The 56,646-nt window shown below is 71.6% G+C and carries 52 protein-coding genes and 1 tRNA gene (2 of these 53 cut by a window edge); 25 read left to right on the forward strand and 28 right to left on the reverse strand.

Going from position 1 to position 56,646, the window contains the following annotated elements:
* Positions 1-2,549 carry the 3' portion of a BTAD domain-containing putative transcriptional regulator gene (locus tag E6R60_RS13185; RefSeq protein WP_136326680.1) on the forward strand. 307 nt of this gene lie to the left of the window's left edge, so 2,549 of the gene's 2,856 nt are visible here — the last part of the coding sequence; the start codon falls outside the window, past its left edge; the stop codon is at positions 2,547-2,549.
* A gap of 44 nt (positions 2,550-2,593) precedes the next feature.
* Here E6R60_RS13185 and E6R60_RS13190 read toward each other — a convergent pair whose 3' ends face one another.
* Entirely contained in the window at positions 2,594-4,405 is a 1,812-nt protein-coding gene (locus E6R60_RS13190) for an NHL domain-containing thioredoxin family protein (protein ID WP_136326681.1), read from the reverse strand.
* Between the two features lie 64 nt (positions 4,406-4,469).
* On the opposite strand from E6R60_RS13190, the gene E6R60_RS13195 reads away from it, so the two are divergent.
* Positions 4,470-4,961 carry an LURP-one-related family protein gene (locus tag E6R60_RS13195; protein ID WP_136326682.1) on the forward strand — a complete coding sequence of 164 codons (492 nt, stop codon included), beginning with the start codon at positions 4,470-4,472 and terminating at the stop codon, positions 4,959-4,961.
* A gap of 69 nt (positions 4,962-5,030) precedes the next feature.
* Here the strand turns inward: E6R60_RS13195 and E6R60_RS13200 are convergent, their stop codons facing one another.
* Positions 5,031-5,831, reverse strand: coding sequence for a carbon-nitrogen family hydrolase (locus E6R60_RS13200; RefSeq protein WP_136326683.1), 801 nt, complete (start codon positions 5,829-5,831; stop codon positions 5,031-5,033).
* 173 nt (positions 5,832-6,004) lie between these two features.
* Between E6R60_RS13200 and E6R60_RS13205 the strand changes: the two genes are divergently transcribed.
* On the forward strand, positions 6,005-6,829 hold the full coding sequence (locus tag E6R60_RS13205; protein ID WP_136326684.1) for a maleylpyruvate isomerase family mycothiol-dependent enzyme: 825 nt from the start codon (positions 6,005-6,007) through the stop codon (positions 6,827-6,829).
* Positions 6,830-6,908: 79 nt separating this feature from the next.
* Here the strand turns inward: E6R60_RS13205 and E6R60_RS13210 are convergent, their stop codons facing one another.
* Together E6R60_RS13210 and E6R60_RS13215 are read right to left on the reverse strand one after the other, a co-directional pair.
* Entirely contained in the window at positions 6,909-8,216 is a 1,308-nt protein-coding gene (locus E6R60_RS13210) for an MFS transporter (RefSeq protein WP_136326685.1), read from the reverse strand.
* Complete coding sequence (locus E6R60_RS13215; protein WP_136326686.1) at positions 8,213-8,887, reverse strand: GntR family transcriptional regulator; 675 nt, start codon at positions 8,885-8,887, stop codon at positions 8,213-8,215. The genes E6R60_RS13210 and E6R60_RS13215 overlap by 4 nt, the downstream gene beginning before the upstream one ends.
* A gap of 209 nt (positions 8,888-9,096) precedes the next feature.
* Between E6R60_RS13215 and E6R60_RS13220 the strand changes: the two genes are divergently transcribed.
* Positions 9,097-9,996 carry a serine hydrolase gene (locus E6R60_RS13220; protein ID WP_206309402.1) on the forward strand — a complete coding sequence of 300 codons (900 nt, stop codon included), beginning with the start codon at positions 9,097-9,099 and terminating at the stop codon, positions 9,994-9,996.
* A gap of 377 nt (positions 9,997-10,373) precedes the next feature.
* Here the strand turns inward: E6R60_RS13220 and E6R60_RS13225 are convergent, their stop codons facing one another.
* The 4 genes from E6R60_RS13225 to E6R60_RS13240 all read right to left on the reverse strand — a co-directional run bounded on the left by E6R60_RS13225 (position 10,374) and on the right by E6R60_RS13240 (position 13,629).
* Positions 10,374-11,549 carry a serine hydrolase domain-containing protein gene (locus tag E6R60_RS13225; protein ID WP_136326687.1) on the reverse strand — a complete coding sequence of 392 codons (1,176 nt, stop codon included), beginning with the start codon at positions 11,547-11,549 and terminating at the stop codon, positions 10,374-10,376.
* A 198-nt stretch (positions 11,550-11,747) separates the two neighbouring features.
* Positions 11,748-12,413: a DUF4232 domain-containing protein gene (locus E6R60_RS13230; RefSeq protein WP_136326688.1), complete on the reverse strand. Its 666-nt coding sequence runs from the start codon at positions 12,411-12,413 to the stop codon at positions 11,748-11,750.
* Between the two features lie 152 nt (positions 12,414-12,565).
* Entirely contained in the window at positions 12,566-12,745 is a 180-nt protein-coding gene (locus E6R60_RS13235) for a DUF397 domain-containing protein (protein ID WP_136326689.1), read from the reverse strand.
* Positions 12,742-13,629, reverse strand: coding sequence for a helix-turn-helix transcriptional regulator (locus tag E6R60_RS13240; RefSeq protein WP_240802529.1), 888 nt, complete (start codon positions 13,627-13,629; stop codon positions 12,742-12,744). The genes E6R60_RS13235 and E6R60_RS13240 overlap by 4 nt, the downstream gene beginning before the upstream one ends.
* Before the next feature lie 219 nt (positions 13,630-13,848).
* Between E6R60_RS13240 and E6R60_RS13245 the strand changes: the two genes are divergently transcribed.
* Positions 13,849-14,310, forward strand: coding sequence for an ATP-binding protein (locus E6R60_RS13245; protein ID WP_136326690.1), 462 nt, complete (start codon positions 13,849-13,851; stop codon positions 14,308-14,310).
* Positions 14,311-14,446: 136 nt separating this feature from the next.
* Here E6R60_RS13245 and E6R60_RS13250 read toward each other — a convergent pair whose 3' ends face one another.
* From E6R60_RS13250 to pdhA (E6R60_RS13260), 3 genes are read right to left on the reverse strand one after another with little or no spacing between them, the layout of a single operon-like run.
* A complete protein-coding gene (locus E6R60_RS13250; RefSeq protein ID WP_136326691.1) occupies positions 14,447-15,865 on the reverse strand; it encodes a dihydrolipoamide acetyltransferase family protein in 1,419 nt (472 codons plus the stop codon).
* An 11-nt stretch (positions 15,866-15,876) separates the two neighbouring features.
* Positions 15,877-16,857 carry an alpha-ketoacid dehydrogenase subunit beta gene (locus tag E6R60_RS13255; protein ID WP_136326692.1) on the reverse strand — a complete coding sequence of 327 codons (981 nt, stop codon included), beginning with the start codon at positions 16,855-16,857 and terminating at the stop codon, positions 15,877-15,879.
* Positions 16,858-16,859: 2 nt separating this feature from the next.
* Complete coding sequence (gene pdhA, locus E6R60_RS13260) at positions 16,860-18,023, reverse strand: pyruvate dehydrogenase (acetyl-transferring) E1 component subunit alpha (protein WP_136326693.1); 1,164 nt, start codon at positions 18,021-18,023, stop codon at positions 16,860-16,862.
* Positions 18,024-18,362: 339 nt separating this feature from the next.
* On the opposite strand from pdhA (E6R60_RS13260), the gene E6R60_RS13265 reads away from it, so the two are divergent.
* The 3 genes from E6R60_RS13265 to E6R60_RS13275 all read left to right on the forward strand — a co-directional run bounded on the left by E6R60_RS13265 (position 18,363) and on the right by E6R60_RS13275 (position 20,615).
* A complete protein-coding gene (locus E6R60_RS13265; RefSeq protein WP_136326694.1) occupies positions 18,363-19,022 on the forward strand; it encodes a response regulator transcription factor in 660 nt (219 codons plus the stop codon).
* Between the two features lie 110 nt (positions 19,023-19,132).
* Entirely contained in the window at positions 19,133-19,567 is a 435-nt protein-coding gene (locus E6R60_RS13270) for a pyridoxamine 5'-phosphate oxidase family protein (RefSeq protein ID WP_136326695.1), read from the forward strand.
* Between the two features lie 58 nt (positions 19,568-19,625).
* Entirely contained in the window at positions 19,626-20,615 is a 990-nt protein-coding gene (locus E6R60_RS13275; RefSeq protein WP_136326795.1) for a phosphotransferase, read from the forward strand.
* 21 nt (positions 20,616-20,636) lie between these two features.
* Here the strand turns inward: E6R60_RS13275 and E6R60_RS13280 are convergent, their stop codons facing one another.
* On the reverse strand, positions 20,637-22,283 hold the full coding sequence (locus tag E6R60_RS13280) for a protein kinase (RefSeq protein ID WP_136326696.1): 1,647 nt from the start codon (positions 22,281-22,283) through the stop codon (positions 20,637-20,639).
* A gap of 294 nt (positions 22,284-22,577) precedes the next feature.
* Here E6R60_RS13280 and E6R60_RS13285 point away from each other — a divergent pair, with 294 nt between their 5' ends.
* The 6 genes from E6R60_RS13285 to E6R60_RS13310 all read left to right on the forward strand — a co-directional run bounded on the left by E6R60_RS13285 (position 22,578) and on the right by E6R60_RS13310 (position 30,219).
* Positions 22,578-24,221, forward strand: a complete 1,644-nt coding sequence (locus E6R60_RS13285; protein ID WP_136326697.1) for a protein kinase — start codon at positions 22,578-22,580, stop codon at positions 24,219-24,221.
* 229 nt (positions 24,222-24,450) lie between these two features.
* Positions 24,451-25,185, forward strand: a complete 735-nt coding sequence (locus tag E6R60_RS36675; RefSeq protein WP_168713592.1) for a hypothetical protein — start codon at positions 24,451-24,453, stop codon at positions 25,183-25,185.
* Between the two features lie 62 nt (positions 25,186-25,247).
* Positions 25,248-25,847: a PadR family transcriptional regulator gene (locus tag E6R60_RS13295; RefSeq protein WP_136326698.1), complete on the forward strand. Its 600-nt coding sequence runs from the start codon at positions 25,248-25,250 to the stop codon at positions 25,845-25,847.
* Between the two features lie 84 nt (positions 25,848-25,931).
* Complete coding sequence (locus E6R60_RS13300; protein WP_136326699.1) at positions 25,932-26,699, forward strand: ABC transporter ATP-binding protein; 768 nt, start codon at positions 25,932-25,934, stop codon at positions 26,697-26,699.
* Positions 26,696-29,539: an ABC transporter permease gene (locus tag E6R60_RS13305; protein ID WP_136326700.1), complete on the forward strand. Its 2,844-nt coding sequence runs from the start codon at positions 26,696-26,698 to the stop codon at positions 29,537-29,539. Before E6R60_RS13300 ends, E6R60_RS13305 begins: the two co-directional genes overlap by 4 nt.
* 131 nt (positions 29,540-29,670) lie before the next feature.
* Positions 29,671-30,219 (forward strand): bacterial proteasome activator family protein, encoded by a 549-nt coding sequence (locus E6R60_RS13310; protein WP_136326701.1) that lies wholly within the window; start codon positions 29,671-29,673, stop codon positions 30,217-30,219.
* A 301-nt stretch (positions 30,220-30,520) separates the two neighbouring features.
* Here E6R60_RS13310 and E6R60_RS13315 read toward each other — a convergent pair whose 3' ends face one another.
* The 7 genes from E6R60_RS13315 to pdhA (E6R60_RS13345) form a co-directional block, all read right to left on the reverse strand.
* Entirely contained in the window at positions 30,521-31,510 is a 990-nt protein-coding gene (locus E6R60_RS13315) for an NAD(P)H-quinone oxidoreductase (protein WP_136326702.1), read from the reverse strand.
* Between the two features lie 300 nt (positions 31,511-31,810).
* Positions 31,811-32,884: a potassium channel family protein gene (locus E6R60_RS13320; protein WP_136326797.1), complete on the reverse strand. Its 1,074-nt coding sequence runs from the start codon at positions 32,882-32,884 to the stop codon at positions 31,811-31,813.
* 20 nt (positions 32,885-32,904) lie between these two features.
* Positions 32,905-34,671 carry a molybdopterin molybdotransferase MoeA gene (locus E6R60_RS13325; RefSeq protein WP_206309404.1) on the reverse strand — a complete coding sequence of 589 codons (1,767 nt, stop codon included), beginning with the start codon at positions 34,669-34,671 and terminating at the stop codon, positions 32,905-32,907.
* Positions 34,668-35,516 carry an NTP transferase domain-containing protein gene (locus E6R60_RS13330; protein ID WP_136326703.1) on the reverse strand — a complete coding sequence of 283 codons (849 nt, stop codon included), beginning with the start codon at positions 35,514-35,516 and terminating at the stop codon, positions 34,668-34,670. Before E6R60_RS13330 ends, E6R60_RS13325 begins: the two co-directional genes overlap by 4 nt.
* Before the next feature lie 129 nt (positions 35,517-35,645).
* On the reverse strand, positions 35,646-37,085 hold the full coding sequence (locus tag E6R60_RS13335; RefSeq protein WP_136326704.1) for a dihydrolipoamide acetyltransferase family protein: 1,440 nt from the start codon (positions 37,083-37,085) through the stop codon (positions 35,646-35,648).
* A complete protein-coding gene (locus E6R60_RS13340; protein WP_136326705.1) occupies positions 37,085-38,116 on the reverse strand; it encodes an alpha-ketoacid dehydrogenase subunit beta in 1,032 nt (343 codons plus the stop codon). Before E6R60_RS13340 ends, E6R60_RS13335 begins: the two co-directional genes overlap by 1 nt.
* Complete coding sequence (gene pdhA, locus E6R60_RS13345; protein WP_136326706.1) at positions 38,113-39,276, reverse strand: pyruvate dehydrogenase (acetyl-transferring) E1 component subunit alpha; 1,164 nt, start codon at positions 39,274-39,276, stop codon at positions 38,113-38,115. The genes E6R60_RS13340 and pdhA (E6R60_RS13345) overlap by 4 nt, the downstream gene beginning before the upstream one ends.
* 261 nt (positions 39,277-39,537) lie before the next feature.
* On the opposite strand from pdhA (E6R60_RS13345), the gene E6R60_RS13350 reads away from it, so the two are divergent.
* Positions 39,538-40,044: an Lrp/AsnC family transcriptional regulator gene (locus tag E6R60_RS13350; protein ID WP_136326799.1), complete on the forward strand. Its 507-nt coding sequence runs from the start codon at positions 39,538-39,540 to the stop codon at positions 40,042-40,044.
* A gap of 186 nt (positions 40,045-40,230) precedes the next feature.
* Here E6R60_RS13350 and E6R60_RS13355 read toward each other — a convergent pair whose 3' ends face one another.
* Positions 40,231-40,824, reverse strand: coding sequence for a TetR/AcrR family transcriptional regulator (locus tag E6R60_RS13355; protein WP_136326707.1), 594 nt, complete (start codon positions 40,822-40,824; stop codon positions 40,231-40,233).
* 123 nt (positions 40,825-40,947) lie between these two features.
* On the opposite strand from E6R60_RS13355, the gene paaN reads away from it, so the two are divergent.
* Entirely contained in the window at positions 40,948-42,648 is a 1,701-nt protein-coding gene (gene paaN, locus E6R60_RS13360; protein ID WP_136326708.1) for a phenylacetic acid degradation protein PaaN, read from the forward strand.
* Between the two features lie 51 nt (positions 42,649-42,699).
* On the opposite strand, the gene E6R60_RS13365 is transcribed toward paaN, so the two are convergent.
* Genes E6R60_RS13365 through E6R60_RS13375 form a run of 3 tightly spaced genes read right to left on the reverse strand, consistent with a single transcriptional unit; the run spans position 42,700 to position 45,670 of the window.
* Positions 42,700-43,479: a TrmH family RNA methyltransferase gene (locus E6R60_RS13365; protein WP_240802530.1), complete on the reverse strand. Its 780-nt coding sequence runs from the start codon at positions 43,477-43,479 to the stop codon at positions 42,700-42,702.
* Positions 43,476-44,777 (reverse strand): HTTM domain-containing protein, encoded by a 1,302-nt coding sequence (locus E6R60_RS13370; protein WP_136326709.1) that lies wholly within the window; start codon positions 44,775-44,777, stop codon positions 43,476-43,478. Before E6R60_RS13370 ends, E6R60_RS13365 begins: the two co-directional genes overlap by 4 nt.
* Positions 44,774-45,670 carry a DUF5819 family protein gene (locus tag E6R60_RS13375; RefSeq protein WP_136326710.1) on the reverse strand — a complete coding sequence of 299 codons (897 nt, stop codon included), beginning with the start codon at positions 45,668-45,670 and terminating at the stop codon, positions 44,774-44,776. Before E6R60_RS13375 ends, E6R60_RS13370 begins: the two co-directional genes overlap by 4 nt.
* Positions 45,671-45,784: 114 nt before the next feature.
* Here E6R60_RS13375 and paaA point away from each other — a divergent pair, with 114 nt between their 5' ends.
* The 6 genes from paaA to E6R60_RS13405 all read left to right on the forward strand — a co-directional run bounded on the left by paaA (position 45,785) and on the right by E6R60_RS13405 (position 50,750).
* Positions 45,785-46,873: a 1,2-phenylacetyl-CoA epoxidase subunit PaaA gene (paaA, locus tag E6R60_RS13380; RefSeq protein WP_240802531.1), complete on the forward strand. Its 1,089-nt coding sequence runs from the start codon at positions 45,785-45,787 to the stop codon at positions 46,871-46,873.
* Entirely contained in the window at positions 46,870-47,160 is a 291-nt protein-coding gene (gene paaB, locus E6R60_RS13385) for a 1,2-phenylacetyl-CoA epoxidase subunit PaaB (RefSeq protein WP_136326711.1), read from the forward strand. Before paaA ends, paaB begins: the two co-directional genes overlap by 4 nt.
* Positions 47,157-47,858, forward strand: a complete 702-nt coding sequence (gene paaC, locus E6R60_RS13390; protein WP_136326712.1) for a 1,2-phenylacetyl-CoA epoxidase subunit PaaC — start codon at positions 47,157-47,159, stop codon at positions 47,856-47,858. Before paaB ends, paaC begins: the two co-directional genes overlap by 4 nt.
* Positions 47,852-48,358, forward strand: a complete 507-nt coding sequence (gene paaD / locus E6R60_RS13395) for a 1,2-phenylacetyl-CoA epoxidase subunit PaaD (RefSeq protein ID WP_136326713.1) — start codon at positions 47,852-47,854, stop codon at positions 48,356-48,358. Before paaC ends, paaD begins: the two co-directional genes overlap by 7 nt.
* On the forward strand, positions 48,359-49,420 hold the full coding sequence (locus E6R60_RS13400) for a 2Fe-2S iron-sulfur cluster-binding protein (RefSeq protein ID WP_136326714.1): 1,062 nt from the start codon (positions 48,359-48,361) through the stop codon (positions 49,418-49,420).
* Between the two features lie 88 nt (positions 49,421-49,508).
* A complete protein-coding gene (locus E6R60_RS13405; protein WP_136326715.1) occupies positions 49,509-50,750 on the forward strand; it encodes an acyl-CoA dehydrogenase family protein in 1,242 nt (413 codons plus the stop codon).
* A gap of 151 nt (positions 50,751-50,901) precedes the next feature.
* Here the strand turns inward: E6R60_RS13405 and E6R60_RS13410 are convergent, their stop codons facing one another.
* The 4 genes from E6R60_RS13410 to E6R60_RS13425 form a co-directional block, all read right to left on the reverse strand.
* Positions 50,902-51,246 (reverse strand): rhodanese-like domain-containing protein, encoded by a 345-nt coding sequence (locus E6R60_RS13410; RefSeq protein ID WP_136326716.1) that lies wholly within the window; start codon positions 51,244-51,246, stop codon positions 50,902-50,904.
* Between the two features lie 46 nt (positions 51,247-51,292).
* Positions 51,293-52,267, reverse strand: coding sequence for a J domain-containing protein (locus E6R60_RS13415; protein WP_136326717.1), 975 nt, complete (start codon positions 52,265-52,267; stop codon positions 51,293-51,295).
* Between the two features lie 103 nt (positions 52,268-52,370).
* Complete coding sequence (locus E6R60_RS13420; protein WP_136326718.1) at positions 52,371-53,849, reverse strand: DUF2252 domain-containing protein; 1,479 nt, start codon at positions 53,847-53,849, stop codon at positions 52,371-52,373.
* A gap of 136 nt (positions 53,850-53,985) precedes the next feature.
* Entirely contained in the window at positions 53,986-54,333 is a 348-nt protein-coding gene (locus E6R60_RS13425) for a helix-turn-helix domain-containing protein (RefSeq protein WP_136326719.1), read from the reverse strand.
* A gap of 124 nt (positions 54,334-54,457) precedes the next feature.
* On the opposite strand from E6R60_RS13425, the gene E6R60_RS13430 reads away from it, so the two are divergent.
* A complete protein-coding gene (locus tag E6R60_RS13430; protein ID WP_136326720.1) occupies positions 54,458-55,069 on the forward strand; it encodes an NAD(P)H-dependent oxidoreductase in 612 nt (203 codons plus the stop codon).
* Between the two features lie 244 nt (positions 55,070-55,313).
* Here E6R60_RS13430 and E6R60_RS13435 read toward each other — a convergent pair.
* Positions 55,314-55,396, reverse strand: a tRNA-Leu gene (locus E6R60_RS13435).
* 312 nt (positions 55,397-55,708) lie between these two features.
* Between E6R60_RS13435 and E6R60_RS13440 the strand changes: the two genes are divergently transcribed.
* Positions 55,709-56,590, forward strand: a complete 882-nt coding sequence (locus tag E6R60_RS13440) for a DUF3662 and FHA domain-containing protein (protein WP_136326721.1) — start codon at positions 55,709-55,711, stop codon at positions 56,588-56,590.
* Between the two features lie 10 nt (positions 56,591-56,600).
* On the forward strand, positions 56,601-56,646 hold the start of the coding sequence (locus tag E6R60_RS13445) for an FHA domain-containing protein (RefSeq protein ID WP_136326722.1). It continues 470 nt past the right edge of the window; 46 of the gene's 516 nt are visible here — the first part of the coding sequence; the start codon lies at positions 56,601-56,603; its stop codon lies off the right edge, out of view.

Genomic DNA, 56,646 nt, shown 5'->3' on the forward strand with positions numbered 1-56,646 from the left:
CCCAGCGGTTCGAGGAACTGCTGATGCTGGCCCGGGAGCAGCGCAGTGCCGCCGACACGGTGCTGATGCTGAAGGAGGCCCTGTCGCTGTGGCAGGGGCCCGCACTCACCGGTACGTACGCCAGCGCGCCGCTCCAGGCGGCCGCGCACGCGCTGGAGGAGTCCCGGCTCACGACGGTCGAGCAACTGGCCCGTGCCTACGCCGTGCTGGGGGAGCACCACCGGGCGGCGGCGGTGCTGCGCGCCGAGGCCGACGCCCATCCGATGCGGGAGTCCCTCGCCGCGGCCCTGATGACGGCGCTGTACCGCTCGGGGCGGCAGTCCGAGGCGCTGGACCGGTTCCACCGCACCCGTCGGCTGCTCGCCGACGAACTGGGCATCGATCCGGGGCGGGAGCTGGCCGACGCGTACGCGCAGATCCTGCGCGGCGAGCCGGAGTCCGTGGCGGGCGATGGTGCCGCGCCGGGTCCGCTGGGCGAACCCGGCGCCTCCGCTTCCACCCGCCCGGGTGGCCGTCCGTCCGCCGGGACGGCCGCCACCGGCACCGCCGCACCGCCGTTCGCCGCGGAGGCCGTCCCCGCCACGCCGCCGCGCCCACCCCGCGTCCTGCCTTCGCCGCACCCCGCCACTCCGCACCCCACGGATCTGCTGCCGCGCGCTCCCCGGGGCTTCCACGGGCGCGGCGCGGAACTCAACGCGCTCTCCCGGGCCGCGGCGGGCGAGGCGCCCGTCTGTCTGGTCACCGGACCGGCCGGGGTCGGCAAGACCGCGCTGGCCCTGCACTGGGCGCGCCGGTCCCCGGCGGCCTTCCCCGACGGGCGGCTGTTCGCCGATCTGCGCGGGTTCTCCGAGACCGGTGAACCCACGCCCTTGGAAGTCCTGCGCGAGTTCCTGCTCGCGCTCGGCGTCGCTCCCCGCCGGATCCCGGAGTCCGTCGCCGGGGCCGCGGCGCTGTTCCGCTCGCTGACCGACCGGCTCAGCCTGCTCGTCGTCCTCGACAACGTCCGCGACTCCGCCCAGGTCGGCCATCTGCTGCCGGGCGGCACCGACTGCGTCACGCTGATCACCAGCAGGCACCGGCTGGAGGGGCTCATCGCCTCGGACGCCGCCGTGCCCGTCCCCCTCGACGTGTTCGAGCCGGTGGACGGCACCGCGCTCCTGGCCGGGGTGCTGGGCGAGGAGCGGGTCGTCGCCGAACCGGTGGCGGCCCGGCGGCTCGCCGAGCTCTGCGGCGGACTGCCCCTCGCCCTGCGGGTCACGGCGGCCCGGCTGGCGGGCCGCCCGCAGTGGACGCTCGCCGACATGGCCGACGAACTGGCCGACGAGCGCAGCCGGCTCACGTATCTCGCGGTGGAGGACACCGGGGTCTCCGCCGCCCTGCGGCTGACCGTGCAGCAACTGCCGCCGGACGCCGTCCACCACCTCGCCCGGCTCGGCCACCACCCCGGCGGCCACTTCGACCCGTACACGGCCGCCGCCCTCGCCGGTACCGATCCGGTCGTCGCCGCGGCCGCGCTGGAACGGCTCGCCGCCGCGCACCTGGTCACCGAGGCCGGGCCGGGGCGCTGGATTCTGCACGATCTCGTGCGGCTCTACGCCCGGGAGCTCGACCCCGGGGCCGGGACGGCCGCGCTGACCGGCGTGCTCGACCACTACATCGCCACCGCCCTGGCCGCCGCGGACACCGCCGAACCCGGCGGGGAGCCCTGCTTCGTGCTGCCGGACGGCTTCCAGCGGCCCGCCGCCGTGCGGGACTTCACCGACCGGGATGCGGCGATGGCCTGGCTCGCGGCCGAACGCGAGGACCTCGCCCTGGCCGCTGCCGCCGCCCGTGCCGCAGGGCTCGAGGACCGGGCCTGGCGGATCATCCTGCTCCAGTGGCCGCACGTGGTGTGGCGGGCGCGGGACGGCTGGACCCCGATGCTGGAACTGGCCCTGGCCGCCGCCGCCGCGCGCCGCGATCCGTACGCCGAGTCCCGGGTGCGCAATCTGCTGGGGTGGGTGCTGTCGGAAGAGGGCAGGACCGCCGAGGCGGTGGCCCTTCTGGAGCCTTCGCCCGGGCTGGCCCGGCAGGTCGGGGACCGGCTCGGCGAGGCGACGGCCCTGATCAACCTGGCGATCGTCCAGGCCGAACAGGGCGGTCTCGACGTGGCCATGGAGGGCTGCGGGCAGGCCCTGGAACTGGCCAGGGCGGAACCCGACGCGCACACCGAGATGCTCGCCCTCCAGCACCTGGCACGCATGCAGCTCACCGCGGGCCGCCCGCAGGACGCCCTGGACTCCACCCGCGCCGCCTTCGATCTGGGTCCCGAGCACGAGGAGACGGGCCGCCGGGTGCTGCTGACGACCGTCAGCGGCGAGGCGCAGATCGCCCTGGGCGCGGAGGACGAGGGAATCCGGCTGCTGGACCTGGCTGCCGCGGAGGCCGAACGCGCCGGTTACGACGAGGGCGCGGTGCGGGCCCTGGAGGCGTTGCTGCGGGTGGCCTCGGCGCCCGATTACGTGCGGCGGTACGAGGAAGCGGTCAGGCGCCTCGCCGGCGAGGCGTGAGGAGCGCCGGGGCGGGCCATGGCGGCCCGCCCCGGCGCCGGCGCTCAGCCCTGCTCGTCCATGCCCGCGAGCACCAGCGGAAGGCGCGAGGTCCCGTCGGCGGTCACGGTGACGGGGACGCCCCAGTCCTGCTGGTGGACGTGGCAGGCCGGGTACTCGTTCGCCGGGTCGTCGTCGCAGGACGCGGCCATCGCGGAGACGTGCAGGACGCCCTCGCTCACGCCGTCGGCGAGGACCAGGTCGCGGAACAGGTCGGTGCCCGCCCCCTCGCCCCCGGCCAGCAGCTCCGGCGGGGTGGAGGAGACCAGCAGCCGGGTCGAGGGCCCGTAGCGGGTGTCCAGCTTCTGACCGGCGGGCGCCTGGAAGACGACGTCGAGCCGGAGCGTGCCCGGGGCGATCCCCGTGGCCGCGCGCTGGGTGCGGTGCGCCTGGTCCGCGACCCGTACCGCCTCCTCGGGCAGCCGCAGCCGGGTGAGCCGGTGCCGGGCGGACTCGACGACCACCAGGTCGCCGTCGACCAGCACCGCGTCGCTGGGCTCGCGCAGGTCCGTGGCCAGGGTCGTGACCTCCTCGCTCACCGGGTCGTAGCGGCGCAGGGCGTGGTTGTACGTGTCGCAGACGGCGACGGACCCGTCCGGCAGCGCGGTGACACCCAGCGGGTGCTGGAGCAGGGCCTGCGCGGCCGCGCCGTCCCGGTGGCCGAAGTCGAAGAGCCCGGTGCCCACGGCGGTGTGCACGGCGCCCTCCCGGTCGACGTACCGCAGCGAGGACGTCTCCGAGTCGGCGACCCACAGCCGGTCATCGGTCGCGGCGAGCCCGGACGGCTGGGCGAACCAGGCCTCCGCGCCCGGACCGTCGACCAGGCCCTCGTTGGTGGTCCCGGCCGCGACCCGTACGGTGCCGTTCCCGGGGTCGTACGTCCACAGCTGGTGCACGCCCGCCATGGCGATCCACAGCCGGCCGTCGAACCAGGCGACGTCCCACGGCGAGGAGAGGTCGACCTCGTGTCCCGCTCCGCTGGTGGGCGCGCCCTGCCACCACTGGCGGCCGGTGCCCGCGAGGGTGGTCGTCACGCCGGTCGTGAGGTCGAGCGCGCGGATCGCGTGGTTCACCGTGTCGGCGACGGCGATCCGGCCGTCGGGCAGCACCGCCAGTCCCTGCGGCTCGCTGAACCTGACGTCGTCGGGCCCGCCGTCCACGAGTCCGCGCTCACCCGAACCGAAGTGGCGCCGGACGGTCTCGCCGTCCGTGTCCAGCTCGACCAGGCGGTGGCGGGTGGTGTCGGAGACCAGGAAGCCGCCGTCGGGGAGCAGCAGGGCCTTGCCGGGGAAGCGCAGATGGGTGGCGACCGGCTCGGGCGCCACGTACGGGCCGTCGCCGCGGCGCAGCGTGCCCTTCGCCGCGTGCTCGGCCTCCAGCTCCTCGACCAGCTTCTCGATGGCGTGGGCGTGTCCCTCACCGGCGTGCTGGGCGACGACATAACCCTCGGGGTCCACGACGACGAGCGTCGGCCAGGCGCGTACGGCGTACTGCTTCCAGGTGGCCAGCTCGGGGTCGTCGAGCACCGGGTGGTGGACTCCGTACCGCTCGACGGCGTCGACGACGGCCTGGTGCTCCGCCTCGTGGACGAACTTCGGCGAGTGCACGCCGATGATCACCACGGTGTCGCGGTGCTTCTCCTCCAGCTCGCGCAGCTCATCGAGGACATGCAGACAGTTCACACAGCAGAACGTCCAAAAATCCAAGATCACAATGCGTCCTCGCAGATCAGCGAGGGTGTACTGCCGGTCGCCTGTATTGAGCCAGCCGCCCTTGCCGATCAGTTCGGGGGCCCTGACGCGCGCACGTGTTGCCATGTGAAGAGTCAACATCACCGTGGCGTCCCCACATTCCACAGGGGGCTCGGGGAACCTGTGAGCCATGAGACTTCTCGTGCGTGAGCGACTGTTCGGCATCGGCGACGACTACTGGATCGAGGACGCGGACGGCCGCAAGGCCTTCCTCGTCGACGGCAAGGCCATGCGGCTGCGCGACACCTTCCAGCTGAAGGACGCGCAGGGCCGGATCGTCGTCGAGATCAGGCAGAAACTGCTCAGCCTGCGCGACACGATGCTCATCGAGCGGGACGGCGAGCAGCTGGCGAAGGTCAAGCGGAAGCGCCTGTCGCTGCTGCGCAACCACTACCGGGTGACGCTGGTGGACGGGACCGAGCTCGATGTCAGCGGCAAGATCCTGGACCGCGAGTTCGCGGTGGACTACGACGGCGAGTTGCTGGCCCAGATCTCACGTCGCTGGCTGACCGTCCGGGACACGTACGGGATCGACATCGTGCGCGAGGACGCGGACGCGGGGCTGCTGATCGCGGTGGCGGTATGTGTGATCGTGCTGGCGGAGAAGGAGCAGGAGGAGTAGGGGAAGCCGGCCCTGTTTCACGTGAAACAAGGCCGGACCCACGTGAGGCAGGGCCGGCCCTGCGCTCGGCTACAGCGGATGCGCCGGCGGTTCGAGCCCCAGTCGGCGGTCCTTGAGCGCGGGGAACTGCTCCCGGGTGGCGGCGACCTTGGCCGGGTCGAACTCCACGGTCAGCACCTCCTCGTCCGCCCCCGCCTCGGCGAGCACTTCACCCCAGGGGTCCACGACGATGCTGTGCCCCGCCTGCTGGATGCCGGCGTGGGTGCCGGCGGAGCCGACGGCCAGGACGTAGGCCTGGTTCTCGACGGCCCTGGCCCGGGCGAGCAGCGTCCAGTGGGCGCGGCGGCGCTCGGGCCAGCCGGCCGCGACCACGAGGGTTTCGGCCCCCGCGTCCACCAGCCCGCGGAACAGCTCGGGGAAGCGCAGGTCGTAGCAGGTCGCGAGGCCGAGCGTGGTGTGCGGCAGGGCGAGCGTCACCAGTTCGTCGCCGGCGCCCATCATGACCGCCTCGCCCTTGTCGAAGCCGAAGCGGTGGATCTTGCGGTACGCGGCGGCCCGTTCGCCCTCGGGCGTGAAGACCAACGTGGTGTTGTAGAGCGTGCCGTCGGCGGCCCGCTCCACGAAGGAGCCCGCGTGCAGCCAGACCCCGGCACCGGCGGCGGCCTTGGCCATCACCTCGTGCGTGGGACCGTTCAGGGGCTCGGCCTCCTCCTCGAACGCGGTGTAGGCGAAGGCTCCGACCGGCCAGAGTTCGGGCAGAACCACCAGGTCCGCGCCCCGTTGGGCCGCAACCAGTGAAGCCGCGCGTTCCCTACGGGAATTGACGGATTCGTCCGGGTCTACTGCGATCTGGATGAGGGAGGCGCGCACACTACCACCGTCCTGGCATTCGAGCCGTCAACACGGGCCTACGATCGTCACACGAAAGCACTGCCGGGGTGCCTGCTCGCAGCGTAACTTAGCGACCGAACCTCATCGCAGCTCGCAGCCCGTCCGCGCCCAGCTCTCCAGCCCATGCACCGCAGAACCGCACGAGGGGTCCCGTGACCGTCCATCCCAGCCTCCAGACCTACGCCGACGCCTGGACCCACTCCATCGAGTCGATAGCCGAGCTGGTGAGCCCGCTCACCGAGGGGGAGTGGAACGGCCGTACGCCCTGCCCCAACTGGTCGGTGCGGGACATCGTCTCGCACATCATCGGCATGGAGTGCGAGCAGCTCGGCGATCCGCGCCCCATCCACACGCTCCCGCGTGATCTCTTCCATGTGCAGAGCGACTTCGCCCGCTACATGGAGATGCAGGTCGACGTGCGGCGCCACCACACCGCACCGGAGATGACCTCCGAACTGGAGTACACGATCATCCGCCGAGCCCGTCAGCTGCGCAACGAGACGCGTGACCCCGAGACCATGACGCGGGCCCCGCTCGGCGCCGAGCAGACCCTCGAACAGGCGCTGCGGATGCGCGCCTTCGACGTCTGGGTGCATGAGCAGGACCTGCGGACGACGCTGGGCAAGCCCGGCCATCTCGATTCCCCGGGCTCCGCGATCGTCCGGGACACGCTGCTCATGGCGCTTCCGAAGGTCGTCGCCAAGGACGCGGGCGCACCGCCCAACTCGGCGGTCGTGCTGGACGTGCACGGGCCGGTGGAGTTCCTGCGCACCGTCAGGGTCGACGCGGAGGGCCGCGGTTCGGTGGACGGCGCGCCGTCGCTCGGCCCCGCGGTGACGCTGGCCATGGACTGGGAGACGTACGTCCGCCTGGCCTGCGGGCGGGTGCGGGCGAGCGCGGTGGCGGACCGGATCAAGGCCGAGGGCGATCAGGACCTGGCCGCGGCGATCCTGCAGAACTTCGCCGTCACTCCCTGACACGGCACGGCGGCGCCCGCCCCGCACCGGGGACGGGCGCGCCGCCGAGCGGTCACCCGGTCGCGACCCCGTTCCGGAGTCACACGGGCACGTGCACGGCCTCCACGCGGCTGATCACATGGTGCTCGCGCTCCCGGTGCGCGGCCTTCCGCCGCAGTCGGAGGATCTGTACGACGCCGAGGGCCTCCAGGACGAAGACCGAGGCGAAGGCGATGCGGTAGTTGTCACCCGTCGCGTCCAGCAGCACGCCGACGGCGAACAGCGTGGTCATGGAGGCGACGAAGCCGCCCATGTTGACGATGCCCGACGCGGTGCCTTGGCGCTCCGGCGGATTGGCCGGGCGGGCGAAGTCGAAGCCGATCATCGAGGCGGGCCCGCAGGAGCCGAGCACCACGCACAGCGTGATCAGCAGCCACATGGGCGCGTGGTCGCCGGGGTGGAGGATGGCCGAGGCCCACAGCAGCGCCGTCATCGCGACCGTCCCCAGCGCGAGCGGGATCCGGGCCGCGTGGTGGCGGGCGATGACCTGCCCGTACACGAGGCCGACGCCCATGTTGGAGAGCACCACCAGGGTGAGCAGCTCCCCCGCCGTGCCACGGCTCAGCCCCTGGTCCTCGACCAGGAACGGCATGCCCCACAGCAGCAGGAACACCATGGCCGGGAACTGCGTGGTGAAGTGCACCCACATCCCGAGCCGGGTGCCGGGCTCCCGCCAGGAGGCGGCGATCTGCTTGCGTACGTACGTGGCGCCGGCGTGCTCCGCGGGCGGCGGCTCGAACCCCTCGGGGTGGTCCTTGAGGAAGAGCAGGAGCAGCACGAGCACCATGACTCCCGCCAGCGAGCTGCCGACGAAGGTGGCGGTCCAGCCGAAGCCGTGCAGGGACCGGGCGATGACCAGCGTCGAGACGAGGTTGCCCGCCATGCCGAAGAGGGCGGCGACCTGTCCGATCAGCGGGCCGCGCCGGGCCGGGAACCAGCGCGCCCCCAGCCGCAGCACGCTGATGAACGTCATCGCGTCGCCGCACCCGAGCAGGGCGCGGGAGGCCAGTGCGGTGCCGTACGAGGGGGAGAGCGCGAAGCCGAGCTGGCCGAGGGTGAACAGGACGGCCCCGAGGGCGAGCACCCTCTTGGTGCCGAGCCGGTCCACCATCAGGCCCACGGGTATCTGCATGCCCGCGTAGACGAGCAGTTGGAGGATGGAGAAGGTGGAGAGCGCCGAGGCGTTGACGTCGAAGCGGTCGGCGGCGTCGAGCCCCGCGACACCCAGGCTGGTGCGGAAGATGATCGCGACGAAGTAGACGGCGACGCCGATGCCCCAGACCCAGGCGGCACGCCGGCCGCCGGGCGGATCACCGGGCAGGGACAGGGTGGGGGCGGCGGAGCTCACCGGTCCTCCCCCCTGACCAGCACCTTGACCCGGCTGACGTGGCGGCGCACGACCTGCGCGGCGCCGTCCGCGTCACCGGCCCTGATCGCCTCCAGCAGCTCGCCGTGCTCGGTGATGTTGGCGGCGATCCTGCCCGGGTGGGACTCCATGACGGCGACGCCCATCCGCAGCTGACGGTCGCGCATCTGGTCGTAGAGGCGGGACAGGATCTCGTTGCCCGCGTGCTTGACGATCTCGGCGTGGAAGCAGCGGTCCTTCACGGAGACGGCGGCCAGGTCGCCGGCCTCGGACAACTGCCGCTGCTCCTCCAGGAGCTGTTCCAGCCGGGCGATCAGCTTCGCCGACGCGGGCACCGCCTTGCGCACCGCGAACTCCTCGACGAGCAGCCGGGTCTCCACGACGTCGGCGATCTCCTGCGCGGACACGGCGAGCACCAGGGCGCCCTTCTTCGGGTAGAGCTTGATCAGCCCCTCGACCTCCAGCCGCAGCAGCGCCTCGCGCACGGGCGTACGGGAGACCCCCACGGCCTCGGCGAGGTCACCCTCGGTCAGGAGCGTCCCGCCCTCGTAGCGGCGGTCCAGGACCGCGTCCTTGATGTGGGTGTAGACCCGCTCGGCGGCGGGGGGCTGCTTCACGGGCGGGCGGACCGGCGAGGGGGCGGGGGCAGGCATGCGCACAGCATAGATACAACATGCACGCAAGGCGGAACCGTTTCACCATGCGGACGCGCGCGCCCTCGCCGCCGATCCGGAATCCGCGCCCCCGGATTTCGTACGAAAACACACCCTCATGCGCCACAACCATTTATCGGCCCCATAAGTCTCATCAGCGCGCGGCACCCCCATGTAGCCGCATTCGAGGGGCATTTGGAGCGTATATCTTGAAACTCGGCATTCAGCGCATAAGGCGCATTTCGGCCGCCGCCACGGTGGCCCTCACCGCGGGCGCCGTCCTCGCCGGCGGGGCCTTCGCCACCACGGCGCAGGCCGCCACGCCGCCGACCCCGAAGATCGTCGCCAAGGGCGGCTTCGTGATGAACAACGGCACCGGGAAGACCCTGTTCACCAAGGCCGCGGACACCCGTCGTTCCACCGGCTCCACCACGAAGATCATGACCGCCCGGGTGGTGCTGGCCCAGAAGGGCCTCAACCTGAATTCCAAGGTGACGGTCCAGAAGGCGTACAGCGACTACATCGTCGCCAAGGGCGCGTCCTCGGCCCGCCTCATCGTGGGCGACAAGGTGACGGTCCGCCAGCTGCTGTACGGCCTGATGCTGCCGTCCGGCTGCGACGCCGCGTACGCACTGGCCGACAAGTTCGGCTCGGGTTCCACGCGCGCGGCCCGCGTGAAGTCGTTCATCGGCAAGATGAACAGCACCGCCAAGACGCTCGGCCTGAAGAACACGCACTTCGACTCGTTCGACGGCATAGGGAACGGGTCCAACTACTCGACCCCGCGCGACCTGACGAAGCTCGCGAGCAGCGCGATGAAGTACTCCACGTTCCGCACGGTCGTGAAGACGAAGTCGACGAAGCAGAAGGTCACGACGAAGAGCGGTGGCTACCGCTACATGTCGTGGACCAACACGAACAAGCTGCTGGGTACGTACAGCGGCGCGATCGGCGTCAAGACCGGCTCCGGCCCGACGGCCAAGTACTGCCTGGTCTTCGCCGCCACCCGCAACGGCAAGACGGTCATCGGTACGGTCCTGACCTCCACCTCGGAGGCCAACCGCACGGCGGACGCGAAGAAGCTGATGGACTACGGCTTCAAGAAGTAGCCCGCGGTCGTACGCAGGGGCCCGGCGAGCGCAGCACCGCGCGCGCCGGGCCCCTTCGCGCGCGATCCCGGCGAGCCGCCCCTCCCGCACCGCGCCGGGCCCCTTCGCGCGCGGACCCGGGGCGCTCCGCCCCGCGCGCACCGCGCCGACAGCACCTCCCTTTAGGGCGTGTTTCGAAAGTCCCGCCTGCTCGGCGACGCCTGGCACTTCCCCGAGCTCTCGGCTTCGCTCGAGCAGGGGAGACCCCATTGCTCGCCGCGTTGTCGGGGTCGCCCCGATACAGCCAGTATCGGGGCGACCCTCCGCCTTGCGATCGCACGCACCAGACGCCGCCGAGCCCGCCCTCCGGGCGGACGGCGCTACTGTCGAAACACGCCCTAGCCGGCCCGTCCCTCCCCCGGCGCGGCGGCCCCGCACAGTTCCTGGTCCACGAGTGTCCTCATCGCCTGCTGCGTGTCCGGGCCGCCGTCACTCGTGGCGTACACCACGGCCGTGCTGGATCCGTCCCGGGTGATGCCGGCCCAGGTGCGGTAGCCGAGCAGTTCGCCCGGGTGCCCGAAGTAGGTGCCGCCGCAGGTCAACGGGATCTCGCCCAGCCCGAGTCCATACCTGACGCCCATCACGGGTGCGGCCACCGTGGTGGTCATCTCGGCCAGCTCCGCCGGTTCCAGGAGGCGGCCCCCGAGCAGTGCGGTGTAGAACCGGCCCAGATCGTGCGTGGTGCTGATCACCGCGCCGGAGCCGACGGCCATGCTCGGGTTGAGCACCGTGACGTCGGTGCCCGTGCCCGTGCCCGTCCCGAAGGCGGTGTAGGCCCGGGCGTGGGGGCCGGGGATGAGCGGCGACGCGCCGGGCGTGCTGGTACCGCTCAGACCCAGCGGCCGGATGATCCGGTCCTCCACCTCCCGGTCCCAGCTCCGGCCGGTCACCTCACGGATGATCATCGCGGCGAGAACGTAGTTGGGGTTGGAGTAGGACCACGCGGCCTCGGTCGACATACCCTCCGGGCTCCGCATCGCCAGCCCCACCAGCTCTTCCGGGGTGTACGTACGGAATCGCTCGGCCCGGTACCCGCCTGCGCTGTTCAATGCGGCGATCTCCGGCAGGACTTCGGGGATCCCGCTGGTGTGCTGCAACAGCTGCCGCACGGTGACGGAACCGCCGTCGGGGCCGCTGCCCCCGACCACTCCCGGCAGCCACCGCTCCACGGTGTCCTCCAGGGACATGCGCCCCTCGCCGACGAGTTGCAGCACGACCGTGGCGGTGAACGTCTTGGTGGCGCTGCCGATCCGGAACCTGCCGCCCGGAGGCATGGGCCTCCTGGTGCCCCGCTCGGCCGTCCCGGCCCGCGCGACGGCATGGGTGCCCGGTGACGTCACCTCGGCGGCCACACCGACGGCGCCGGTGGCGTGGATCGCGTCCACCTGCTGCTGGAGCGGATCGGGCCGCCGCGGATTCGCCGCCGCCGACGGCCCGCTCGATGTGACGAGGAGGATCGTGGCCAGGCCGGTCAGGACGAACAGTCCACGCCGACGCCTTCGTAACACCTGCATGAGGGACCCCGTTTCCGCCCTCGGCCCGCGGCCCTTCAGCGCGCGGATCCGAAGGTCGCGCCCATCCCACCAGGGAAGAGGCGGCCGGCCCATCCTGCCTGCACCCGACGCGGGGATGCGCTGGCGTCAGGGCCGCCCCGGGGGTTATCCGGGTGAGCGACCTGGGGCCTGCCTCCCGGCCGCACCCGAACAGCCGGGTCAGCCGCCCTGGCCGGCGCTTCCGATCGGGCCGACCTTCACGGAGCCCGAGTCGGACCCGTCCGTGACGGGCAGCGAGCCCCGGCCCGGCCAGGCGAGGGTGACCGACTTCGTCTCGTTCGGCGGGGTCACGACCAGCCCCGTGATGCGGACGCCGGAGCCTCCCGTCTCATTGAGCGGGTAGTTGATGGCGAAGGCGATCGTCTTCCCGTCCTTGAGGACGTACGGATCGCCGGGCGCACCCGTTCGCGTCGCGGACAGTGATCCCGCGGCGGTCTTCAGGTCGACTCCCGCGAACCCGGAGATCACGCAGTCCCCACCGCTGCGGTTCTTCAGTTCCACGGCGACGGTGCCGTCGGGGTCGCCGTCGATGAAGTTGTCCTTCGCGGTGATCTCCAGCCCGTCGGTCGTGCACTTGGCGACCTTGCCGCTGCCGTCGGACCCGGCAGGGGCAGCGGTGTCCTTCCCACCGGGACTCGCCCCGGCGGACTCCTTCCCGCTGTCCGCCTCCGGACCGCCCGAGCCCGACCCACCACCGGTGGCCGACGCGGACGCCGCGGACGACGGGTCGGTCTGCCCCACGGCTGCGTCGTCGTTCTGGCAGGCCGTGAGCGACAGACCCGCGGCGACGACCAGGGCTGCGAAGGTGAGCTTGTGAGCGCGCATCGTTCGTCCTCAGTATCCGTTGACAGTGCCGGCCGCTCGGTACGAGACGTACGAGCGAGCGCTTCTGATCAACAAGAACGGTCTGGGACGGTGGTCCGTTGCGCCCAACCCGTGGCTACTACACCGTTGTTACACAGCTGTGGACGCCCACGTCAGCCCTGGCGCAACCCGGCCTGGAAGGCATCCCACGCGGCGGGGGCGAGGAGGAGGACGGGGCCGGCGGGGGACTTGGAGTCCCGTACGGCGACGGTGCCGGGGATGTTGCGGGCGACCTCGACGCATTCGCCGTTCGGCTCGCTGTGGCTGGACTTCGTGAAGCGGAAATCAGTCATTCGTTCATTCCTTTGGCGATGGCCTCGATGAACATCATCGAGTCGTACGGCGACAGGCTCGTGGCGCACGTACGCGCGAACAGTTCGGTGTAGGAAGCGCTCTCCTCCACGCCCTCAACCCAGTTGGTGGTACGTAGCCCGTCCATGTGCACGACGTCCATCGCGCCTTCCTCGGCGAACGTAAGGATATTGAAGGACCCACCGCCGCAGGAATGCACCCCCGCTCTGAAAGGGAGCACCTGAATGTCGATGGTGGGCTCGTCCGCCAGTTCGCGCAGCCGCTCCAACTGATGGCGCATGACCCGAGGGCCGCCGATCATCTGACGCAGCGCGGCTTCCCAGATCACCGCATGCACGCGGAGCGGAGTCGGACCACTGAGTCGGCGCTGGCGACGCAACCGGACATCGACGATGCGCTCGACCTCATCAATCTCATCGGGTGAAACGGCTGCGACTGCCAGAGCTCGCATGTACTCCGGGGTCTGGAAGAGCCCTGGAATCAAGGCGAGTTGCCAGGTTCGAACCTTGACGGCCACGTCCTCCATGGCGATGTACTCGCGCAGGTTCCCCGCAGTGAGCGAGGTGACCCACCAGCCCTTCGCCCTGCGCCGCTCCCGGTCGAGCTTCGCCAACCGTAGAAGGCCCTCAACCACTTGAGGGCTCTCGACGCCGTACAACCGGCACAGCGCGATGATGTCGGGGTCCCGAAACGGCACCCAGCCGCGCTCCATTTTGGCGACCTTCGCCGCCTGGGCGCTGAGGATGTCCGCAGCATGCGCCTGGTTCAGGCCGGCAGCTTCGCGAAACGCCAACAGCTGGCCGCCCAACTGCCGCGCCAGAACGGTAGAGACGCGATTTCCCAAGTCGGCCCGTGCCTTCGGCACCGTTCAACACCTCCCATGTCCGGAACAGTCTGCACCGATCGATCAGACGGCCACAATCACACTTGCGGGGATAATTATCTCCGAGAGATTGTGTGCGCCTCACCGAATCGCTACGTTCGGTACTCACCCGTTCACCCAGAGGATCAACGGGGGCGGAAGTGCACCGCTCTGCCCTGCGCAGACGCGGCATCGCCACCGCCCGCACGAGGAGGCGCGACCATGACCGCAGCCCAAGAATCCCCCGCACCCCAACCCGACCCCCACCCCCCACTCCACGAGGACCGCCTCGACTACACCCCCACCGCCCGCAGCGTCACCCTCTGCCGCCGACGCGCCGCGCGCCTCGTCGCCGAGTGGGGGCATCCCGAAAGCGCCGGTGAAGCCGCGCTGCTCGTCAGCGAGTTGGCGACCAACGCCCTGATGCACGGCTGCATGCGCGGGCGGCTCTTCCGGGTTCGGCTCGTCCTCACCACGGCCACCCTCCGGATCGAGGTCGGCGACCCCCGCGGGGAGCGGCTGCCGGGTCTGCGGGAAGCGGGCGCCGATGACTGTTACGGGCGCGGGCTGCTCATCGTCGACCGGATCGCCGACCGCTGGGGTGTCGAGCCGCAGACCGTCGGCAAGACCGTCTTCGCCGAACTCGCCCTGCGGCCCCTCCTCACCGGCCCACAACGAAGTTGAGAGCGCGCGGTGGACGCACGCCACGACGGCCCGGAAGGCGCCTGGGGCCATCACCCGAGAGCCGGCCCGCCCGGCCCGTGGGCCCGGACATGCCGATGGGCCCGCGCACCACACGGCGCGGGCCCATCTCACACACCTACGCCCAAGTGATCAGGCGCTTCGGCTGTTCCAGGATCGCGGCGACGTCCGCCAGGACCTTGGAGCCGAGCTCGCCGTCGACCAGGCGGTGGTCGAACGACAGGGCCAGCGTGGTGACCTGACGGGGCTTCACCTTGCCCTTGTGGACCCAGGGCTGCGGCTTGATCGCGCCGACCGCGAGGATCGCGGACTCGCCCGGGTTCAGGATCGGTGTTCCGGTGTCGACGCCGAAGACGCCGACATTGGTGATGGTCACCGTGCCGCCCGCCATCGCCGCGGGGGACGTCTTGCCCTCGCGGGCCGTGGAGACCAGCTCGCCCAAGGATGCGGCCAGTTGCGGCAGCGTCTGGTCCTGGGCGTCCTTGATGTTCGGGACGATCAGTCCGCGCGGGGTGGCGGCGGCGATGCCCAGGTTGACGTAGTGCTTCTGCACGATCTCCTGGTTCGCCTCGTCCCAGGCGGCGTTGACCCCGGGGTTCCGCTTGATCGCGACGAGGAGGGCCTTGGCGATGATCAGGAGCGGGTTGACCCGCACCCCGGCCATGTCCTTGTCCTCCTTGAGCTCCGCCACGAGCTTCATCGTGCGCGTCACGTCGACGGTCACGAACTCCGTGACGTGCGGCGCCGTGAACGCGCTGCCGACCATCGCCTGGGCGATGGCCTTCCGTACGCCCTTGACGGGGATACGCGTCTCGCGCGCACCCGACGCCACAGGGGCCGGCGCGACCGGAGCCGCGACCGGGACGGGGGGCTCGGCCTGCACCGGCGCGGGGGCGGGCGCGGGCGTCGCCGCCGCGTGCACGTCCTCGCGGGTGATGACGCCGCCGTCGCCGGTCGGGGTGACCGTCGCCAGGTCGATGCCCAGGTCCTTGGCGAGCTTGCGCACCGGCGGCTTGGCCAGCGGACGGGACTCGGCGGCCGCGGCGGGACCGTGGCCGTTCATCTCGACCTGGATCGCGGCGGATGCGGCCGCGGGAGCCGCCTCCGTGCCCTTGCGGGCGCGCCGCTTCGTGGAGGACTCGGCCACGCCGTAGCCCACCAGGACCGGCTGGCGGCCCTTGGGGGCCTCCTCCGGTTCGGGCGCGGACGGGGCGGGAACGGCCTCCGGAGCGGCCGGCGCCACCGGCGCCGCGTCGCCCGAACCCGGCGCCACGTCCACCGCGATGATCACCTGGCCGACGTCGACGGTCGTGCCCTCGGGGAAGCGCAGCTCGTGCACCACGCCGTCGAACGGGATGGGCAGCTCCACGGCCGCCTTCGCCGTCTCGACCTCGCAGACGACCTGGCCGTCGGTGACGGTGTCGCCCGGCTGGACGAACCACTTGAGGATCTCGGCCTCGGTCAGTCCCTCGCCCACGTCGGGCATCTTGAACTCACGGAAGCGAGCAGCGTTGGAAGTGTCGGTCATCGTTGTCACGTCCCAGTCCCTCAGTACGCCAGCGAGCGGTCGACGGCGTCGAGCACGCGGTCGAGACCCGGAAGGTACTCGTCCTCCAGCCGGGCCGGCGGATACGGGACGTGGTAGCCGCCGACCCTCAGCACGGGTGCCTCCAGGTGGTAGAAGCACCGCTCCGTGATGCGAGCGGCGATCTCCGCGCCGGAGCCGTAGAACACCGGCGCCTCGTGGACGACGACCAGCCGGCGGGTCTTCTCGACCGAGGCCTGGATGGCGTCGAAGTCGATCGGGGACATCGAGCGCAGGTCGACGACCTCGATCGACTTGCCCTCCTCCTGGGCGGCCGCGGCGGCCTCCAGGCAGACCTTCACCATCGGGCCGTACGCGACGAGCGTCAGGTCCGTGCCGGTGCGGGCGACGGACGCCCGGTGCAGCGGGCCGGGGATCGACTCGGTGTCGACCTCGCCCTTGTCCCAGTAACGGCGCTTCGGCTCGAAGAAGATGACCGGGTCGTCGCTCTGGACGGCCTGCTGCATCATCCAGTACGCGTCCGCGGCATTGGACGGCGAGACGACCTTCAGGCCCGCGACGTGCGCGAACAGCGCCTCGGGCGACTCGCTGTGGTGCTCGACGGCGCCGATGCCACCGCCGTACGGAATCCGTACGACGACGGGCAGCTTGATCTTGCCGAGCGAGCGGGCGTGCATCTTCGCGAGCTGCGTGACGATCTGGTCGTACGCGGGGAAGACGAAGCCGTCGAACTGGATCTCGACGACGGGGCGGTAGCCACGCAGCGCGAGGCCGATCGCCGTGCCGACGATCCCGGACTCGGCGAGCGGGGTGTCGATCACCCGGTCCTCGCCGAAGTCCTTCTGGAGGCCGTCGGTGATCCGGAAGACCCCGCCCAGCTTTCCGACGTCCTCACCCATGATGAGGACCTTGGGGTCGGTGTCGAGGGCCTTGCGCAGCGACTCGTTGAGCGCCTTCGCGATGGACATCTTTTCCATGGCCATGGCTAGTTGCCCTCCTCGGCGAACGATGCCTGGTAGGCGGCGAACTGGGCGCGCTCCTCGTCGACGAGAGGGCTCCCGTCGGCGTAGGCGTGGTCGAAGAGCGCCAGGGGCTCCGGGTCGGGCATGGCCCGTACCGCTTCACGCACCCGCTTGCCCAGGGTCTCGCTCTCCTCGTCGAGAGCGGTGAAGAACGCCTCGTCCGCGACGCCCTCGTTCTCAAGGTAGGTGCGCAGGCGGAGGATCGGGTCCTTGGCCTCCCAGGAGGCGCGCTCCTCGTCGGCCCGGTACTTCGTCGGGTCGTCGGAGGTGGTGTGCGCGCCCATCCGGTAGGTGAACGCCTCGACGAGGGTGGGTCCCTCACCGCGCCGGGCCCGCTCCAGGGCGGAGCGGGTGACGGCGAGGCACGCCAGGACGTCGTTGCCGTCGACCCGGACGCCGGGGAAGCCGAAGCCCTGGGCGCGCTGGTAGAGCGGCACCCGGGTCTGCTTCTCGGTCGGCTCCGAGATCGCCCACTGGTTGTTCTGGCAGAAGAACACGACGGGGGCGTTGTAGACCGCGGAGAAGGTGAACGCCTCCGCGACATCGCCCTGGCTGGAGGCGCCGTCGCCGAAGTACGCGATCACGGCCGAGTCCGCGCCGTCCTTGGCCACGCCCATGGCGTACCCGGTGGCGTGCAGGGTCTGCGAGCCGATGACGATCGTGTACAGGTGGAAGTTGTTGGTGTTCGGGTCCCAGCCGCCGTGGTTCACGCCGCGGAACATCCCGAGCAGATTGGTCGGGTCGACGCCGCGGCACCAGGCGACGCCGTGCTCCCGGTAGGTCGGGAAGACGTAGTCGTCGTCGCGCAGCGCCCGGCCGGAGCCGATCTGGGCGGCCTCCTGGCCCAGGAGCGAGGCCCACAGGCCCAGCTCGCCCTGCCGCTGCAGCGCGGTGGCCTCGGCGTCGAAGCGGCGGGTGAGGACCATGTCCCGGTACAGACCGCGCAGCTCGTCCGTGGTCAGGTCGATCGAATAGTCCGGGTGCTCCACCCGCTCGCCCTCGGGCGTCAGCAGCTGTACGAGCTCGGGTCCGGAACTCTGTGGCGTCCTCGCGGGCGTCTTCGCGGCGCTGGTCCGCTTGCTGCTGCGTCGCGGTTTACGCGCGGCAGCAGTGCTCTCCACGGTCACGTGCGTGCTCCTCCGTCGGTCCGGCCCCCGGGGTCTGCCGGGAGACCAGTGCGGCTCGCCTGTGTCCGTACCCGTGCACGGGGTGGGTGCCGCTCGGTCCGGGAACAGGCGTGACAGGTGCCCCGGCGAGCGCCCTGTCAAAGGCACGTTACCCAGTGCTTCGCATAACTGCGAAACCCTTCCTGACCTGCGATTTTGCTTGGATATCCAAGTAAATCGCGGAATTCGGGAACTCTCGCTGGTCACAGCACTGGTAACAGCCTTGCAGGCCGCCGGAACAACGGCACGTTATCCCGCCGGACAGCGGCAGGGAAGGGGGGAGTGTGTGAGACTGCGTTTGTGCGCAAAGAAGGAAAAATCACTGTTTTTCTGTTGGACGACCATGAAGTCGTCCGGCGCGGTGTCCATGAGCTGCTCTCGTCCGAGGACGACATCGAAGTCGTCGGGGAGGCCGGTACGGCGGCGGACGCGCTGGTACGCATCCCCGCGACCCGGCCCGATGTGGCCGTCCTCGACGTACGGCTGCCGGATGGCAGCGGAGTGGAGGTCTGCCGCGAGATCCGCTCGCAGGACGAGTCGATCCACTGTCTGATGCTGACGTCGTACGCCGACGACGAGGCCCTTTTCGACGCGATCATGGCGGGCGCCTCCGGATATGTGCTGAAGGCGATCCGGGGCAATGAGCTGCTGAGCGCGGTACGGGATGTGGCGGCCGGGAAATCGCTGCTCGACCCGGTGGCAACGGCGCGGGTGCTGGAGCGGCTGCGCGACGGAAAGAAGGCGCGGGGGGACGACAAACTCGCGGGCCTCACGGATCAGGAGCGCAAGATCCTGGACCTGATCGGCGAGGGGCTGACGAACCGGGTGATCGGTGAGCGGCTCCATCTCGCCGAGAAGACGATCAAGAACTACGTCTCCAGCCTGCTTTCCAAGCTGGGCATGGAACGGCGCTCGCAGGCCGCCGCGTACGTGGCCCGGCTACAGGCGGAGAAGCGCTGAGGGGTACGTCCCCGAGGGCGGGACGGGGCCCGGGTTCGGGACTTTGGTCCCGGCCGACCCGGGGCCCCGGCCTCTTATCCCGCCCACACACGTGCCGGACAGTGGAGGGCATGTCCTCCGAGGAACTCCACGCGATCGACCTGCTCGGCCGGGTCCCCTACGGCCGGCTGGCGACGAGCATGCGCGCCCTCCCCATCCTGACGGTGGCCCGCCACATCGTGGCCGACGGCCGCGTCCTCCTGCGCATGCACAGCGGCCTCGGCTACCACGACGCCTGCGACGGCACGGTCGTGGCGTACGGAGCGGACAACTACAACGCCGCCACCTCGGCGGGAAGCCGCGACCTGTGGTCCGTGCAGTTCACCGGACCCGCGCGGATCGTCGAGCCGACGTGCGCCCAGCGCGAGCTGTTCGGCCCCGCCCCCGCCGAGGTCGACGGGCAGCCCTACGCGCCGGCGTACCTCCGGCTCGACCCGCACTTCGTCACTGTGCACACTCTGGACTTCCACGCAACTCCGCAAAGGTCGCAACACAGCGTGATCTAACATCTGCCGGGTGCCGCGCTCATCTGTAACCTTCCCGCCTGTTCCCCCGGTCGGCGAGGTGCTGCGCCGCTACCCCGGCGCAGGTGAACCGCTCACCTGCGAACCCGTCGACCAGGGCCTGCTCAACCATGGTTACCGGGTGTCCACCACCCGCGGCTCCTACTTCCTCAAACACCACCTGGACGACACCACGGGCGACCGCGCCACCATCGTCCGCCAGCACCGCGCCACCCAGCGGCTCCAGTCACTCGGCGTGCCCGTCGCACCGCCCGTCGTGGACGGCGACGGCGACACCGTGACCGAGATCGGCGGTCGCTGCTACGCCCTGCACCCCTGGGTCGACGGGCTGCACCGGGCGGGCGCCCAGCTCACCCTCGCCCAGTCGCTGCGTCTCGGGGCGCTGCTCGGAGCCGTACACACAGGTCTTGAACAGGTGATGGAGACCGGAGCGCCGGCAGGGGGGCGGTCCTGCCACGCGAGCCCCGACCCCGTCGACACGTTCACGCTGATCGACGAGCTGCTGCGCGCGGCGCGCGGCCGCCGGCCCCGCTCCGCCTTCGACGAACTGGCCGAGCACCGGCTCCTGGAGCGGCGCACCCTGCTGGAACAGCACGCGGACCGCCGCCCGCCCGCCCCGGACGGGCCGGCGACCGGCTGGGTGCACGGGGACTTCCACCCGCTGAACGTGCTCTACCGGGGCGCCGATCCGGTGGCGATCCTCGACTGGGACCGGCTGGGGGTGCAGCCGCGCGCGGAAGAGGCGGTGCGCGCCGCGGCGATCTTCTTCGTGCAGCCCTCCGGGGAACTGGAGCTGGCGAAGGTGCGGGCCTACGCGCGCGCCTACCGCCGGGCGGCCGGGGCGGGCGCCGCCGAACTGGCCGCGGCGGTCCACCGGGTGTGGTGGGAACGGCTCAACGACTTCTGGATACTGCACTGGCGCTACTGCCTGAACGACCGCAGGGCCGACCCGCAGTTCCCTGCGGTGTCAGCCCTGGCGGTCTGGTGGACCCGTGAGTACGAGGCGGTGCGCGACGCGTTCACGGGGTGAGACCGGTTACCGCGTGGTGCGCTACGGGGTGGTGCCGCCGTCGGCGCCCGCGGCGGCTCCGGCAGCGGCGTTCCCCGCCGTGGCTCCGGTGCCCGTGGTGGTTCCCGCGTCCGTCCCCGCGTCGGTGCCCGCGTCCGTACCGGCGTCGGTTCCCGCGTCCGTACCGGCGTCCGTGCCCGCGTCGGTGCCGGCGTCCGCGCCCTCGTCGGTGTTGCCCTCGCTCGTGTTGCCCTCGGTCGTCCCCTGCGTGTCCGTCTCCGTCGGCGTGGCCGAGGGGGACGGGTCGGCGGTCTCGCTCGGGGTGAACGACCGGGTGAACGACGGCTTCACCGGCGTCTCCTGCTGGTCACCGCTGGAGTTGCCCGGCTGCTCGGTGTCCGGTGCCGTCTCCTCGTCGGTCGGCGAAGCCGAAGTCTTCGTCGGAGAGGGGGAGGTGGAGGTCGAGGTCGCCGGGGACTTGGGCTTCTTGTCGTCGCCCTGCGTCGCGTTGACGGCGAAGGCCACACCCGCGCCGATCGCGATCAGCGCCAGGACGACGAACAGCCAGAGCTTGCCCTTGCCGCTGCCGCCCTGCCGGGTGCTGCCGCCGTCGTAGCCGCCGTCGTCCGGGTTCATCGGCGGGAGGATCGGGCCCTGCGAGGTGTCCCCGTGCTGCTGGTACCCCATCGCGCGGGTGGAGCCGGTCATGCCCCGGGGCGGGGTGCCGGGTCCGTCGTTCATCACGACCGGGCCGGTGTTCCACGTACCGGTGTGGCCGCCCTGCACCTGGAGCATCTGCAGGCTGTACTGCACCAGCCCGCGCATCTCCTCGGCGCTCTGGAACCGGTCGTCCGGGTCCTTCGCGAGCGAGCGCATGACGAGCCCGTCGAGCTCCGGCGGCACCGACCCGTTCGAGATCTCCGAGGGCGGGACCGGAATGTCCTGAACGTGCTGATACACCACGGAAAGCGGCGTCTCGCCGGTGAACGGGGGCCTCAGTGCGAGGAGTTCGTACAGCAGACAGCCGGTGGCGTACAGGTCGGACCGGTGGTCGACGGCCTTGCCCAGCGCCTGCTCGGGGGAGAGGTACTGCGGCGTGCCCATGACCATGCCGGTCTGGGTCATCGTCGACTGCGCGCCGTGCAGCGCACGGGCGATGCCGAAGTCCATCACCTTGACCGCACCGGAGTGGGTGATGATCACGTTCGCCGGCTTGATGTCGCGGTGCACGATCCCGTGCTGGTGCGAGTAGGCGAGCGCCTCCAGCACACCCGAGACGATGATCAACGCCTGCTCCGGAGGCGGGGCCTCGGCGTTGAGCAGCAGGTCGCGGATGGTGCGGCCCTCGACCAGCTCCATGACGATGTACGGAACGGTCTGGCCGTTCACGGTGTCCTCGCCGGAGTCGTACACCGCCACGACCGCATGGTGGTTGAGGCCGGCGACCGACTGCGCCTCGCGCGTGAACCGGGCCTTGGAGACCGGGTCCTCGGCAAGGTCCGAGCGCAGCAGTTTCACCGCGACGGTACGTCCCAGCCGGACGTCCTCGGCCGCGAAGACCTCGGCCATGCCGCCCCGGCCCAGGCGCCCGGTCAGCCGGTAGCGTCCGTCGCCGACGACACCGCCGACGCCCCAGGAGTCGGTGCCATCCGGAACTCCGCCGCCGTTTGCTTCGGGTTCGGGTGCCATCAGTCCTCGCCGTCGTTTCTGTCCGCGCGTCCGCGGGTTCTCACGGTGTCTTGCTGCATTGCCACGTCACGCTACAGCCTTCGTGGGACACACCGGTTTCGAGAGGGACGGGTCATCCAACCGGCTGGCGCGCCGCCCGCGCAAATTCCATGCGGTTCCTGTAACGCTTCCGAGACGCTTCTTGTGCGTAGGGTCACGGAACGGGCACCTGGCTTGACGTGTCGTACCCCTCGGGCAGACTTGGCCAGTAATACGGATCTTCGCGCGGTCGCGCGCCCTAGGGGGAAGCAAGTCATGAGCCAGGACGGCGCACACGGTGCCCAGGGTCGCTACGCGGGCGGTTCGGTCGCCGGCGGCCGCTACCAGCTGCGCGACCTGCTGGGCGAAGGCGGGATGGCCTCCGTATACCTGGCTTACGACTCCGCCCTCGACCGGCAGGTCGCGATCAAGACGCTCCACACGGAGCTCGGCCGCGAGCAGTCGTTCCGCGAGCGGTTCCGCCGCGAGGCCCAGGCCGTCGCCAAGCTGCAGCACACCAACATCGTCTCCGTCTTCGACACCGGCGAGGACGAACTCGGCGGTGCGCTGATGCCCTACATCGTCATGGAGTACGTCGAGGGCCAGCCGCTCGGCTCCGTCCTCCAGGCGGACATCCGCACCTACGGCGCGATGCCCGCCGACAAGGCGCTCAAGGTCACGGCCGACGTGCTGGCCGCACTGGACACCAGCCACGAGATGGGCCTGGTCCACCGCGACATCAAGCCCGGCAACGTGATGGTGACCAAGCGCGGCGTCGTGAAGGTCATGGACTTCGGCATCGCCCGCGCCATGCAGTCGGGCGTCACGTCGATGACGCAGACCGGCATGGTCGTCGGCACCCCGCAGTACCTCTCCCCCGAACAGGCCCTGGGCCGCGGGGTGGACGCCCGCTCCGACCTGTACTCGGTCGGGATCATGCTGTTCCAGCTGCTGACCGGCCGCATCCCCTTCGACGCGGACTCCCCCCTCGCCATCGCGTACGCGCATGTGCAGGAGGAGCCGGTCGCTCCGTCCACCATCAACCGGTCGGTCACCCCGGCGATGGACGCCCTCGTCGCCCGCGCCCTGAAGAAGAATCCGAACGAGCGCTTCCCGAGCGCCGCCGCGATGCAGGACGAGATCGCGCGCGTGCTGAGCGCGGGCGGCCAGAGCGGCGCCCCCGTGATCGTGAGCGGTGCGGGCGCCCCGGCGAACAGCGGCTCGGGTGTCGGTTCGGCGGTCTTCCCGCCGGTCGACCAGTCCACCTCCGCCCCGCAGAACGTGCAGACGCCGTACCAGCCCGGCCCCTACCAGTCGCAGCAGCAGCCCGGCCCCTACGGCGCGCCCACCCCGGCGCCGAGCTACGGCTATCCGCAGTCGGCCCCGGCGTACCAGACGCCGGCGGCGATGTCGCCGATGCAGCAGCAGACCCCGCCGCCGTACTCGCTCTCCCCGCAGACGCACGCTCCGTCCCCGGGCGGCGGCTCCAAGCGGAACATGCCGGTCGTCGTGGGCTCGATCGTGGTCGCGCTGATCGCGATCGGCGGCCTGATCACGGCGCTCGCGCTGAATGACGACGACCCGGGCAAGGGCGGCAGCGAGGCCACGTCGAGCGAGTCCCCCTCCGGTGACCACAAGGACCCGGAGCGGAACCGGACGATAGACACCGATAAGTGCACGGACGCCACCGAGGACGACGACGATCCGAACAAGGTCGACGCCCCGAGCTTCCTCTACAAGGACATCCTGTCGGTGCGCGCCTGCGCGGACGCCGCGGGCTGGACCATCAAGCAGATCAAGGTCCCGGGCAACGCCTACGCGGAGGACCAGGTCATCGACCAGTTCCCCACGGCCGGGACGGCAGTGCCGGAGACGGGCGCCCACTTCGAGCTGCGCATCGCTACGGGTGACCCGGCTTAGGGGCTTCCCTGCGGGGGCGGTGCCCCGGCATCCCCGTGGCGGTCCCCCGGCATCCCTGCGGGGGTGTTCCTCCGGCTTCCCTGGGTCCGGGGCGCCCCGGCGTCGGCTCAGGCACGCGGCCTCTGCCCGTGCGTCGGCTCAGGCACGCCGCCCTCGCCCCGACGTCCCCGCGCCATCCGTCCGGATGACCTGAGATGCCGGACATACCGTCACATGTGACGCTGACGTCATGGCTTCAGGACACCTCGCCTCAGGGCCCTCAAGGTGCGTGGCCTGCCTGGCGTTGACGGCAGCCGCAGCACTGGGGGCCATGGCCGCCGGTGACGCGCAGGCGGCCGGCGAGGCGCAGCCGGCGGGCCGGCTCGCGGCCGTCCGGGGGCCGGCGAAACCCGGGGCGTCCGCGACACCCGGGGCGCCGCTCCCGTCCGGTTCGCCGTCCGCGCCCGCGCCCGTGCGCTCGACGGCGTCCGCTTCCCCTTCCGCCTCGCGCTCCGGCGTGCCCGCCGGCCCGTCGGCCACGCCCGCGCGCCCGGCGTCGCCGCACCCCGCCTCGCTCCCGCCCGCGCACCCCGCGCTGCCCGCCCCCGCGGCGTCCTCGTCCGACGCCTCCGCGACAGCCTCACCGAGCGCCGGATCACCGCGCCCCGACGACACGCGGTCGCCGCTGGCCGGGCGGCCCGCCGGTGAGGGGCGGCCCCGGCCCGGACGGACCATGACCTCGAAGGAGCTCGCCCGGGCCGACGCGCTCGACGAGGCCGCCGAGGAGGCGGAGGAGACGCCGCCCGCCGCCCTACCGGTCGTCACTCCCACCGCTCAGGCGTCCCCCGGAGCCGGACGGATGTCGCAGCAGGCTCTTGAGGGACCGGCCGTCGAGCAGGTCCAGCAGGTGTCGCTGGGCGCGGGAATCGCCCTGGTGGGACTGGGTCTCGGCTTCCTCGCCTTCCGCATGCGCCGCTCCGGCTGAGCGCCGCGGCACGGGTCGGGCACGACTTGCGCTCAGCAACATACTCGGTATACATACTCAGTATGTCGATCCGTCACGGGCTCCTGGCCCTCCTGGAACGGGGGCCTCGGTACGGCTCCCAACTGCGTACCGAGTTCGAGTCGCGTACCGGCTCCACCTGGCCGCTGAACGTCGGGCAGGTGTACACGACGCTGAGCAGACTCGAACGCGACGGCCTGGTCGTCCAGGACGGCGAGGACGATCAGGGGCACGCGCTCTACTCGATCAGCGACGACGGACGGACCGAACTGCGGGCCTGGTTCGAGACGCCCGTCGATCGCAGCAGTCCGCCCCGCGACGAGCTGGCCATCAAGCTCGCCATGGCCGTCGGCGCCCCGGGCGTCGACATCCGGGCCGTGATCCAGTCCCAGCGCCACCACACGGTCAAGGCGATGCAGGACTACACCCGGCTCAAGGCACAGGCCCTCAGCGACGTCCCCGCCAACCGCGACGAGGTCGCCTGGCTGCTCGTACTGGAGCAGTTGATCTTCCAGGCCGAGGCCGAGGCCCGCTGGCTGGACCACTGCGAGTCCCGGCTGGTCCGCCTCGCCGAGGCCGCCGCCACGGAGCCGGAGCCCAGCACGTCCCCGCGCACCGCGTCCCGGCCCCGCGCCCGCCGCTGAGCCGGCGTCCCACCCCGCTCCACCCGGGCCCGGCCGACCGCCGGGCGCCGACCACAGACCTGTTCCGAGGGGGAACCCACCGTCATGTCCTCGAACGTCCCGTCCCCGGCCGCACCACCCCTGTCGGTGGACGCGCCCGTGCTGGAACTGCGCGACCTGACCCGCACGCACGGCACCGGCATCGCCGAGGTGCACGCCCTGCGCGGCATCAACCTCGCGGTGCACCCCGGTGAGCTCGTCGCCGTCATGGGCCCCTCCGGCTCCGGCAAGTCCACCCTGCTGACCCTCGCCGGCGGCCTCGACACCGCGACCGGCGGCCAGGTCGTCATCGAGGGCCAGGACATCTCCACGCTCGGCCGCAAGGGCATAGCCGCTCTGCGCCGCCGCAGCGTCGGCTACGTCTTCCAGGACTACAACCTGATCCCCGCCCTGACCGCCGCCGAGAACATCGCCCTGCCGCGCGAACTCGACGGTGTCTCGGTCCGCAAGGCACGCAAGGAGGCCCGGACCGCCCTGGAGGAGATGAACCTCCTGGACGTCGCCGACCGCTTCCCGGACGAGATGTCCGGCGGCCAGCAGCAGCGCGTCGCGATCGCCCGCGCACTCGTGGGGGACCGGCGTCTCGTGCTCGCCGACGAACCGACCGGGGCCCTCGACTCCGAGACCGGCGAAGCCGTCCTGGCCCTGCTCCGCCACCGCTGCGACCAGGGCGCCGCCGGGGTGATGGTGACGCACGAACCCCGGTACGCCGCCTGGGCGGACCGGGTCGTCTTCCTGCGGGACGGCTCGATCGTCGACCAGACCCTGGCCGTCGGGGCCGACTCGCTGCTGGCCGCCGGGAGCGCCGAGTGAGCCCGTTCACGGGGTGGCGTGCCGCCCTCCGGATAGCCCGCCGCGACGCCATGCGGGCGAAGGGCCGCAGCGCCCTCGTCGTCGCGATGATCGCCCTGCCGGTGCTCGGGGTGACGGCCGCGGACGTCACGTACCGCAGTGTGTCCTCGTCCGAGACCGAGCGGCTGACGGCCGAAATGGGCTCGGCCGACGCGCTGTTCAGCGACCCGGGCCTGGGACCGCTGCAGCAGATGCCCGACGGGAACCAGTACGACATGGTCGGTGAGACGCCTCCCCAGGGAGAGGTTCCGCCGGTCGACATGCGCACGGCCTTCCCCAAGGGCGCCCGGGCGATCACCATCCGGTCCGTGCCCGCGAGCGTCACGACCGCGTACGGGCTCGCCAACACCGACATCGTGGAGTTCCCCACCTCGGACCCGATGGCCCGCGGCAAGGTCGACCTGATCGAGGGCGAGTTCCCGCGCGGCAGCGGTGAGATGGCGGCCACCAAGCCGTTCCTCGAGTCGTCCGGGCTGCACGTCGGCTCCCGTACCACCGTGAAGAGCGCCGACCGGACCTACACCATCACCGGCGTCGTCGAGCTGCCCGACGACCTGAAGGCGCACAAGCTCTACGCCGACCCGGGTGCCGTCATCGCCCCGTGGCAGGCGGCCGCCGCCCGCGACAAGAAGGTGCTGCCGCCCAACACCGGCTCGCCCGAGTGGCTGGTCAAGGGGCCCGGCCGGGCGGGAGTCGACTGGGACGACGTCCTCGCCGCCAACAAGGCCGGCGCCCTCGTCCTGTCCCGTCAGGTGGTCCTGGACCCGCCGCCCGACTCCGAGGTCCCGCTGGCACAGAAGGTGAACAGTTACGACACGAGCGGCTCCGGCGAGGCCAGTGCGGCCCTCGTCACCGTCGTCGCCATGGCCCTCCTGGAGATCGTCCTGCTCGCAGGACCGGCCTTCGCCGTCGGTGCCCGCCGCTCGCGCCGTCAGCTCGGACTCGTCGGCACCTGCGGCGGCGACCGGCGCCACGTACGCGCCGTGGTGCTCTCCGGCGGGCTGGTGCTGGGCGCCATCGGAGCGGTGACCGGCGTCGCTGCCGGGCTGCTGCTCACCGTGGCCACCCGCCCGCTGATCGAGGACTGGGCCGGGCAGCGCTTCGGCTCTCTGGTCGTGAAACCGGCGGAACTCCTCGTCATCGCCGCGCTCGGTCTGGTCACCGGGCTGCTGGCGGCGCTCGCTCCGGCGATCGTGGCCGCCCGGCAGTCCGTACTGGAATCGCTCACCGGCCGGCGCGGGGTGCGCCGCAGCTCCCGCGTCCTTCCCACCGTGGGCTCCTGTGCCCTGGCCCTCGGCGTCGCCGTCGCCGTCTACGGAGGCACCAGCGGCAACTCCACCTGGGTCGCCGGCGGCTCCGTCGTCGCGGAACTGGGGCTGCTCGCCTGCATTCCCGTGATCGTCGGCCTGCTGGGCCGGCTCGGCCGCCGGCTGCCGCTCTCACCGCGGATGGCGCTGCGCGACGCCGCCCGCAACCGGGGCCGCACCGCTCCGGCGGTCGCCGCCGTGATGGCGGCCGTCGCGGGGTCGGTGGCCATCGCGACGTACATGTCGAGCACTCTGGCCGAGTCCGACTACGACTACATGCCCATGCTGACCGAGGGCACGATGGTCCTGTCGGCCATGGACGCCAAGTCGGCCGAGCAGCTCCCGCTCGCCCGGACGTCCGTCGAGCGGAACATGGCGGTGACCGGCGCTCCCGCCGACTTCTCCCGGGTCTGGGCGGGCAGCGACTGCAACGTCTACTACGAGGAGGAGAACGGCTGCGGCAGCATCGAGCTGGTCAAGCCCACCGGGGCCGGCCACACCTGCCCGCTCAAGGCCAAGGGCGCCAAGAAGCTCGCCGCACGCCTCTCCGCGGAGGAGCACCGGAAGATGATGCGCACCCCCGAGTGCATGGACGAGTACCTCTCCTCGGGCAGCTTCAGCTCCGAGGCGAACAACATGGTGGTGGGCGGCCCGGACCTGCTCCGCACCTACGCGAAGCTCGACGACCCGGCGGCCGCTGCGGCGCTGAAGGCCGGCACCCCCGTCCTGCTGAACCGGGCGTACGCGAAGAACGGTGAGATCACGCTCAAGGTCGTCCACCGGTACAGCGCCAAGGACGAGAAGAACCGCAAGCTGCACCCCGGCCCCGCCCGCACGGCCACGGAACGGCTGAAGGTGTACGTCGCGGATGCCGAGTACGCCGCCACCCCCGGCCTCCGCATGGTCATGCCGCAGCGGACCGCCGAGCGGCTCGGCCTGCACACCGAGGCGGCCGGCAGTGTGTACGCCGTGCCGCACCTGCCCAAGGACGCCGAGGAGCAGCGCGTCTCGGCCGCCATCGATCAGGCCGGCGGGGGGCTCTGGCTCCAGACCGAATCCCGTCAGGGCGACCGGGAGAACACGGTCTTGCTGATCCTCACCCTGTTCGCCGGTGTGGTGACCCTGGGTGCGGCTGCCATCACCACCGGCCTCGCCAAGGCCGACGCGGAGGCCGACCTCACCACACTGAGCGCGGTCGGGGCGCCCCCGCGCGTCCGTCGGACGCTCTCGGGCTTCCAGTGCGTGGTGGTCGCGCTCACCGGGGTGCTCCTGGGGACGGCGGCGGGCCTGGTGCCGGCGGTGGCCCTGCGCCTGGTCGACCTGCGCCACGCGATGGAGGCCATGCGGGAGGAACCCATGGAGTCCGCCTTCACTCCGATCGTGCTGCCCTGGGCGACGATCGGGCTGCTGGCCGTGGTCGTTCCGCTGCTGGCCGGGGTCCTGGCGGCGGGGCTCACCCGCTCCCGGCTGACACTCGCCCGGCGCGCCGGGTGAACCGGCGGCCCGCCGCGACGGCCGCCTGACCGGCGGCTTCCGCGCACATTCCGTGCCCCCGGAAACGGTGGATCATCCGTTTCCGGGGGCACCACAGTGTTGTACGGCCCGTGTGCGAGACAATGGGCGACATGGAGATGCCGAGGAATGAACGGTCGCAGGAGCACCCCCAAGTCCTCGTGGTGGGGCAGGACGGAATGGCGATCGGCGGCGGTGGCACTGACGACGAGTCGCGTGAGGTCCCGGTGACGGAGATGGTCGAACAGCCCGCGAAGGTCATGCGCATCGGCAGCATGATCAAGCAACTCCTGGAGGAGGTCAGGGCGGCTCCTCTCGACGAGGCGAGCCGAGTGCGCCTGAAGGAGATCCACGCCAGTTCGGTCAAGGAGCTGGAGGACGGCCTCGCGCCGGAGCTGGTGGAGGAACTGGAGCGGCTTTCCCTGCCGTTCACCGAGGAGTCGATTCCCTCGGAGGCGGAACTCCGGATCGCGCAGGCTCAGTTGGTCGGCTGGCTGGAGGGCCTTTTCCACGGCATCCAGACGGCGTTGTTCGCCCAGCAGATGGCGGCCCGGGCGCAGCTGGAGCAGATGCGCCGCGCGCTGCCTCCCGGCAGTGGTCACGAGGAGGAGGACGGCCCCGCGGACCCGCACGGGGCGATCCGCTCCGGCCCGTACCTGTAGTCCTGGCTGTCGCGCGGCTGTCGTCCGGGTTGTCGCGCGGCTGCCACCCCGTTGTCGTCCTGGCCGTGGCCCGGCTGCAGTCCGGTCGTAGCCCGCTTGTCGACTGGCCGTGGCCCAGCTGCAGTCCGGGTCGCGGCCCGGCTTTCATCGGGTTGTCGACGCGGCTGTCGTCCTGGCCGTAGTCCCGGCCAGATCCGTATCTACCGCTTTCACCTCTGCCGTTTCACCCGAAGGGCCCGCCACGCTTGCTCGTGGCGGGCCCTTCCTGCTCTCAGCCTCCCCCAGGGCTCGGGTCCAGGGCTCAGGTCGTCGCGGTTGTCTGAAGGAGCACCTTGCCTACGTGGGTGCTGGACTCCATCACCCGGTGGGCCTCCGCGGCGTCCCGCATCGGCAGGGTGCGGTCCACGACCGGCCGGACGACGCCGTCGGCGATCAGGGGCCAGACGTGTTCGCGTACGGCGGCGACGATCGCGGCCTTCTCGGCGAGCGGGCGCCCGCGCAGCGACGTCGCCGTGACGGCGGCCCGCTTGTTCAGCAGGGTGCCGAGATTCAGCTCGCCCTTGGCTCCGCCCTGGAGACCGATGATCGCGAGCCGCCCGTTGGCGGCGAGTGCCTGCACGTTGCGGTCCAGGTACTTCGCGCCGACGATGTCGAGGATGACGTCCGCGCCCGCGCCGTCCGTCGCCTTGCGGATCTCCTCGACGAAGTCCTGCTCCCGGTAGTCGATCAGGATGTCGGCGCCCAGCTCGGCACAGCGCGCGAGCTTTTCGGGACCGCCGGCGGTCACGGCGACCCGGGCGCCGACCGCCTTGGCGAGCTGGATCGCCATCGTGCCGATGCCGCTGGAGCCGCCATGGATCAACAGAGTCTCGGCGGGGCGCAGATGCGCCACCATGAACACGTTGGACCAGACGGTGGACGTCACTTCGGGCAGCGCTGCGGCCAGGATGAGGTCGAGCCCGTCCGGTACGGGGAGCAACTGCCCTGCGGGGACGACGACCTTCTCCGCATAGCCGCCGCCCGCGAGGAGCGCGCACACCTCGTCGCCGACCGACCAGCCGACGACGCCGGGGCCCAGGGCCGAAATCCGGCCCGCACACTCCAGGCCGGGGTAGGCGGACGCGCCGGGCGGCGGGTTGTAGAAGCCCTGCCGCTGGAGCACATCGGCCCGGTTGACCGCGCTGGACACCACCTCGACGAGGACCTCGCCCTCGCCGGGTACGGGGTCGGGCACCTCGGCCCACACGAGCGCCTCGGGGCCACCGGGTTCGGGGATCGTGATCGCATACATGGCCGCGAGGCTACTCCGTGGCGCCGTTCCGGCGGCGAACCAGCGCCGCCCGGCCCCCGTCGTCCGCAAAGGCGCGACCCGGCCGCCGGGCCCGGGCGGTGGGGCGGTGGGGCGGTCCGGCCGCCGGTGTCGGCGGTGGCGCGGTGTGGCCCCCGGGCGTCCGCGGCGGTGCGGTCCGGCCGTCCACGCGTCCGCGATGGAGCGGTCCCGCCGCCGAGGCGTGATGCGGACCGCCGACCGTCCCCGCCGTATCGCGGCAGACCGGCCCGTCCCGGGCCGGGCGCCCGGAGGGTCGCTCGCTCAGCCGCGCGGGGCGGCTTGCGGCGGGTGGTTCAGGGGCGGTTCGTTGGAGGCGCGCACGATCGTGATCAGCCGGTCCGTCAGCTGCAGCGGACTGGCCGCCGGATCGTCGTACCCCAGAAGCCGGTGCCCCCGCAGGACGCTGACCACGAGGTCATCCGTCTCCCGGACGCCCCTGCCCACCTCGGCCTTTATCACCGGCCGTTCGACCAGGTCGAGCCCGCTGCCCTGCTGGATCAGGTCCTCCATCACCGTGCCCGCGCTGGGGCTGAGCACGGACAGGCCGAGCAGCCGACCCGCCGCACTGGCGCTCGTGATCACGGCGTCGGCACCGGACTGCCTCAGCAGCGGAGCGTTCTCCTCCTCGCGCACCGCCGCCACGATCTTCGCGCCGCGATTGAGCTGACGCGCGGTCAGTGCGACGAGCACCGCCGTGTCGTCGCGCTGAGTGGCGATGATGATCTGGCGCGCCTTCGGCAGCTCGGCCCGCAGCAGCACATCGCTGCGCGTCGCGTCCCCGAGCACTCCGGTGAAGCCCTCCGCGTTGGCGATCTCTATCACCTTGGACGCCGGGTCGACGATGACGATCTGTTCCTTCCGCAGCCCGGTGGCACAGAGGGTCTGGATGGCGGAACGGCCCTTCGTGCCGAAGCCGACGACGATGGTGTGGTCACGCAAGTTGGTTCTCCAACGCTTCAGCCGGAAGTCCTCGCGGGTCCGTTCGGTGAGGACCTCAAGGGTGGTGCCGACCAGGATGATGAGGAAGAGCACGCGCAACGGTGTCACGAGCAGCACGTTCACGAGCCGGGCGCCGTCGGCGTACGGGGTGATGTCGCCGTATCCGGTGGTCGAGAGGGTGACCGTCGCGTAGTACACCGCGTCCAGGAGGTCGACCTTGTCGTCGGCCGCGTCGTGGTAGCCGTCACGGTCGAGCCACACGATCAACACCGTGACGGCGAGGACCATCAGAGCCATCAGCAGCCGCTTGGCGACCTGACGCGCCGGCCCGTCGACGACCCGGCGCGGAAGCATCACCCGGGTGGGGACGACATGTTCGTCGGCGCGCCTGGCCATCGCGTCATGGCCGGGAAGTTTCACGTGAAACACCCTTCAGTCCACGGCGTCGCCGGGGCCCACGGTAGATCGAGGATCTCCACCTCGGTGCCGGACCGTACCCCGCCCGGCTCCACAACAGCCAGCCCGTCCGCCGCAGCGACACCGCGCAGCATGGCGGGACCGTTGTAATGCAGGGGTACGACGTACTCCGTCCCCCCGCCGGTTCCGGTTGCGTCCCGGTGAGTTGCGGACGCGGGACCCCGTCCGGGGGCACCGGACGCCCGATGGACCACGGGGACGAGACGGGTGTCGTGCGGGTGGCCGTGTACGTCGTCGCGTACCGGCACGCGGTAGGGAGCCTCGGCGGGCCGGCCTGCCAGCCCTCGGAGCAACGGCTCGGCCAGGGTGAGCAGCCCGGACACGGCGGCCAGGGGGTTGCCGGGCAGCCCCACGACATACGGGCCTCGGTCAGCGAGCCGGGCCAGCAGCATCGGGTGGCCGGGGCGCACGGCGACTCCGTCGACGAGCAGCTCGGCACCGATCCGGGCCAGAACGGGGTGCACATGGTCGACGGGTCCTGCGGCGGTGCCGCCGGTGGTGACGATCAGGTCGGCCTCGGAGCCGGTGAGGGCCTGCCGCAGGGCCTCCGCGTCGTCGCCGAGGCGGCGTGGTGCCGAGACGTCGGCACCCAGCGCACGCAGCCAGGGGCCGATCATCGGACCCAGAGCGTCCCGGATCAGCCCGTCGCGCGGCAGCCCGGCCGGAAGGAGTTCGTCGCCGAGGACGAGGACGTCGACGCGCGGCCGGGGGCGCGCCGGCAGCTCGTCGTACCCGGCTGCCGCGGCCAGTCCGAGGACGGCGGGCGTCACGAGGGCCCCGGCGGGCAGCAGTTCGTCGCCCGAACGGCACTCCTGTCCGCGCGGCCTGATGTCCTGTCCGGGATCCACCTGGCGCTGCGCGTGCAGCAGCCCCTTGGCCTCGTCGGCGTAGGCGTGTTCGCTGCGGATGACCGCGGTCACGTCCGCCGGGATACGGGCGCCTGTGGCGATGCGGAGGGCTTCGCCGTCGGGGAGCGGGGCGGGGGCGGCATGGCCGGCGAGGATCCCCTCGCTGTCCCGGATGGTCCATGGTCCCGGCCCCGCGACCGCCCACCCGTCCATGGCGGAGGTGTCGAAGGAGGGAAGGTCGGTGAGCGCGGCCAGCGGCTCGGCGAGCACCTGCCCGAGCGCCTGGTCGAGAGGAAGCCGCACGGTACGGGAAGGAACCGCACGGCCGGCCCTGGCGGCGACCGCACGGGCCTCGCGCCACGCGAGCGCGCGGCCGTGCGCCCGGCCGTGCGGCGCGGGGGAGCCAGGGTGGGGGGGGTGGGAGTCGGCGGGAGAGCCGGGAGTGGTGCGGTGGGCGTCAGCGGTGGGGTTTCGGTCGCACGGGTAGGCGACCGGATCGGCGCCGGCCGGATCGGCGCCGGCCGGGTCCATGGCCCCGGGGCGGTGAGGGGACCGGCCGGAGGCCCGGGATCCGGGGTCCGGCGTTCTCCCTGCGTCCGCCCCCTGCGGTGCCTGGGGGCCGACCAGTGCGAGCGCCTGCGCCACCGCCCGCTCCTCGTCGGCTTCGGCCTCGGCAGCGCTGAGGCGCCCGGGCGCCCGGGCGGGTTCCGGAGCTGCTCGCCGGGTCCTCCCCGCCGCGCCGCCCGTCTCGGGTGCCCACCGGTGCTCCGGGGCCGGACGCAGCCGGTCCGACGCGGGTGGCGACAGCGGCCGGTCCGGCGCGGCCGGCCCTTCGCCGTTGCCGCTGGGGCCCGTCATGGCGTCTCGGTCTCGTCCGCCCACCGGAGGGCGAGCGCGGCGGCCTTCCGGGCGGCCTCGGCGACTGCCTCCGGACCGCCCCCGTCACCGCTCGCCTTCGCCGCCGCGTAGCCGACCAGGAAAGTCGTCAGGGGTGCGGCGGGCCGGGCGACGCCATGGGCGGCATCACGGGCGAGATCGAGCAGGACGCCGGTGTCGACGTCGAGTTCGATGCCCAGTTCGTTCTTGACTGCGGTGATCCATTCGTCCAGCACGGTCCCATGCTCCCTGATCCGGGCCCGGGCCGAAGCGATGTCCTCCCAGGTGTCGCAGTCGAACGACGCGAGCGGGTCCGCCGCCACCCTGGAAAGCCTCAGTTCCTGGGTGAGCAGCCGCAGGGGCAACCCCGCCAGACCGCCGTGTTCGGTGGCGAGGAGCCCCAGTTCGCGGCGCAGCGGCTCCGCGCGGTAGACGGCGACCAGCGGCTGGTCCCGGCCGTCCGGGTCGGTGCAGACAGCGCCCTCGGCGTCCCCCTGCCCGGCGGCTTCCAGCAACGCGCCCACCGTGTCGGCGCCCAGGAACGGCAGATCGGCGGAGAGCACGAGTACGCGCTCCGCCGCCGTGTGCCGCACCCCCGCACCGAGCGCGGCCAACGGGCCGCCGCCCTGAGGCTCTTCGCGCGTCCACGTCACCGCGCGCTCGGTGGGCCGCCGTCCTCCCACCACCACGGTGGTCGCGGCACCGGTGCAGGCGCCGAGGACCCGGTCGAGCAGCGCGCGGCCGCCGACCCGGAGCCCCGGCTTGTCGGCACCGCCGAGCCGCTTGGCGGCCCCTCCGGCGAGAACGATGGCGTCATACGCGGTCATGCCCCGAGTATGCGGGCCCGCCGTCCGACGGATCGCCCGCGTCCACGTTCCGGTGGATCAACGCGGAACGCGGATTCCCCCCGCCCACGTCCCGGTGGCTCAACACGGAACGGAACGGGGGACACCCGCCTACAGCGTCCGGAGCAGCACCGCCGGCTGTTCCACACAGTCGGCCACGTACCGCAGGAAACCTCCCGCCGTTCCCCCGTCGCAGACCCTGTGGTCGAAGGTCAGCGAGAGCTGCACGACCCGGCGCACGGCCAGTTCGCCCTCGTGCACCCACGGCTTGGGGACGATCCGGCCGACCCCGAGCATCGCCGCTTCCGGGTGGTTGACGATCGGCGTCGACCCGTCGACGCCGAACACCCCGTAGTTGTTGAGCGTGAACGTGCCACCGGTCAGCTCTGCCGGAGTCAGCGTCCCGGTCCTCGCCGCCTCGGTCAGCCGGGCGATCTCCGCCCCGATCGACTCGGCGTTGCGCGTGTGCGCGTCCCGGACCACGGGAACGACCAGACCGCGCTCGGTCTGGGCCGCGAACCCGAGATGGACCTCCGGCAGCCGCACGATCTCGCGCGCCTCCATGTCCACCGTGGAGTTCAGTTCGGGGTACCGGGCCAGCGCCGCCGTGCAGATGCGGGCGAGGAGCGCGAGCACCGACACCTTCGGGCCCGCACCGGGACCGCCGGCGCCGTTCATCGCCGCCCTGGCCGCCATCAGCTCGGTGGCATCGGCGTCCACCCAGCACGTGGCGTCGGGGATCTCACGCCGGCTGCGCGCCAGCTTGTCGGCGACCGCGCCCCGTACACCGCGCAAGGGAATCCGCTCCGCACCGGGAGCATTCGCGGACCGCCCCCCTGGCGTCGCACCGGGAGCGGCAGAAGCGGCCGAAGGGGCAGGAGCGGCCGAAGGGGCGGAGCCGACGACAGCAGGCGGAGATGTAGCCGCCCGGATGGCGGACTCCACATCGGCCCGCAGAATCAATCCGTCGGGCCCCGATCCCGCGAGCTGCCGCAGATCGAGGCCGTGCTGCCGCGCCAGCTTGCGCACCAGCGGAGAGACGACGGCGACCGGCCCCCGTACACCGTCCGCCACTCGTGCGGAGACCGCGGTCTCCGCCGGCGCGCCGACGACAGGGGACGCGGCGACAGGAGCACCGGCGGCTGCGGCGGAAGCCGACAGGCCTTCGGGCCGGACGCGGCGGCGTCGCACCGGCGGCGCCCCCGTCCCGTACCCCACCAGCACGTTCCCCGACCCGGACGGCTCCGCGCCGACGTCCGCCGCACCGGAGCCCGGCCCACCCGTTCCCGGCTCCGAAGGCTCCGCGGTCCCGACCGCAACCGTCAGCAGCGGGGCGCCGACGGGAAGTTCCGTTCCCTCCTCGCCGAACCGGGCGGTCACCACACCCCCGTACGGGCACGGCACCTCCACCATCGCCTTGGCCGTCTCGACCTCGACGACCGGCTGATCGATCGCGACGACGTCGCCGATCTCCACCAGCCAGCGCACGATCTCCGCCTCGGTCAGGCCCTCGCCGAGATCGGGAAGCTTGAATTCGAGCACCTGCGCCATCAGTTCTCCGCCTCCCACTGCAGTCGCGCGACGGCGTCCAGCACCCGGTCGACGCCCGGCAGGTGGTGGCGCTCCTGCATCGGCGGCGGATACGGAATGTCGAAGCCGGCGACTCGCAGCACCGGCGCCTCCAGGTGGTGGAAGCAGCGCTCGGTGATCCGGGCGGCGATCTCTCCGCCCGGGCCGCCGAAACCGGTGGACTCGTGGACGACGACCGCGCGGCCCGTACGCCGTACGGACGCGGCCACGGTCTCGTCGTCGAACGGCACCAGCGAACGCAGGTCGACGACTTCGAGGTCCCAGCCCTCCTCGACGGCGGCCTCCGCCGCCTCCATGCAGACCGGCAGGGACGGCCCGTACGTGATCAGCGTCGCGCTGCGTCCGGGGCGGCGCACGACCGCCCGTCCGATGGGCTCGACGGCGGCCGGCGCCTGCGGCGACCAGTCCGCCTTCGACCAGTAGAGCCGCTTGGGCTCCAGGAAGACCACCGGATCGTCGGACGCGATCGAGGCCCTCAGCAGCCCGTACGCGTCCTCGACCGTGGCGGGCGTGACGACATGGAGACCCGGGGTCGCCATGTAGTACGCCTCCGAGGAGTCGCTGTGGTGCTCGACGCCCCCGATCCCGCCGCCGTAGGGGACCCGCACGGTGATCGGCAGCGGCATCGCGCCCCCGGTCCGGTTGCGCATCTTGGCGACATGGCTGATGAGCTGCTCGAACGCCGGATAGGCGAAGGCGTCGAACTGCATCTCCACCACGGGCCGCAGCCCGTACATCGCCATGCCGACGGCGGCCCCGAGGATGCCCGCCTCCGCCAGCGGAGTGTCCGTGCACCGCGCGTCGCCGAATTCCTTCGCCAGACCGTCGGTGATCCGGAAGACCCCGCCGAGGGTCCCGACGTCCTCACCGAGGACGTGGACCGAGGGATCCTCGGCCATCGAGTCGCGCAGCGCGCGCCCGAGTGCCTGCGCCATGGTCGCGGGCTTGGCCTTCGCCGTCCGCTCCCGGGCCGTGGCCGCTGCGGTGGTCATCGCCCCGCACCCCCGTCTTCCGTGCCGTGTCCGTCGTGTTCCGCGTCCAGCTCGACCCGCAGGCGGGCCGCCTGCTCGCGCAGTTGCGCCGTCTGTTCCGCGTACACATGGGCGAAGAGGTCCATCGGGTCGAGCACCGGGTCCGCGTTCATCCGCTCCCTCAGCTGCGCGGCCATCCGCTCCGCGGCGGCACGCGCCTCCTCGATGCCGTCATCGCCGAGCAGTCCGCGCCCCGTCAGTTCGCGCTCCATGAGCTGGACGGGGTCGTGGGCGCGCCAGGCCTCGACCTCGCTGTCGCCGCGGTAGCGGGTGGCGTCGTCCGCGTTCGTGTGTGCGTCCATGCGATAGGTGACGGCCTCCACGAGCGTCGGCCCACCGCCGCTCCGGGCCCGTGCCACGGCCTCGGAGAGCACCTGGTGCACGGCCGGCGCGTCGTTGCCGTCGACCAGCCTGCCGGGCATGCCGTACCCCACGGCCTTGTGGGCCAGGGACGGCGCCGCGGTCTGCTTGGCCAGGGGGACGGAGATGGCGAAGCCGTTGTTCTGCACGAGGAAGACCACCGGGGCGCGCCAGACCGCCGCGAAGTTCAGTGCCTCGTGGAAGTCGCCTTCGCTGGTCCCGCCGTCACCGACCATCGCGAGCGCCACCACGTCGTCCCCCTTGAGCCGCGCCGCGTGGGCCAGACCCACGGCATGCGGCAACTGGGTGGCGAGCGGGGTGCACAGGGGGGCGATGCGGTGCTCGCGCGGGTCGTACCCGGTGTGGCGGTCTCCGCGCAGCAGGGTCAGGGCCTCGACGGGGTCGAGGCCGCGGGCCACGGCCGCGAGCGTGTCGCGGTAACTGGGGAAGAGCCAGTCCCGCTCCTCCAGCACCAGGGCGGCCGCGACCTCGCAGGCCTCCTGCCCGGTGCTCGACGGATAGACGGCGAGCCGTCCCTGCTTGGTGAGGGCGGTCGCTTGGGCGTTGTACCGCCGGCCGCGCACGAGCTCCGCGTAGAGCCGCAGCAACAGCGCCGGGTCGGCGTCGGCCACGGCGTCCGTACCGAGCACGCGGTACGGCTCCGGGTCCGGGAGCAGGGGCGCGGGATCGGTGAGCGGCTTCCAGGCCGGGGGCGGCGTGGGCCGGTAGGCGGCCGCGCCGGGCAGCTCTTGGACCGTCATGACAAGCACCTCCTGGCGTCGAGGGGTATCGAGCGACATCCGGCGGCACGGGGGTGCCCGGCGCCGAGTGGTGTTGATATAGGTCGACATAACGAAAGCCCTGCGAGGCACGGATGTGGTGTGCCTCACCTACCGATTGTTCGGTCGCGAGCGCATTTTGGCTACAGGCGCCTTCAGCCTGTGGACAAACGGTTCTCCACAGCCTGGGATGGGAACAGGTCGTCCAGGACGGGGAGGCACGCGAACATGGCAGCTGAACAAATGGCCGAGGGGGGCGGGGAGCCCGGCGAGGGCCACCCGGCACGGCCGCTCGACTCCATCGATCGCGCCATCCTCCGACTGCTCCAGACGGACGGCCGCGCATCGATACGTTCGGTGGCCGACCGCGTCCACGTATCGCGGGCCAACGCGTACGCCCGCATCAACCGGCTGCTCGACGACGGCGTGATCCGCGGCTTCAGCGCCCGGGTGGACCATGAGCGGGCGGGGCAGGGGGCCTCCGCGTACATCACGCTCAAGATCGTCCAGAATTCGTGGCGCACCGTGCGGGAGCAGCTCCAGGCACTGCCGGGCGCCACCCACATCGCGCTGGTCAGCGGCGACTTCGACGTGCTGCTGCTGGTGCACACCCCGGACAACCGGTCGCTGCGCGAGCTGGTCCTGACGAGGATCCAGTCCATTCCGGAGGTGCTGTCCACGCGCACCCTGCTGGTGTTCGAGGAGACGGACCTGGCCCCCGGCCCCGACCGGCCCCCGGAACTCGCCTGAACCGGGGCACCACAGCCGCGGGACGATGGCCCGGCAGCCGAACCGGGTCGGCGGCTGACTGATCCGCGGATGGACGGATGAGCGGCTGGACCGACCGCGACAGGACTGATCAGCGGCAGGACCGACCACACCAGGGCTGATCAGCGGTGGACGGCACGACGGTGAGGGGATCGGCCGCAGGACGGATCAGCGGCTGGACTTCATGCCTTCGAACGCCAGCTGCACGACGGTGTCGGCGAGCCGTTCCCCCTCGGCTCCGCCGTCCGGCAGTGGCCGGAACCACTCCACGAGCGAGTTGACCATCCCGAACAGCAGCCGCGTCGCCAGGCGTATGTCCACGTCGGAGCGGAGATCACCGTCCGCGACCGCCGCCTTGAGCAGATCGGCCACCCGCTGGTCGAACTCACGCCGCCGTTCGAGGGCCCAGCGCTCGGTCTTCGTGTTGCCCCGCACCCGCAGCAGCAGCGTGACGTAGGGCAGCTCGGCTATCAGCACCTCGACGGTGCGGCGCGTCACGTACTCGACGCGCTCGATCGCACGGCCCCGCGTCGCGCCCGGCTCGTCGAGGATGGCGAAGAGCCCGTCCAGCGCCCGGCTGACCGCACGCCGAAGGAGCTCTTCCTTGCCCGCGACATGGTGGTAGATGGACGACTTCGAGATGCCCGCCGCCTTCGACAGGTGCTCCATCGACGTGCCGTCGTAGCCGCGCTCGTTGAAGACACGGACGGCGACGGCGAGAAGGGTCTCCGGGGTGTACGTGTCCCGCTTGGCCGTGGTCATGCCCGCGATCCTCCCCTACGAGTTGTCCACAGGTTTCGTGGGCCCCCTTGTCCCGACCGATCGTTCGGTTACTCTAACTCTGTCCGCCCGTCCCTGCCCAGCTCGATGAGGAGTGGGTCCGTCATGGCCGCCGAGCTCTCCCCGCACCTGCTGTCCGAGAAGCACCGTCCCACGCTCGAACGGGCCCTCGACGCGATCCGTACGCGCGCCTACTGGTCGCCGCATCCCGAGCACCCGAAGGCGTACGGCGAGGGCGGCGCGCCCGGCAGCCTGGGCGCCGCCGAGGGCAAGGCCGCCTTCGACGCCGTGCTCCACACGCGTCTCGATCTGAACCAGCCCGGGACCGACGGCTGGACGGGCGGCGAGACCTCTCCGTACGGTCCGGAGCTGGCCGTCGAGTATCCGCACGCCGACCTCGACGTGCTGCTCCCCGCGATGCGGGCCGGCATCCCCGCCTGGCGGGAGGCCGGCCCGGAGACCAGGGCCCTGGTGTGCCTGGAGATCCTGGCGCGGATCAGCGCCCGCACGCACGAGTTCGGCCACGCGGTGATGCACACCAGCGGGCAGGCCTTCATGATGGCGTTCCAGGCCGGCGGCCCCCACGCACAGGACCGCGGTCTGGAGGCGGTGGCGTATGCGTACGAGGAGCAGATGCGCGCGCCCCGGAGCGCCGACTGGTCCAAGCCGCAGGGCAAGCGCGACCCGATCGACCTGCACAAGACGTTCACCGCGGCCGGACGCGGCATCTCGCTGCTGATCGGCTGCAACACGTTCCCCACGTGGAACGGCTACCCGGGCCTCTTCGCCTCTCTCGCCACCGGCAATCCGGTGCTGGTCAAGCCGCACCCCCGCGCGGTGCTCCCGCTGGCCCTCACCGTCCAGCTGGCGCGCGAGGTGCTCACGGAAGCGGGCTTCGATCCCAACCTGGTCGCGCTGGCCGCCGAGTATCCGGGCGAGGGCATCGCCAAGACCCTGGCGGTCCGCCCGGAGATCCGGATCATCGACTACACCGGCTCCACCGCGTTCGGTGACTGGCTGGAGGCCAACGCCCGCCAGGCACAGGTGTACACCGAGAAGGCCGGGGTCAACACGATCGTCCTCGACTCCACGGACGACTACCGCGGCATGCTCGCCAACCTGGCGTTCTCGCTCTCCCTGTACAGCGGCCAGATGTGCACCACCCCGCAGAACCTCCTGATCCCCCGGGACGGCATCACGACGGACGTCGGCGACAAGTCGTACGACGACGTGATCACGGACATCGCCGCCGCCGTCACCGGTCTCCTCGGCGACGACGCCCGGGCGAACGGCCTGCTCGGCGCCCTGGTCAACCCGGAGGTGAAGGCCCGCCTGGAGGCGGCCGCGCAGCTGGGCGAAGTCGCTCTGCCGTCAAGGGAAGTGGCCAACCCGGACTACCCCGAGGCGGTCGTCCGCACCCCGCTGATCGTCAAGCTCGACGGCAGCAAGCAGGACGACGAGCCGGCCTACCTGTCGGAGTGCTTCGGCCCGGTCTCGTTCGCGGTCGCCGTCGATTCCACGGCGGAGGCGGTGGACCTGCTGCGCCGCACCATCCGCGACCAGGGGGCCATGACGGTCGGCGCCTACACCACCTCACCGGAGGTGGAGCGCGCGGTGGAGAACGTCTGTCTGGACGAGTCGGCCCAGCTCTCCCTGAACCTCACGGGCGGGGTGTACGTCAACCAGACGGCGGCGTTCTCCGACTTCCACGGCTCGGGCGGGAACCCGGCGGCAAACGCGGCCCTGTGCGACGGGGCGTTCGTGTCCAACCGCTTCCGCACCCTGGAAGTACGCCGCCAGCGCTGAGCGGGTGGGCGATGAACCCCTGGAGGGGGAAGAGCAGCCCCCTCCAGGGGTTCATCGCTCCGGCCCCGGCGAAGCGGGGCCCCGGGCATGCCCAGGACCCCCTGCTCCACCCGCGGACTCCTCAATGACCGCGTACCGCTGCACCCACGCATGCATCGCAATCGCCGCCGCGGCCCCCGCATTGATCGACCGCGTCGACCCGAACTGCGCGATCGAACACACCATCGTCGCGTGCTTGCGGGCCTCTTCGGTCAGCCCCGGCCCCTCCTGCCCGAACAGCAGGACGCATCGCCGCGGCAGCTCGGTCCGCTCCAGTGGCACCGCGCCCGGCAGATTGTCGATGCCGATGATCGGCAGCCCCTCGGCCGCCGCCCAGGCGGTCAGGTCCGCGGTGTCCGGGTGGTGACGGACATGCTGGTAGCGGTCGGTGACCATCGCCCCGCGACGGTTCCAGCGCCGCCGCCCCACGATGTGCACCTCCTTGGCCAGGAACGCGTTCGCGGTGCGTACGACGGACCCGATGTTGAAGTCGTGGCCCCAGTTCTCCACCGCCACATGAAAGTCGTGCCGCCGCAGGTCGAGGTCGGCGACGATCGCCTCCCGGGTCCAGTAGCGGTACTCATCGCCCACATTGCGCCGGTCGCCGTGGGCGAGCAGCTCGGGGTCGTACCGCTCGTCCTCGGGCCAGGGCAGGGGATGCGGCCCGACGCCGATCTCCGTCCCGAACCCCTCGTCGTACTGCGCCGGCTCGCCCGTCGCCGACGCCACGGACGGGTCGTCCGCTGCGCCCGCACCATCGGTGCTGCCTGTACTGCCTGTCTCGCTGCTCACCCGACGAGCGTATGGCCCTCGCCGCCACGCTGCTGCGGTGCCTCCCGGTCCCCGGGACCGGCACCCGCACCAACGGCACCCGCATCCGCACCCGTATCGGCACCGGCCCCGGTCCCGTCCCGTGGCCCCGGCACCTCGCCACGCCCCCGCCCCCGACGCCGCAGCCGCCGCAGAAGCAGATCCCGCCCCAGCACCGCCTGCCCGCCGATCCACACCAGGAAGGCCGTCGGCAGGAACACCGCGTCCGCGGCGATCATGGCCATCGAGAAGAAGGGCAGTCCCAGCAGCAGGGCGATACCCGCGTGCTCGCAGATCATCAGGACGAGCAGCACGTTTTTGACGCGCCGGTTGAACAGGGTGAAGGGGAACGCGACCTGCACCATGACCGTGGCGTACGTCAGCACCATCACCATCACACCGCTCGACGCGAGAAGGTCCGAGAGGCCGGGCCAGGGCGTGAAGTAGTCCAGATTGAGCGGGTAGTACAGCGCCGTACCGTCCTGCCACCGAGACCCCTGGATCTTGTACCAGCCGGCGGTCGCGTAGATCAGGCAGACCTCGGCCATGATCAGGACGAGCGTCGCGTTGTGAGCGAGGTTGGCGATGACGTCGAGCAGTGTGCGCGGCTCACTGTCCGGTGCGTACCGGTTCACGGCCCACCACACGCCGTGCCCGATCCACAGGACCCAGAAGAAGACCGGCAGCCAGGACGTCCCGCCCAGGCTGCCCGTCACCGTGGCACCGCAGAGGGTGACGCCGAAGGCCGCCCACAGCAGCGGACCCGCCACCCCGCTCGGGCTCGGCTCCACGCCGCCCGTCCGCCGGGCACGGCGGGCGTCCAGGGACCAGACCTGCCCGCACCGCGTCAGCACCAGGTAGATCGCCATGAGGTGGATGACGTTGTCACCGCCGTCGCCCATGAAGATGCTGCGGTTCTGGAGGGAGAGCACGCCCACCATGAAGAGGAAGGACACGGCCCGGGTGTGCCAGCCCACCATCAGCAGGGCGGCGGCGACCAGGGCCAGCGCGTACACGGTTTCGAACCAGACGGCACTGTCCGACCACATCAGGGTGGTGAAGGCCTGGTTGCCGGAAGTGAGCTGCCGCGCCATGTCCCAGCGCCACGGGGCATCGGGTCCGTACATCTCCTGCCGGTGCGGAATCTCGCGCAGCAGGAACAGGAAGTAGGTGGCCGAGACGCCGATCCGGATGACGGCGCTCTGGTACGGCCCCAGGGGAGAGGCCGTGATGCGCTGGATGCCGCGGGCGACCACGCCGTCGGAGTCGGGTGTGCTCACTGGTCCGCCTCCTCGGAGGCGGCCGAGCCCTTGGGAAGGTCGGCCGCGGTGACGGTCCACCAGGGCAGGACCCGGTAGGACGGCTTGGTGCTGATCGTCTCGCCGCTCCACGCGGGGGCCGCCACGGACCGGATCTCGGACCGGACCTGGATCCTGAGGATGTCGCCGCCGTAGTCGTGCTCACTGAGGCGCAGCATCACGATGCGCCGAATGTACTGCTCGGAGAGCCGGCCGCGCAGCCCGTTGGGCCGGTTCCGGCTGTCGTGCGAGCCGAGGTAGAAGTCCCAGCCCCGGCGGAGTTCGTTCTGCTGGACGTGGCTGGGCAGCAGATTGCCGCGTATCGCCTTGCCGTCCTCGCCCGAAAGGCTCATCCAGGGGGTGGTCCGGCGCTTGTCCGTACCGGATATCTCGGCGCGCACGTGCACGGCGATGTTCTGCTGCAGGGGGTTGGGGGCGAAGAGCTTCCAGTTCTGCTCGAACTCGGGGTAGATCCACTCGTCGACCGCCTCGCCGTGCTGTTTGGTCAGCGTGTTGGCGGGCGCGACATGCAGGAACACCATGGCCAGCTGCACGCACCCCAGCATGCCGATCACCGACAGGGCCACAGCGGCGACGACCTGGTACGGGAACGAGAGCCCGGCCATGCCGGAACGCGGCCCGTCCCCGGTGCCCGGGCCCGCATCGACGCGGGGATCCGCTCGCGGACCTTCGTCGGCCGGGCCCGGAACGGAGGAAGGGACCGGCGTGGCCGGGTGGCCCGCACCGGCGCGCGGATCCGGCCCGTTACGGGGCTGCGGAACCGTCTGCGGGTCGAGGCCGGCCGCCCCCTCGCTCCCGCCCCCGGCACTCCCCCCGGCGTCCCCGCCGACGCCCTTGTCGTCGTACGAATCCATCCCGCCCCGATCCCCGTCGATCCCGGTCAGTTATCCACAGGGTTGACACCCTACGGGCCGCAGACTCACCATTGAAGTCATTGAACCGAACGATCGGTCGGTAGGGAGTCCGGGATGGCGGCAGTGACTGCGGGCCAGACAGCGCAGGCGACAGCAGGCGGTACCGAGGGGGCGGGCGGTGCCCTGGAGGCGGCCTTCGACGCCGCGGTGGCGGCCGACGAGCGGATCGAGCCACGCGACTGGATGCCCGACGCCTACCGCGCCTCGCTGGTCAGGCAAATGGCCCAGCACGCCCACTCCGAGATCATCGGCATGCAGCCGGAGGCCAACTGGATCTCGCGCGCCCCCTCGCTGCGCCGCAAGGCCATCCTGATGGCCAAGGTGCAGGACGAGGCAGGGCACGGGCTGTATCTGTACAGCGCCGCGGAGACGCTCGGCACGAGCCGCGAGGAGCTGCTCGACAAGCTGCACGCCGGCCGCCAGCGCTACTCCTCGATCTTCAACTACCCGACCCTGACCTGGGCGGACGTCGGTGCCATCGGCTGGCTGGTGGACGGCGCCGCGATCACCAACCAGGTCCCTCTCTGCCGCTGCTCCTACGGCCCCTACGCCCGGGCCATGGTCCGCATCTGCAAGGAGGAGTCGTTCCACCAGCGCCAGGGCTACGAACTGCTGCTCGCTCTCAGCCAGGGGACGCCGGCGCAGCACGAGATGGCCCAGGACGCCGTGAACCGCTGGTGGTGGCCGTCCCTGATGATGTTCGGCCCGCCCGACGACGCCTCGTCGCATTCGGCGCAGTCGATGACCTGGAAGATCAAGCGGCATTCCAACGACGAGCTGCGGCAGCGCTTCGTGGACATCTGTGTCCCCCAGGCCGAGGTCCTGGGACTCACCCTCCCCGACCCGGACCTCCGGTGGAACGAGGAGCGCGGCCAGCACGACTTCGGGGCGATCGACTGGACGGAATTCCAGGAGGTCCTGAAGGGCAACGGGCCGTGCAACGAACAGCGCCTCACCCAGCGCCGCCGGGCGCACGAGGAAGGCGCCTGGGTCCGGGACGCGGCAGCCGCGTACGCACAGAAGCAGACGACCGCACAGGAGCAGGCGGCCTCGCAGGAGCAGGCGTCCGCACAGAAGCACACCGATGGACTGAACACGGCCACAGCGCACACGGCCGTACCGAACGGGGAGGCGACAGCATGAGCAGCTCGACCGACTGGCCGCTGTGGGAGGTGTTCGTGCGCTCACGCCGCGGGCTCTCCCACACCCACGCCGGCAGCCTGCACGCCCCGGACGCCGAGATGGCCCTGCGCAACGCACGCGACCTGTACACACGCCGCTCCGAGGGCGTCTCGCTCTGGGTCGTCCCGTCCAGCCAGATCACGGCGTCCTCGCCGGACGAGAAGGACGCGTTCTTCGAACCGGCGGGTGACAAGCCCTACCGGCACCCCACCTTCTACGCGATCCCGGACGGGGTGAAGCACCTGTGAGCGCGGCCCTCGCACTCGGCGACGACGCGCTGGTGCTCTCGCACCGGCTGGGGGAGTGGGCCGGGCACGCCCCGGTGCTCGAGGAGGAGGTCGCCCTCGCCAACATCGCCCTCGACCTGCTGGGCCAGGCCCGGGTCCTGCTCTCCCTGGCGGGTGACGAGGACGAGCTGGCGTACCTGCGCGAGGAGCGCGCCTTCCGCAACGTTCAGCTGGTCGAGCAGCCCAACGGCGACTTCGCCCACACCATCGCCCGTCAGCTGTACTTCTCGCTCCACCAGCACGGCCTGTACGAGCAGCTGGCGGCCGGGGACGGCGAATTCGCCGGTCTGGCGGCCAAGGCCGTCAAGGAGGTCGCCTACCACCGGGACCACGCCGAGCAGTGGACCCTGCGCCTCGGTGACGGGACACCCGAGAGCCACGCGCGCATGCAGCGCGCGGTGGACGCCCTGTGGCGCTTCACCGGCGAGCTGTTCCAGCCCGTCGAAGGCGTCGACGTGGACTGGCAGGCGCTGCACAGCCGGTGGCTGGACTCCCTCACCACCGTGCTGGAGCGGGCCACGCTGGCCGTGCCGACCGGACCGCAGACGGGCGCCTGGACAGCCGGCGCCGGCCGGCAGGGCATCCACACCGAGCCCTTCGGCCCGATGATCGCCGAGATGCAGCACCTGCACCGCAGCCACCCGGGGGCGTCATGGTGACCTGGACGCCTCTGGAGGAGGAGCTGCGGAGCCTCGCCGGCGCCGTACCCGATCCGGAGCTGCCCGTACTGACCCTGGAGGAGCTGGGCGTGCTCCGGGGCGTGGAGGTGCTCGCACCGGGCCGCGTCACCGTGCGGCTCACCCCCACCTACACCGGCTGCCCCGCGATCGAGGCCATGTCCACGGACATCGAGCGGGTGCTGTACGACCACGGCATGACCGAGGTCTCCGTGGTCACCGTCCTCTCCCCCGCCTGGTCCACGGACGACATCAGCGCGGAAGGCCGGCGCAAGCTCGCCGAGTTCGGCATAGCGCCCCCGCGGCCCCACGATGCCGCGGCCGCCGCCACCGGGCCCGTACCCCTGGCCCTGTCCCTGCGCTGTCCCCACTGCGGCTCGACCGACACGGAGCTCCTGAGCCGGTTCTCTTCGACCGCCTGCAAGGCGCTGCGCCGCTGCGTGGCGTGCCGTGAACCGTTCGACCACTTCAAGGAGTTGTAGATGTTCCATCCGCTCCGGGTCAGCGCGATCGAGCGGCTCACGGACGATTCGGTGGCCGTCACCTTCGCCGTTCCGCCGAAGCTTCGCGAGACCTTCCGTCACAAGCCCGGCCAGCATCTCAACATCCGCTACACCGCGGGCGGCGAGGAGATCCGGCGCTCGTACTCGATCTGCGCACCGGCCACCGAACACCCCGCCGACCCGGCGCTTCGCGTGGGCATCCGGCTCGTCGACGGCGGCGCCTTCTCCACCTATGCGCTCAAGGAGCTGGCGGTCGGCGACCAGGTGGAAGCGATGCCGCCGATGGGCCGCTTCGTCCTCGCACCGCGTGCCGGGCAGTTCGCGGCGATCGTCGGCGGGAGCGGGATCACCCCCGTGCTGTCCATCGCGGCGACGCTGCTGGCCAGGGAGGCCGACGCCTCGTTCTGCCTGGTCCGGAGCGACCGGACCGCCGCGTCGACGATGTTCCTGGACGAGGTGGCCGATCTCAAGGACCGCTACCCGGACCGGTTCCAGCTGGTCACGGCGCTCTCCCGGGAGGAGCAGCAGGCGGGCCTCCCCTCCGGCCGGCTGGACCGCGAGAGGCTCACCGGCCTGCTCCCCGCCCTGCTCCCGGTGGCCGACGTCGAGGGCTGGTACCTCTGCGGGCCGCTCGGCCTGGTCCGGGCCTCCGAAGAGGCGCTGCGCGATCTGGGCGTCGACCGGACCCGCGTCCATCAGGAGATCTTCCACGTCGAGGACAGCCCGGAGGCACCCGCCCGGGCGCCGCGGGTCGCGGCTTCCACGCACAGCATCCTCACGGCGACCCTGGACGGCCGCTCGGGAAAGTGGCCGGTGGAGGACGGCGAGTCGCTGCTGGAGACCGTGCTGCGGAGCCGTTCCGACGCTCCGTACGCCTGCAAGGGCGGGGTATGCGGGACCTGCCGGGCCTTCCTGGTCTCCGGCGAGGTGCGGATGGACCGCAACTTCGCACTGGAGCCGGAGGAGACGGACGCGGGCTATGTGCTCGCCTGCCAGTCCCACCCGGTGACCGGAGAGGTGGAACTCGACTTCGACCGCTGACCGTGGCTTCCCTTCTTCTAGAACCTGTTCTATCTTGACGCTCCGTCAGGTCAGGCACAGGCGCAGCGGTTCGCGGGAGGCCGGGACAGTGGACTTCACCTTCACCGAGGAACAGCAGGCAGCCGGCGAGGCGGCACGGGCCGTCTTCTCGGGCGTCGCCCCCGATGCGGTGCCCAGTCCCGCGCTCGTACCGGGGGCGGTGGCCGAGGACATCGACCGCCCCCTGTGGGCCGGTCTCGCCGCCGGCGACCTGCTGAGCTTGACGCTGGCTCCGGAGCATGGCGGGGCGGGCCTCGATCTGGTCGCGCTCTGCCTGGTGCTGCGCGAGTCCGCGAAGGTCCTCGCCCGGGTCCCGTTGCTCGAGACGTGCGCGGTCGCGATGGCGGTCCAACGGTACGGCGACGGGGAACTGGCGGCCGAACTCCTGCCGCTCGTCGGCCGGGGGAGCCTGGTGCTCACGGTCGGCGCCAACGGCCGCACCGGCCACGACCCGGCCCCCCTCGCCGTGACCGCAAGGCCGGACGGCGAGGGCAGCGGCAGCCACAGCGGCAGCCACAGCGGCAGCGAACACGAGGGCGCAGGCGCTGGCGGCGACAGCGGCGCTGGCGGTGGTGGAGCCACCGGCAGCACGGCCACATCCTGGGTACTCGACGGCGTGCAGTCGGGGGTTCCGTGGGCCCAGGCCGCGGACTGGATCGCGGTGCCCGCCCACACCCCGGACCACCGCGCCGTGGTGGCCCTGGTCCGCCGTGATGACGCCGGTGTCACCATCGCCGAGCAGGTCTCCACCAGCGGCGAACTCTTCGGCGAGGTGAAACTGGAAGCGGTCCGGATCGAGAGCCGTCGGCTGATCGACGCCGCCGGCGCCTGGGAGTGGCTGTGTTCCGTGCTCACGACCGGCACGTGCGCACACGCGCTGGGTCTGGGCGAGGCCGTCCTCGCCATGACGAGCCAGTACACCGGCAAGCGCGAGCAGTTCGGCTTCCCCCTTGCGACCTTCCAGGCCGTCGCCGTCCAGGCCGCGGACCGCTACATCGACCTGCGGGCCATGGAGGTCACCCTCTGGCAGGCGGCCTGGCGCCTCGACGTCGGCGGGACCGGCGCGCTGCCACCGGCCGGCGATGTCGCGGTGGCGAAGATATGGGCGTCGGAAGGAGTCCGCCGGGTCGTGCAGACGGCGCAGCACCTGCACGGCGGCTTCGGCGCGGACACCGACTACCCCTTGCACCGCTTCCACGCCTGGGCGAAACAGATCGAGCTGTCCCTCGGCCCGGCAGCGGCGCACGAAGAGGCCCTGGGCGACCTGCTGGCGGCGCACCCACTCGACTGACGCCACCGGTCAACCGGCAGCGACAGTCGACAGGCAGACGCATTCGCAGACGCAGACGCAGACGCAGACGGAACGACGACCGACCACCGCCGGCCGACGACCAGCGGGATCGGATCCGGCAGGATCAGGCGAGTCAGGCGAGTCAGGCGAGTCAGGCGACGAACGCGGGTGTCCCGTTGTCGGTGACCATCGGACGTCCCGCAGCGTCCCACGCGAGCATGCCGCCGTCGATGTTGACGGCGTCGATGCCCTGCTGCACCAGGTACTGGGTGACCTGGGCCGACCGGCCGCCGACCCGGCACATCACGTGCACACGCCGCCCGTCCTCCGCCGCCTCGGTCAGTTCGCCGAACCGGCCCACGAAGTCGCTCATCGGAATGTGCAGGGCGCCGTCGACGTGCCCGGCCGCCCATTCGTCGTCCTCCCGGACGTCCAGCACGAAACCGTCCGCCGGCACCGCTGTGACGTCGACCGCGGGAAGCGGGGCGAAATTCATGGGTCATGCCTTCTCTCGTAAATGCGCACCGAAGTCACCGGAAACGCTACTGCACCAGGCCCGCCAACTCGGTCTCACGCTGTGAGACCTCGCCCAGCAGCTGCTCGGCGATCTCTTCCAGCAGATGATCCGGATCGTCCGGAGCCATCCGCAGCATGGCGCCGATCGCGCTCTGCTCCAGCTCCTGGGCGAGCACCGTCAGCAGTTCCTTGCGCTGGGTCAGCCAGTTCAGCCGGGCGTACAGCTCATCGGCCTCGCTGAGCTCCGCCTCGGGCACGACCGGACCGGCCGCCCACTCCTGGGCCAGTTCCCTGAGCAGCGCCTCGTCCCCGCGGCCGTAGGCGGCATTGACGCGGGTGATGAACTCGTCCCGCCGGGCCCGCTCCTTCTCGTCCTGCGCCAGGTCAGGATGGGCCTTGCGGGCCAGCTCGCGGTAGAGCTTGCGCGCCTCGTCGGTCGGCCGGACCCGCTTCGGCGGCCGGACCGGCTGCTCCGTCAGCATGGCCGCGGCCTCGGGGGACAGACCCTCGGAGTCGATCCAGTCGTGGAACAGCTCGTCGACGCCCGGCATGGGCATCACGATCGCCCGCGCCTCCTGCGCCTTGCGCAGATCCTCCGGATCCCCGGTCCTGGCGGCCCGCGCCTCCGCGATCTGCGCGTCGAGCTCGTCGAGCCGCGCGTACATGGGGCCCAGTCGCTGGTGGTGCAGCCGGGAGAAGTTCTCGACCTCGACCCGGAACGTCTCCACCGCGATCTCGAACTCGATCAGAGCCTGCTCGGCCACCCGCACGGCCTGCGCCAGCCGCGCCTCGGGCCGCGCCCGGTCAGCGGCGCCGCCGTCGGCGGCCGCGTCGGCGGCCGGCGCGGCATCACCGGAACCTCCGGCACCGCCCTCGGCGGCCCCGGTGGGGCCGTCCGCATGCGCCCCGGCCGGGGAGCCGGGCTGCTCGTCCTGCGGGGCGTCGTCCTGCCGGGCATCGTCGTTCCGGGTGGTCGGCACCCCGGGGGCTTCGTGGGTCACCCGTCCAGCGTATGGCCACGGCCCGGGTGCCGAGGACCCAAGGTCGGCGCCGCGGCCGTCCACCCCCGTTCGGCGCGGCCGCCGCACCCCGCTTCCGCGACCGTCACACCCCCGGTTCCGCGGCGATACGCCCCGTTCCGACCGCCCGCACCAGATCCGCGTGATCGGCTTCCGTACGGTCCGCATAGGTCACCGCGAACGCCGCCACCGCCTCGTCCAGCTCGTCGTTCTTGCCGCAGTACCCGGCGATCAGCCGTGGATCGGCGCTGTGCGCATGGGCCCGCGCAAGCAGCGCACCCGTCATCCGCCCGTAGTCGTCGACCTCGTCGGCCGCCAGTGCCGCCGGGTCCACGCTGCCCTTCCGGTTCCTGAACTGCCGCACCTGGAAGGGCCGGCCCTCGACGGTCGTCCAGCCCAGCAGGATGTCGCTGACGACCTGCATCCGCTTCTGTCCGAGCACCACCCGGCGCCCCTCGTGCACCACGTCCGGCACATCGAACCCCGCGGCGGGCAGATGGGGGGCCAGCACCGACGGCCTGGCCTCCTTCACCTGGAGCACCAGCGGCTCGCCCCGGTGATCCAGCAGCAGCACCACGTACGACCGGGTGCCGACGCTTCCCGTGCCGACCACCCGGAACGCCACATCGTGAATCGCGTACCGGGCCAGCAGCGGCGCCCGGTCCTCCGAGACGGTGGACAGATAGTCGCCCAGCCCTGCCGCCACGGCCGCCGCCTCCGCGTCCGGGACCCGGCGCAGCACCGGCGGCGCGTCGACGAACCGGAGGCCGCCGTCACCGGAGTCCTCCGTCGACTTCGCCGCGAAGCGGGCGCTGGTGTTGTTGCGCGCCTTCTCCGACACCCGCTCCAGGGTGCCCAGCAGATCCTTCGCGTCCGCGTGCGAGACCAGCTCCTCGTCGGCGATGGCGTTCCACGCGTCGAGCGCGGGCATCCGGGCCAGCAACCGCATCGTCCGCCGGTAGGCGCCCACGGTGTCGTACGCGCCCCTGCGGCAGGTCTCCTCGTCCGCGCCGGCCTCGCGGCCCGCGAGCACCATCGACGTGGCCAGACGCTTGAGGTCCCACTCCCAGGGGCCCGCCACGGTTTCGTCGAAGTCGTTCAGATCGATGACCAGACTGCCCCGGGCATCGCCGTAGAGACCGAAGTTCGCCGCGTGCGCGTCACCGCAGAGCTGAGCGGCCACCCCGGTGACCGGCGTCCCCACCAGGTCATGGGCCATCAGGCCCGCCGAACCCCGCAGAAAGGCGAACGGCGTGGCGGCCATTCGCCCCACCCGAATCGGTGTGAGACCCGGCACCCGGCCCTGATTCGACTCCTCGACGGCTCGCACCGCGTCGGGGCGCCCCGCAGGAAGTACCAGTGAGCTGTGGGAAGTGCGGGGCACGCGCCGGCGCAGCGCCTTGCCGGCCGCTCTCGGCGACGGCGGGGCGCTCCGGTCCTCCGGGTTCGTGCGCCGCGCGAAACCGGGCACGACCGGAAGGCGCGGACCTGCCTCCGCGACCGGTGTGCCCGAACCGGCCTTCGCGGCCCGCTGTTCCGGCACTGCCGTTTCGATGTCACTCATGGCGCGCAGCCTCCCCCGACCGCACCCGGCGCCGCCGTCGGCGTCCGGCGTCCCGGTCCAGCATCCACTGCCGAGGACGGTACCGCTGCCCCCGGACCGCCGCCCAGACCAGGGCCGCCGGGACCCGCAGGGGCGGCTAACAACCGCCGAGAGAGTCCTTCAGGTGGGCTTCCGCCCAGCTCCCCAGTTCCTTGAGCGCGGGTTCCATCGCGGCACCGGCCTGTGTCAGGCGGTACGAGACCCGCAGCGGCGGCCCCTCGTCGACCTCCCGCACCACGAGCCCCGCCGCTCCCAGTTCGGACAGCCGGTCCGAGAGCATGCGCTCACTGATGCCGGGGATGGCCCGCCTCAGGTCGGCGAAGTGCACCGGCTGCTGCATCAGCACGGAGACGATCGGCCCTGTCCAGCGCTTCCCGAACAGCTCGAAGACGCGGCTGATGGCCACGTCCACCCGCCTGCACGTCTGCTCGCTGTGTTCCGCCATCCGTCCAGGGTACTGCGTGGGCGGGAGGAGCTTACTATTCGTAAGCGGCTATGTTATTACTAGGTACGTACGAAATGTTGAACCGCTTCGCCGACCCGACCCTCACCGAAACATGGAGACCCTCATGACCACCCTCCTGCACCTGGATTCCGCCCTCTTCCCCGAGGGATCCGCATCACGCGAGATCAGCGCCGCATTCGTGCAGGCCTGGCGCGAGCAGCACCCCGACGGGAAGGTCGTCTACCGGGATCTCGCCGCCGCGCCCCTGCCACACCTGACCGCCGAGGCCGCCGCAGCGGGCGCCGAGCACCCCCTGCGCGGCGAGCTGGCCGCAGAACTCGCCGCTGCGGACGCGGTCCTGATCGGCGCCCCGATGTACAACTTCTCGATCCCGTCGACGCTCAAGGCATGGCTCGACCACGTGATCATCATGGGTCACAACGCGGGCCCCGAGAGCCCGGTGGCCGGCACCCCGATCACCGTCGTCGCCAGCCGCGGCGGTTCGTACGCGGCGGGCACCCCCCGCGCGGACGCCGAGTTCGTACAGAACTATCTGGCGACCCTGCTGACGTCGATGTTCGCCGCCGAGGTCGACTTCATCGTCCCGGAGCTCACCCTGGCCCACAGCAATCCGGCGATGGCCGAACTCATCCCGCTCGCCGACTCCTCCCGCGCCAAGGCCTTCACCGACGCCTCGGAGAAGGCCAAGGCCCTCGCCGCCCGGCTCGCCGCCTGAGGCGCCGGACACGGGGAGGGAGCCCGAGGCGCAGGGCGCGACAGACGGGAGGGGCCGGGGACCGCAGACCCGGCCCCTCCCGCGCGGCGTTTCGACTTCGCGAGCCCTCGGCTTCCCTCCACCGCTCAACCGGGAGGGCGAGGATCGAATTCGGACGTTTCACGTGAAACCAAGCCACGCGGCATTTCCCGGGCGGGAACCGAAGAAGCCCCACAGGCCATAGGCCTGTGGGGCTTCTCTCTTGTGCGCGAGGGGGGATTTGAACCCCCACGTCCCGAAGGACACTGGCACCTGAAGCCAGCGCGTCTGCCGTTCCGCCACTCGCGCATGAGTGGTGTTTCCAGACTCTCGCTTTGCTGCGAGCGCCTGGCGACAAACGGAAGATTAGCACGCTGGACAGGGTGGATTCACATCCGTTTGTTTCGCCGAGCGGCCGGACAGGAGGGGGAACCTGGAGCTACTGCCCCCACTCCTCCTGAGTGCACCCAAGGTGCGGGACACTGTCAGGAGGCCGCCTCTACGATCCGTGTGAGGGGGGACACTCCTCCACAGGGCAGACAAGGGGAACCAGCCGATTTCCCTACGCGTGGATACGATCAGTAAGCAGTACAGGGACGACGACACCGGAGGAGGTGCCCCATGGGAGTCATGAAGCGTTTCGAGCAGCGTCTCGAAGGTCTGGTCAACGGCACCTTCGCCAAGGTCTTCAAGTCCGAGGTCCAGCCGGTCGAGATCGCCGGAGCACTCCAGCGGGAGTGCGACAACAACGCCACCATCTGGAACCGCGAGCGGACCGTCGTCCCCAACGACTTCATCGTCGAGCTCAGCGCCCCCGACTACGAGCGCCTCAGCCCGTACTCCGGCCAGCTGGGCGACGAGCTCTCCGGGCTGGTCAGGGACTACGCCAAGCAGCAGCGGTACACCTTCATGGGGCCGATCAAGGTCCACCTGGAGAAGGCGGACGACCTGGACACCGGTCTCTACCGTGTGCGCAGCCGCACCCTGGCGTCGAGTTCGTCACAGGACCAGCCGGGCCCGCAGTCCTTCCAGAGCCCTCCCGGCCCGCAGGCCGCACCGCCCGCCCGTCCCGGGCACGGACGCCCCCAGGCGCCCGGCGGTTACGGCTACCCGCCCACCTCCGCACCGCCCATGCCCGCGGCACCGCCGCCGGGCGCCCGGCACGGCGGTCCGGGCCCCGACCGGCGTCCGCCGGTCACTCCCGGTCCCCCGCCGAGCGCGCAGGTGCGACGTTGGATCGAGATCAACGGCACCCGCCACCAGATCTCCCGGCCGACGCTCGTGATGGGCCGCAGCACCGAGGCCGACGTACGGATCGACGACCCCGGCGTCTCCCGCCGGCACTGTGAGATCAGGACCGGAACGCCCTCTACGATCCAGGATCTCGGTTCTACCAACGGCATCGTGGTAGACGGGCAGCACACCACCCGCGCTACGCTCCGCGACGGCTCGCGGATCGTCGTGGGCAGTACCACCATCGTTTACCGGCAAGCCGAAGGGTGAAGCGGGGGCAATGTCAGAGCTGACCCTTACGGTCATGCGGCTAGGTTTCCTGGCTG

Source organism: Streptomyces sp. A0642 (genome assembly GCF_004795105.1).
GTDB lineage: Bacteria > Actinomycetota > Actinomycetes > Streptomycetales > Streptomycetaceae > Streptomyces.

Bases quoted from the DNA above. Each gene is read 5' to 3' on its own strand.
- E6R60_RS13190 (WP_136326681.1), bottom strand. From the start codon at position 4,405: ATGGCAACACGTGCGCGCGTCAGGGCCCCCGAACTGATCGGCAAGGGC.
- E6R60_RS13195 (WP_136326682.1), top strand. From the start codon at position 4,470: ATGAGACTTCTCGTGCGTGAGCGACTGTTCGGCATCGGCGACGACTAC.
- E6R60_RS13215 (WP_136326686.1), bottom strand. From the start codon at position 8,887: ATGCCTGCCCCCGCCCCCTCGCCGGTCCGCCCGCCCGTGAAGCAGCCC.
- E6R60_RS13225 (WP_136326687.1), bottom strand. From the start codon at position 11,549: ATGCAGGTGTTACGAAGGCGTCGGCGTGGACTGTTCGTCCTGACCGGC.
- E6R60_RS13230 (WP_136326688.1), bottom strand. From the start codon at position 12,413: ATGCGCGCTCACAAGCTCACCTTCGCAGCCCTGGTCGTCGCCGCGGGT.
- E6R60_RS13235 (WP_136326689.1), bottom strand. From the start codon at position 12,745: ATGACTGATTTCCGCTTCACGAAGTCCAGCCACAGCGAGCCGAACGGC.
- E6R60_RS13245 (WP_136326690.1), top strand. From the start codon at position 13,849: ATGACCGCAGCCCAAGAATCCCCCGCACCCCAACCCGACCCCCACCCC.
- E6R60_RS13255 (WP_136326692.1), bottom strand. From the start codon at position 16,857: ATGGCCATGGAAAAGATGTCCATCGCGAAGGCGCTCAACGAGTCGCTG.
- E6R60_RS13270 (WP_136326695.1), top strand. From the start codon at position 19,133: ATGTCCTCCGAGGAACTCCACGCGATCGACCTGCTCGGCCGGGTCCCC.
- E6R60_RS13280 (WP_136326696.1), bottom strand. From the start codon at position 22,283: ATGGCACCCGAACCCGAAGCAAACGGCGGCGGAGTTCCGGATGGCACC.
- E6R60_RS13285 (WP_136326697.1), top strand. From the start codon at position 22,578: ATGAGCCAGGACGGCGCACACGGTGCCCAGGGTCGCTACGCGGGCGGT.
- E6R60_RS36675 (WP_168713592.1), top strand. From the start codon at position 24,451: ATGGCTTCAGGACACCTCGCCTCAGGGCCCTCAAGGTGCGTGGCCTGC.
- E6R60_RS13295 (WP_136326698.1), top strand. From the start codon at position 25,248: ATGTCGATCCGTCACGGGCTCCTGGCCCTCCTGGAACGGGGGCCTCGG.
- E6R60_RS13300 (WP_136326699.1), top strand. From the start codon at position 25,932: ATGTCCTCGAACGTCCCGTCCCCGGCCGCACCACCCCTGTCGGTGGAC.
- E6R60_RS13310 (WP_136326701.1), top strand. From the start codon at position 29,671: ATGGAGATGCCGAGGAATGAACGGTCGCAGGAGCACCCCCAAGTCCTC.
- E6R60_RS13315 (WP_136326702.1), bottom strand. From the start codon at position 31,510: ATGTATGCGATCACGATCCCCGAACCCGGTGGCCCCGAGGCGCTCGTG.
- E6R60_RS13320 (WP_136326797.1), bottom strand. From the start codon at position 32,884: ATGGCCAGGCGCGCCGACGAACATGTCGTCCCCACCCGGGTGATGCTT.
- E6R60_RS13325 (WP_206309404.1), bottom strand. From the start codon at position 34,671: ATGACGGGCCCCAGCGGCAACGGCGAAGGGCCGGCCGCGCCGGACCGG.
- E6R60_RS13330 (WP_136326703.1), bottom strand. From the start codon at position 35,516: ATGACCGCGTATGACGCCATCGTTCTCGCCGGAGGGGCCGCCAAGCGG.
- E6R60_RS13335 (WP_136326704.1), bottom strand. From the start codon at position 37,085: ATGGCGCAGGTGCTCGAATTCAAGCTTCCCGATCTCGGCGAGGGCCTG.
- E6R60_RS13340 (WP_136326705.1), bottom strand. From the start codon at position 38,116: ATGACCACCGCAGCGGCCACGGCCCGGGAGCGGACGGCGAAGGCCAAG.
- pdhA (WP_136326706.1), bottom strand. From the start codon at position 39,276: ATGACGGTCCAAGAGCTGCCCGGCGCGGCCGCCTACCGGCCCACGCCG.
- E6R60_RS13350 (WP_136326799.1), top strand. From the start codon at position 39,538: ATGGCCGAGGGGGGCGGGGAGCCCGGCGAGGGCCACCCGGCACGGCCG.
- E6R60_RS13355 (WP_136326707.1), bottom strand. From the start codon at position 40,824: ATGACCACGGCCAAGCGGGACACGTACACCCCGGAGACCCTTCTCGCC.
- paaN (WP_136326708.1), top strand. From the start codon at position 40,948: ATGGCCGCCGAGCTCTCCCCGCACCTGCTGTCCGAGAAGCACCGTCCC.
- E6R60_RS13375 (WP_136326710.1), bottom strand. From the start codon at position 45,670: ATGGATTCGTACGACGACAAGGGCGTCGGCGGGGACGCCGGGGGGAGT.
- paaA (WP_240802531.1), top strand. From the start codon at position 45,785: ATGGCGGCAGTGACTGCGGGCCAGACAGCGCAGGCGACAGCAGGCGGT.
- paaB (WP_136326711.1), top strand. From the start codon at position 46,870: ATGAGCAGCTCGACCGACTGGCCGCTGTGGGAGGTGTTCGTGCGCTCA.
- paaD (WP_136326713.1), top strand. From the start codon at position 47,852: ATGGTGACCTGGACGCCTCTGGAGGAGGAGCTGCGGAGCCTCGCCGGC.
- E6R60_RS13400 (WP_136326714.1), top strand. From the start codon at position 48,359: ATGTTCCATCCGCTCCGGGTCAGCGCGATCGAGCGGCTCACGGACGAT.
- E6R60_RS13410 (WP_136326716.1), bottom strand. From the start codon at position 51,246: ATGAATTTCGCCCCGCTTCCCGCGGTCGACGTCACAGCGGTGCCGGCG.
- E6R60_RS13420 (WP_136326718.1), bottom strand. From the start codon at position 53,849: ATGAGTGACATCGAAACGGCAGTGCCGGAACAGCGGGCCGCGAAGGCC.
- E6R60_RS13425 (WP_136326719.1), bottom strand. From the start codon at position 54,333: ATGGCGGAACACAGCGAGCAGACGTGCAGGCGGGTGGACGTGGCCATC.
- E6R60_RS13430 (WP_136326720.1), top strand. From the start codon at position 54,458: ATGACCACCCTCCTGCACCTGGATTCCGCCCTCTTCCCCGAGGGATCC.
- E6R60_RS13440 (WP_136326721.1), top strand. From the start codon at position 55,709: ATGGGAGTCATGAAGCGTTTCGAGCAGCGTCTCGAAGGTCTGGTCAAC.